General features: G+C 54.9%; 42 protein-coding genes, 1 pseudogene and 1 riboswitch (1 of these 44 running past the window's edge). Of the genes and pseudogenes, 33 read left to right on the top strand and 10 right to left on the bottom strand.

Translation table 11 applies throughout. The features are described from left to right. Nucleotides 1–70 precede the first annotated feature (70 nt). Nucleotides 71–610, bottom strand: a pseudogene (locus ACK8P7_RS05305) (methylenetetrahydrofolate reductase); the annotation flags it as partial. A gap of 306 nt (nt 611–916) precedes the next feature. Here ACK8P7_RS05305 and ACK8P7_RS05310 point away from each other — a divergent pair. Genes ACK8P7_RS05310 through ACK8P7_RS05320 form a run of 3 tightly spaced genes read left to right on the top strand, consistent with a single transcriptional unit; the run spans nt 917 to nt 2,883 of the window. Next, on the top strand, nt 917–2,107 hold the full coding sequence (locus ACK8P7_RS05310; RefSeq protein WP_410043186.1) for an AAA family ATPase: 1,191 nt from the start codon (nt 917–919) through the stop codon (nt 2,105–2,107). Continuing rightward, nucleotides 2,079–2,714 carry an RloB family protein gene (locus tag ACK8P7_RS05315; protein WP_410043187.1) on the top strand — a complete coding sequence of 212 codons (636 nt, stop codon included), beginning with the start codon at nt 2,079–2,081 and terminating at the stop codon, nt 2,712–2,714. The genes ACK8P7_RS05310 and ACK8P7_RS05315 overlap by 29 nt, the downstream gene beginning before the upstream one ends. Nucleotides 2,715–2,727: 13 nt before the next feature. Beyond that, complete coding sequence (locus ACK8P7_RS05320) at nt 2,728–2,883, top strand: hypothetical protein (RefSeq protein ID WP_410043188.1); 156 nt, start codon at nt 2,728–2,730, stop codon at nt 2,881–2,883. A gap of 60 nt (nt 2,884–2,943) precedes the next feature. Here the strand turns inward: ACK8P7_RS05320 and ACK8P7_RS05325 are convergent, their stop codons facing one another. After that, nucleotides 2,944–4,449, bottom strand: a complete 1,506-nt coding sequence (locus tag ACK8P7_RS05325; RefSeq protein ID WP_410043189.1) for a bifunctional folylpolyglutamate synthase/dihydrofolate synthase — start codon at nt 4,447–4,449, stop codon at nt 2,944–2,946. A 304-nt stretch (nt 4,450–4,753) separates the two neighbouring features. Further along, the gene (locus tag ACK8P7_RS05330; RefSeq protein ID WP_410043190.1) at nt 4,754–5,368 is read right to left on the bottom strand and encodes a folate family ECF transporter S component; all 615 of its coding nucleotides are present in this window, start codon (nt 5,366–5,368) and stop codon (nt 4,754–4,756) included. A 56-nt stretch (nt 5,369–5,424) separates the two neighbouring features. After that, nucleotides 5,425–5,526: riboswitch (THF riboswitch) on the bottom strand. A 222-nt stretch (nt 5,527–5,748) separates the two neighbouring features. Here ACK8P7_RS05330 and ACK8P7_RS05335 point away from each other — a divergent pair. Further along, on the top strand, nt 5,749–6,846 hold the full coding sequence (locus tag ACK8P7_RS05335; protein ID WP_410043191.1) for a hypothetical protein: 1,098 nt from the start codon (nt 5,749–5,751) through the stop codon (nt 6,844–6,846). 127 nt (nt 6,847–6,973) lie between these two features. Here ACK8P7_RS05335 and ACK8P7_RS05340 read toward each other — a convergent pair whose 3' ends face one another. After that, complete coding sequence (locus ACK8P7_RS05340; RefSeq protein ID WP_410043192.1) at nt 6,974–8,428, bottom strand: DUF3810 domain-containing protein; 1,455 nt, start codon at nt 8,426–8,428, stop codon at nt 6,974–6,976. Nucleotides 8,429–9,243: 815 nt separating this feature from the next. On the opposite strand from ACK8P7_RS05340, the gene ACK8P7_RS05345 reads away from it, so the two are divergent. Then, nucleotides 9,244–10,728, top strand: coding sequence for a M14 family zinc carboxypeptidase (locus ACK8P7_RS05345; RefSeq protein WP_410043193.1), 1,485 nt, complete (start codon nt 9,244–9,246; stop codon nt 10,726–10,728). A 210-nt stretch (nt 10,729–10,938) separates the two neighbouring features. Here the strand turns inward: ACK8P7_RS05345 and ACK8P7_RS05350 are convergent, their stop codons facing one another. Beyond that, a complete protein-coding gene (locus tag ACK8P7_RS05350) occupies nt 10,939–12,246 on the bottom strand; it encodes an MFS transporter (protein WP_410043194.1) in 1,308 nt (435 codons plus the stop codon). A 306-nt stretch (nt 12,247–12,552) separates the two neighbouring features. Here ACK8P7_RS05350 and ACK8P7_RS05355 point away from each other — a divergent pair, with 306 nt between their 5' ends. The 3 genes from ACK8P7_RS05355 to ACK8P7_RS05365 all read left to right on the top strand — a co-directional run bounded on the left by ACK8P7_RS05355 (nt 12,553) and on the right by ACK8P7_RS05365 (nt 16,711). Next, nucleotides 12,553–13,845: an ATP-binding protein gene (locus ACK8P7_RS05355; protein ID WP_410043195.1), complete on the top strand. Its 1,293-nt coding sequence runs from the start codon at nt 12,553–12,555 to the stop codon at nt 13,843–13,845. A gap of 191 nt (nt 13,846–14,036) precedes the next feature. Continuing rightward, a complete protein-coding gene (locus ACK8P7_RS05360) occupies nt 14,037–15,737 on the top strand; it encodes a glutamine--tRNA ligase/YqeY domain fusion protein (RefSeq protein ID WP_410043196.1) in 1,701 nt (566 codons plus the stop codon). Nucleotides 15,738–16,021: 284 nt separating this feature from the next. Next, complete coding sequence (locus ACK8P7_RS05365) at nt 16,022–16,711, top strand: hypothetical protein (RefSeq protein WP_410043197.1); 690 nt, start codon at nt 16,022–16,024, stop codon at nt 16,709–16,711. A gap of 131 nt (nt 16,712–16,842) precedes the next feature. Here ACK8P7_RS05365 and asnB read toward each other — a convergent pair whose 3' ends face one another. Next, complete coding sequence (gene asnB / locus ACK8P7_RS05370) at nt 16,843–18,429, bottom strand: asparagine synthase B (RefSeq protein WP_410043198.1); 1,587 nt, start codon at nt 18,427–18,429, stop codon at nt 16,843–16,845. A gap of 381 nt (nt 18,430–18,810) precedes the next feature. Here asnB and ACK8P7_RS05375 point away from each other — a divergent pair, with 381 nt between their 5' ends. The 6 genes from ACK8P7_RS05375 (at nt 18,811) to ACK8P7_RS05400 (ending at nt 31,084) form a co-directional block, all read left to right on the top strand. Continuing rightward, nucleotides 18,811–20,013: an LL-diaminopimelate aminotransferase gene (locus tag ACK8P7_RS05375; RefSeq protein WP_410043199.1), complete on the top strand. Its 1,203-nt coding sequence runs from the start codon at nt 18,811–18,813 to the stop codon at nt 20,011–20,013. 136 nt (nt 20,014–20,149) lie between these two features. Next, nucleotides 20,150–21,358 (top strand): glutamine synthetase family protein, encoded by a 1,209-nt coding sequence (locus tag ACK8P7_RS05380; protein WP_410043276.1) that lies wholly within the window; start codon nt 20,150–20,152, stop codon nt 21,356–21,358. A 20-nt stretch (nt 21,359–21,378) separates the two neighbouring features. Then, the gene (locus tag ACK8P7_RS05385; protein ID WP_410043200.1) at nt 21,379–21,981 is read left to right on the top strand and encodes an ANTAR domain-containing response regulator; all 603 of its coding nucleotides are present in this window, start codon (nt 21,379–21,381) and stop codon (nt 21,979–21,981) included. A gap of 400 nt (nt 21,982–22,381) precedes the next feature. Next, nucleotides 22,382–24,487: a glutamine synthetase III gene (locus tag ACK8P7_RS05390; protein WP_410043201.1), complete on the top strand. Its 2,106-nt coding sequence runs from the start codon at nt 22,382–22,384 to the stop codon at nt 24,485–24,487. A 424-nt stretch (nt 24,488–24,911) separates the two neighbouring features. After that, nucleotides 24,912–29,441, top strand: coding sequence for a glutamate synthase large subunit (gene gltB, locus ACK8P7_RS05395; protein WP_410043277.1), 4,530 nt, complete (start codon nt 24,912–24,914; stop codon nt 29,439–29,441). Nucleotides 29,442–29,578: 137 nt separating this feature from the next. Beyond that, nucleotides 29,579–31,084 carry a glutamate synthase subunit beta gene (locus tag ACK8P7_RS05400; protein WP_410043202.1) on the top strand — a complete coding sequence of 502 codons (1,506 nt, stop codon included), beginning with the start codon at nt 29,579–29,581 and terminating at the stop codon, nt 31,082–31,084. A gap of 799 nt (nt 31,085–31,883) precedes the next feature. On the opposite strand, the gene ACK8P7_RS05405 is transcribed toward ACK8P7_RS05400, so the two are convergent. Continuing rightward, entirely contained in the window at nt 31,884–33,332 is a 1,449-nt protein-coding gene (locus ACK8P7_RS05405) for an MATE family efflux transporter (RefSeq protein ID WP_410043203.1), read from the bottom strand. Between the two features lie 683 nt (nt 33,333–34,015). On the opposite strand from ACK8P7_RS05405, the gene groES reads away from it, so the two are divergent. From groES to ACK8P7_RS05460, 11 genes are all read left to right on the top strand, one after another. After that, nucleotides 34,016–34,306, top strand: a complete 291-nt coding sequence (groES, locus tag ACK8P7_RS05410) for a co-chaperone GroES (RefSeq protein WP_410043204.1) — start codon at nt 34,016–34,018, stop codon at nt 34,304–34,306. Nucleotides 34,307–34,432: 126 nt separating this feature from the next. Further along, nucleotides 34,433–36,052, top strand: coding sequence for a chaperonin GroEL (groL, locus tag ACK8P7_RS05415; RefSeq protein WP_410043205.1), 1,620 nt, complete (start codon nt 34,433–34,435; stop codon nt 36,050–36,052). 79 nt (nt 36,053–36,131) lie between these two features. After that, complete coding sequence (locus ACK8P7_RS05420) at nt 36,132–36,623, top strand: hypothetical protein (RefSeq protein WP_410043206.1); 492 nt, start codon at nt 36,132–36,134, stop codon at nt 36,621–36,623. Between the two features lie 93 nt (nt 36,624–36,716). Further along, a complete protein-coding gene (gene guaB, locus ACK8P7_RS05425; protein WP_410043207.1) occupies nt 36,717–38,183 on the top strand; it encodes an IMP dehydrogenase in 1,467 nt (488 codons plus the stop codon). Nucleotides 38,184–38,392: 209 nt separating this feature from the next. Then, complete coding sequence (gene nadE, locus ACK8P7_RS05430; protein WP_410043208.1) at nt 38,393–40,723, top strand: NAD(+) synthase; 2,331 nt, start codon at nt 38,393–38,395, stop codon at nt 40,721–40,723. A gap of 363 nt (nt 40,724–41,086) precedes the next feature. Beyond that, on the top strand, nt 41,087–41,860 hold the full coding sequence (locus tag ACK8P7_RS05435) for a TrmH family RNA methyltransferase (protein WP_410043209.1): 774 nt from the start codon (nt 41,087–41,089) through the stop codon (nt 41,858–41,860). 35 nt (nt 41,861–41,895) lie between these two features. Beyond that, nucleotides 41,896–42,906 (top strand): ornithine carbamoyltransferase, encoded by a 1,011-nt coding sequence (gene argF, locus ACK8P7_RS05440; RefSeq protein WP_410043278.1) that lies wholly within the window; start codon nt 41,896–41,898, stop codon nt 42,904–42,906. 12 nt (nt 42,907–42,918) lie between these two features. Continuing rightward, the gene (locus ACK8P7_RS05445) at nt 42,919–43,224 is read left to right on the top strand and encodes a DUF6637 family protein (protein ID WP_410043210.1); all 306 of its coding nucleotides are present in this window, start codon (nt 42,919–42,921) and stop codon (nt 43,222–43,224) included. A gap of 248 nt (nt 43,225–43,472) precedes the next feature. Further along, nucleotides 43,473–44,678: an RNA polymerase sigma factor RpoD gene (gene rpoD / locus ACK8P7_RS05450; protein ID WP_410043279.1), complete on the top strand. Its 1,206-nt coding sequence runs from the start codon at nt 43,473–43,475 to the stop codon at nt 44,676–44,678. A 104-nt stretch (nt 44,679–44,782) separates the two neighbouring features. Continuing rightward, nucleotides 44,783–45,589: an epoxyqueuosine reductase QueH gene (locus ACK8P7_RS05455; RefSeq protein WP_410043211.1), complete on the top strand. Its 807-nt coding sequence runs from the start codon at nt 44,783–44,785 to the stop codon at nt 45,587–45,589. A gap of 67 nt (nt 45,590–45,656) precedes the next feature. Next, on the top strand, nt 45,657–45,953 hold the full coding sequence (locus tag ACK8P7_RS05460; protein ID WP_410043212.1) for an HPr family phosphocarrier protein: 297 nt from the start codon (nt 45,657–45,659) through the stop codon (nt 45,951–45,953). 135 nt (nt 45,954–46,088) lie between these two features. On the opposite strand, the gene ACK8P7_RS05465 is transcribed toward ACK8P7_RS05460, so the two are convergent. Both ACK8P7_RS05465 and ACK8P7_RS05470 read right to left on the bottom strand, forming a co-directional pair. After that, nucleotides 46,089–46,955 (bottom strand): P-loop NTPase, encoded by an 867-nt coding sequence (locus ACK8P7_RS05465; protein WP_410043213.1) that lies wholly within the window; start codon nt 46,953–46,955, stop codon nt 46,089–46,091. 394 nt (nt 46,956–47,349) lie between these two features. After that, the gene (locus ACK8P7_RS05470; RefSeq protein ID WP_410043214.1) at nt 47,350–48,234 is read right to left on the bottom strand and encodes a LysR family transcriptional regulator; all 885 of its coding nucleotides are present in this window, start codon (nt 48,232–48,234) and stop codon (nt 47,350–47,352) included. A gap of 397 nt (nt 48,235–48,631) precedes the next feature. Between ACK8P7_RS05470 and leuC the strand changes: the two genes are divergently transcribed. Both leuC and ACK8P7_RS05480 read left to right on the top strand, forming a co-directional pair. Continuing rightward, the gene (gene leuC / locus ACK8P7_RS05475) at nt 48,632–49,897 is read left to right on the top strand and encodes a 3-isopropylmalate dehydratase large subunit (RefSeq protein WP_410043215.1); all 1,266 of its coding nucleotides are present in this window, start codon (nt 48,632–48,634) and stop codon (nt 49,895–49,897) included. A gap of 22 nt (nt 49,898–49,919) precedes the next feature. Continuing rightward, nucleotides 49,920–50,417, top strand: coding sequence for a 3-isopropylmalate dehydratase small subunit (locus ACK8P7_RS05480; RefSeq protein WP_410043216.1), 498 nt, complete (start codon nt 49,920–49,922; stop codon nt 50,415–50,417). 161 nt (nt 50,418–50,578) lie between these two features. Here ACK8P7_RS05480 and ACK8P7_RS05485 read toward each other — a convergent pair whose 3' ends face one another. Further along, nucleotides 50,579–52,015 carry a ribonuclease H-like domain-containing protein gene (locus ACK8P7_RS05485; RefSeq protein ID WP_410043217.1) on the bottom strand — a complete coding sequence of 479 codons (1,437 nt, stop codon included), beginning with the start codon at nt 52,013–52,015 and terminating at the stop codon, nt 50,579–50,581. 364 nt (nt 52,016–52,379) lie between these two features. On the opposite strand from ACK8P7_RS05485, the gene ruvA reads away from it, so the two are divergent. From ruvA to ACK8P7_RS05515, 6 genes are all read left to right on the top strand, one after another. Continuing rightward, the gene (gene ruvA, locus ACK8P7_RS05490) at nt 52,380–53,012 is read left to right on the top strand and encodes a Holliday junction branch migration protein RuvA (protein ID WP_410043218.1); all 633 of its coding nucleotides are present in this window, start codon (nt 52,380–52,382) and stop codon (nt 53,010–53,012) included. A gap of 10 nt (nt 53,013–53,022) precedes the next feature. Then, on the top strand, nt 53,023–54,033 hold the full coding sequence (ruvB, locus tag ACK8P7_RS05495) for a Holliday junction branch migration DNA helicase RuvB (protein ID WP_410043219.1): 1,011 nt from the start codon (nt 53,023–53,025) through the stop codon (nt 54,031–54,033). Between the two features lie 323 nt (nt 54,034–54,356). Continuing rightward, a complete protein-coding gene (locus ACK8P7_RS05500; RefSeq protein ID WP_410043220.1) occupies nt 54,357–55,838 on the top strand; it encodes an RNA-binding domain-containing protein in 1,482 nt (493 codons plus the stop codon). A 206-nt stretch (nt 55,839–56,044) separates the two neighbouring features. Continuing rightward, the gene (locus ACK8P7_RS05505) at nt 56,045–56,227 is read left to right on the top strand and encodes a hypothetical protein (RefSeq protein WP_410043221.1); all 183 of its coding nucleotides are present in this window, start codon (nt 56,045–56,047) and stop codon (nt 56,225–56,227) included. Nucleotides 56,228–56,460: 233 nt separating this feature from the next. Continuing rightward, nucleotides 56,461–56,862, top strand: a complete 402-nt coding sequence (locus ACK8P7_RS05510; protein ID WP_410043222.1) for a hypothetical protein — start codon at nt 56,461–56,463, stop codon at nt 56,860–56,862. A gap of 8 nt (nt 56,863–56,870) precedes the next feature. Continuing rightward, nucleotides 56,871–57,671, top strand: partial view of a hypothetical protein gene (locus ACK8P7_RS05515; protein WP_410043223.1) — the 5' portion only. Its footprint extends 72 nt past the window's final position; only the first 801 of its 873 coding nucleotides appear in the window; the start codon lies at nt 56,871–56,873; its stop codon lies beyond the right edge, outside the window.

A 57,671-nucleotide genomic window follows, 5' to 3' on the forward strand; every position in this document is an offset into this window, starting at 1 on the left:
GTGGGCGGCCTTCACGAGACGCTCCACGATCGGAATCATCTGGGCCGGTCCGAGCGAGCAGTTAGAACTCCGCGTTGTCGAAGAACATCTGCGTGGTCAGGAAGTCGACACCCGCGTCGACCTTGCGCTTCAGATTCCGAATGTCGTCATCCTTGTGGGCGCACTCGACATGGCCGTCCGGATAGCAGGCACCGCCGATGCAGAAGTCGCCCTGGGACTTGATGTCCGCGACGAGCTCACTCGCATAGTGGTAGTCGTCGTATGGCGTGCCGCCCTCCGGGATGTCACCGCGCAGCGCCATGACGTTCTCGAAGCCGTATTCCTTAAACTTCTGAATCATTTCGTGCACGTGTGCCTTCGTGGAGGACACACAGGTGAGATGTGGCAGCACCTCGACCCCGTACTTGTCCCGGATGTTCTTCGCGATGTTCAGCGTAAACTCGGAGGTTCCGCCGCCCGCACCATAGGTCACGGACATAAAGCTCGGGTGGAGTGCCGCTACGCCCTCCGTCGCCGCCTGCACGGAATCATACTTCTCGATCTTCTTCGGTGGGAACACCTCGAAGGAAAGTGTGATCTGATCCTGGTTTAAAATATCGATAATCTTCATATAGTAAAACCTCGTCGTGTATAGATATAATGTGAAAATATCTTACTTATTTTAATGGGGAATGAATCAAAAGTATAATACGTAAAATTTAGGCGCCGTTATAGATGGAGGTTATAAGGCGGACTGTTCCTACATCGTTGCCTGTTCTTTTATGATTTCAAACGGTAAAAAAAGATCATAAAACATTTAAATTAATATTTTGCAAAATTACTTCAAAAATGCAAATTAAAAGCTTTAAATTTGCGGTTTTGCTGGTATGATAGAGGGGAAAGAGCAACATGGGTAAGAGCAAGGGGTAAATGTGACATGCTTATTCAATTTACGATCGAAAATCACCGGTCTATCAAAAACAGCGCGGTTATCAGCTTCACTGCTTCAAAAGATACATCCTTCAGAGAAAATCTGCTGCATCCGGATAAGAAGAAAACGCTTCTTCCGGCGATTGCCATTTATGGAGCAAATGCAGCAGGAAAAAGTAATGTTCTTCATGCGATGAAAACGATGAAAAATATGATCGTCGGGGATGCCGCGAAGCTATTAAAGGGACAGAAGCTGCCGTGGGAGCCATTCGGTGGGAACGCAAATCCGACCGCATTCGAAACAGTATTTATGTATCATGGTGTGCGTTACGCCTATGGTTTTTCCTTCGACGAAAACCGGATTCACACAGAGTATCTGTACTACTGGCCGAACGGGCGGGAAGCCATGATCTTTTCCCGAGATCATGGTGTCTATGAGTTTCGTGAGAATGTCAATGAGCAGACGGCATTAAGCAATCGCACACCGGATAACAAGCTTTATCTCGTGTCTTCAAATGACTGGAATCTTCCACAGACGGAAAATGCCTATATGTGGTTTTTTGAAAAACTGACTTTTCTGATGGAGGAAGAGCCGGCAAGATCAGAAACGGTGGAACAGATTTTAAGCAGTGATACGAAGAAAATGCGTATTTTAAAGGAACTGATGTTGGCAGACCTCGGTATCTCGGATGTCAGCATTAAAAGCATATCCGGGCATGCACCCGTGATTACGACGACGCATCGAATTATTCATGAGGATGGAAGCGTCGAGTATTTCCAGCTTCGGATGGATCAGGAGTCGGCAGGCACGCAACGCTTTTTCGCACGCATCGGTGGCTGGCTCCAGGCGCTGGATCAGGGTGCGCTCTTACTGGTGGATGAGATCGAAGACAGTCTGCACCCGCTTTTGACGAAGAGATTTATCGAGATGATACAGGATCAGCATGTGAACGTAAATGGGGCACAGCTTCTGTTCACAACCCATGATGCAATGCTTCTGGATCTCAAATTTTTCCGTAGAGATCAGATATGGTTTGCCGAAAAGGATGATAAGACCTGCGCGACCGAGCTGTATTCGCTGGCCTCCTTCTCTCCGCGAAAGGGAGAAGATGTGCGAAAAGGATATCTCCGGGGACGATTCGGTGCGGTGCCTTTTATAGGAGGTGATGATGGCGGCGAAATTCAGAAAAGAGTATAACCCGAATAAAGTAGCACGACGTAAACGAAGACCGATCATTTATATCATATGTGAAGGAAAGGAAACAGAGACACTGTATTTCAGGCACTTTCGTTCCAGGAACTGTCTTGTGGATGTCATACCGATATCGTCGAAGCATAGGGCGGCAGAGCATCTGGTGAAGCATGCACAGGCGTTGATTTCTCAATCCGATTACTATCCTGAAGATGGAGATCAGTTGTGGTGTGTGTTTGACTGCGATGACAATAAAAATCAGGAGCTTCATCAGGCAGTGGATTATGCAGAAAAACAGGGTTACAGGATCGCTTACTCCAATCCATGCTTTGAATACTGGTACCTGCTTCGTTTCGAAAAAAGAAATGGCTATTTGAAAGATTGCGATACGGTCATCAGCCTTTTAAAAGGCAAGGGATATCTGGATAATTATGAGAAAAACGGAGATGTATTCAGACTTTTACAAATACATCAGGAGGAAGCGATTGAACGGGCAAAAGAACGTGTGGAGTACCTGCGTAAAGAGCATATCGAAATAGTTCATAGAGATAGTAACCCGGTGACGACGGTCTATGAGTTGGTTGAGTTTTTGAATAGCAAAAGATCTATATAGAGGGGAAGCGCATATGCCAAATAGTAAACCCGTTTCTGAAAGTGGTTGTGGCAGTAAAGATTATGACCGAGCGCAGGCCACTCTTCGCCTGATGAAGGAACTATCGGTAGGACAGAAATCAGGCGAAGAGAATGGATGGCTCTCGCTTGAAGAGATTGGAGAAATATAGGAGGACTCACGCAGAAGAGCTGCCGCATGGTCATGCGAACAGCTCTTTTATAAATGTGACTTATTTCCGGAAGTAGCGGCGAATGTCGGCGACCTGGTACAGGGAGCCGAAGCAGATGGTGATCGGCTGTCTGTTCATATGGAGTTCGTCAATGCTATCGTCCGCAATCGCTATCTCGCTCCGCACGGTGTCGTCACCGGTGCAGCAAGTGCCCCTGGAATCGCCTGCGATTTCTATCGCGCGCTGTACGGCGGCGGTGACGGAGTCGGCGGTTTCGACCGGGCCGTCGAAGTACGCGCGGATCTCGGATTTCAACTGTTCCGGCCGGAGAGCGCGGTGTGCGTCTGGGAGCTCGGTGATGAAGCAGGCAGCGTACGGGGCGATGAGGCGGAGCATGGTATGGTAGTCCTTATCCTTCATGACGCCCATGACGAAGTTGATTTTCTGGTCCGGGAAGTAAGCGCGGATCGTGTCAACGAGGGCTTCAACGCCGTTCGGGTTGTGTGCACCATCGACGATGAGAAGCGGTTCCCGCGAGAGGACCTCGAAGCGGCCTGGCCAGGTAGCCTGGGCGAGACCGGTGCGGATGGCATCCTCAGAGATGCCGAAGCCACGGTGGATCAGACAGTTGATGATGTCGAGCACAGCCATCGCGTTTTCCATCTGGTAGTTTCCGAGCAGCTGGATGCGGAGATCCAAACGGTTCCGGTAGTCGAAGACCTGCCCGTCGATCGTCCGCACGCGGGCGGTGAAGGCCGTCGGATCCGTGATGACGAGGCGCGCTGCTGCCGATTTCGTGCTGGCACCATCGTGGTTTGAGTGGGTCATGTCGAAGGCACCATCGGTGGTGCCAGCTGCGCCGGATGCGCAGCACGAATCCGCTGTGTTCGCAGCGTATGTGGCTGCATCTGTGCGTGCAGCTGCGTCGCGGTTCACGTCTGCGAAGCGCTGCTGCACGACGTTCATGACGCCCGGGAGCTGGTGGTAGAGGACGCAGTCGGCACCTGGTTTCAGAATGCCGGCTTTTTCCGCGGCGACCTTCTCGACGGTGTCCCCGAGAAATTCGGTGTGGTCGAGGCCGATGTGCATGATCGCGCAGACCTCCGGAGAGGAGATGACGTTCGTTGCATCGAGGCGTCCACCCATGCCGACCTCGAGGACGACGAGCTCGCAGTGCTGCTCCTCGAACCAGCAGAAGGCCATCGCGGTGATCATCTCGAAGTCCGTCGGCTCCTCGCCGAGGGTCTCTGCGGCAGCACGTACTCGACCGGCGAGACGACGAAGATCCGCATCCGAAATCATCTGTCCATCGATGGAGAGACGCTCGTTAAACTGGTCGAGGTGCGGCGAGATATAGAGACCGGTACGGAAGCCCGCCGCCGTCAGAATCGACTGGGTCATGACGCAGGCCGAGCCCTTCCCGTTTGTGCCGGCGATGTGCACATAGCGGAGCTTCTCCTGTGGATCGCCGAGCGCGTGCATAAAATCCCGCATCCGCTCGAGCCCGATCTTCGTATGTTTCCAGTTCGCCCCGTGAAGGAGCGCGATGGCTTCATTCCAGTCCATTTTTTCTTCTTTCCTGATAATTCAATTTGTTTAGTACGTTCATGCCGGAGACCGGAGGGATGGCAACGAAAACCATACGGAGAGTCCGTGTAAAATCAAGCCGGGTCCCCTTAGTGGCACTTGGTGTTATCTCTCCCTGGAACCCTCTGTCAACGCTGCGTTTTCATAAAGAAAACGCAGTGATTGCAGAGGGCCTAGTGCCACTTAGGGTCCCCGGCTTAGAGTTTACCGGACTCGGAGTACTGTGTTTCCGTTGCCATCCCTCCGGGCGCATGGCACCGAAAGTATAGGAATCAGATATGCATTACGCGGCGAGCACCTGCTGGATATCGCGGCGGCGCAGGATGCCGGCGAGGGTGAGCACCACGGCAATCTGAATCGGTGCGGTGACCGCCGCCTGCATGACTCTCGTCGTGAGGAGGCCGGTGAAGCTGGAGCCGTAGAGGATGGAGATCCAGAGCGTGTTCATAAGAAGGCTCAGCACCAGCTGATTAAAGAGCACCGCGAAGGTCGCACGAACCGGCAGCGGAAGCGCGGCGTTCAGCACCGAGGATGCAGCGGCATCCAGTGCGCTGGCGGCAGCGCCATCTGCGTGCGGGTCGACGGCATTGGCGTCGGACACATGAAGCGGCTTCCGGTACAGCGCGAGGCCGAAGGAAATGCCCATGAGCACCTGGGTCAGCGTGAAGCCCGGGAAGTAGGAGCCGGTCGGGAACGCGATGGCACCGATCATATCGCCGAGACCACCGACGAGGGCAGCGGCTACCGGACCGTGCACGACCGCGGCGATGACGAGCGCTACGAAGCCGAAGCCGATGCGGACGTTCCATGCGCTGAAGGAACAGAATCTTGTCAGAACGATCTGGAGAGCGACAAGAACTGAAAGGGATACGATGGTTTTTGTAGTGAATTTCTGCATAAAAATACCTCCTTTGCAGCCCCTGACTACAAAGAAGGTTAGCGTCTAATCTTCACTGCAGCGGGATGCGACACCCGAACCGCGCCGGAAAACCGGCTTCGTCCTCCCGACAAACTCCCCGTTCGGAAGGCACTGTACGCTCGTGCGTCTACTCTGCGAAACATGTTGTGTTACTTACATAAAAACTATAGAACAGATTGGTGGGCGCGTAAAGTGGATATTTCAACAGCTTTCTGTTAAAATATATACTAATTTTTGTGACAGTTTGGGCAGGGGCCGGAGAGTCTGGAACTAAAGCACGAACTCTTCGTATGGCGTCGGTTCCCGGCTCTCCGGCCTCCGCCTGCCACTTCGCTTGTGTTTTATGTATAGGAGAACAAATGGCATTTCGTGATGAGCTACAGAAGGAAAAGAAGAAGCTGAGCCGCCTGAGTTTCGGCGAGAAGCTGCAGTATATTTTCGACTATTATAAGTTCTGGATTCTCGGCGTGGTGGTGCTGGTCGGGCTCGTGTGGTCGGTCGGCTCGACGATCCTCCACAACAAGCCGACGGGCTTCTATGCGATGCTGCTCAATGCCGGCGGCCAGGACCTGAGCGGTCAGGCGGATGAAGCCGCAGGGGAAGCATTCGCCGAGGCGGCAGGGCTCGATGACGAGAAGCAGAAGATTCTTGTCGACACCTCTGCGACCTTCAATCCGAACGACCAGAGTCAGTTTTCGATGGCGCAGAATGCGAAGATCGCGGCGCTCTACCAGTCGCACGAGATCGATGTGATGGTCGCGGACCCGGGCGTCTTCACCTACTACGCGCTGAACGGCTCCTTCGTCGATCTCCGCGATGTGCTGGACGACGAGACCCTCGCGGTGTATGAGGCCGCCGGGCAGGTTTACTATATCGACCAGCATGTGCAGGAGCTGCTCGACCAGACGGACTACGGCGATCTCGAGGAGATGAGCCTCGGCGCCGACGAAACCATCGCGAACAGCGACACGCTTCGAAAGCCGGACGTCTCTTCGGAAGCCGGTGCGGAGACCAGCGCGGCCGCCGCTGCGGATGCGCAGCCGGCAGTTGCCGAGGAAGCGTCCGGAAATCAGACAGAGGCGGAGCAGAGCAGCAGCGCCACTGCAGGCGATACTCGGCTGGCGTCTGAAGCGGATATCGAAAGCGAGGCAGGCGTAGAGCAGAGCACTGGCGCGGCAGCATCTGGAAATACGACCGCAGAGACCCTCGACGAGATGTCCGCGTTTGCGGCGAACCTCATGGGCCTCGCGACCGTGCAGCCGCGCGAGGAGTTCGTGATGCCGGACCCGGCGAAGATGCAGAAGCCGATTCCGGTCGGCATCGTCCTCACGGGTGCTCCATGGCTCGCGGAAAACGCACTGTATCAGAAAACTACGCCGATTTTCGGCTTCGCCGTAAAGTCAGAGCGACAGGACGCCGCGAAGAGCTTCCTTCAGTTCTTGGAAGCGAAGTCGTAAAAGAAGCGCAATATAACACTCAGAATATAAGGGGTGCATCAGAAACTTCATTCTGATGCGCCCCTTCAGTCGTTTTTCAGTCTTCACTATAGTAAATCCGGATGATGCCTTTATTTTTCAGACCCCGCTATTGTGCCAGCGTCCCGTTTTTCTCGAAGTATTCGAGCATAAGGTCTGTCACGTGCCCGTAGCTACGGACGCCGGACGTCTGTCCCTGCATCTTCAGGTAGGCGTCGTTCAGCTGCTCGTGCGCTTCGGCCGGCTTTCCCTCGAACTGCTGCCAGTAGGCGTTGTTGTAGAGCATGTCCTGGCGGGTGCGCGCATTGATCCGGCTATACAGCGTGGCGAAGGCGGTGCTGTCGATCCGGGCGAGTGCATTGCCCGCGTATACCCAGGCGGAGACATAGCCGGAATAGTTGAAGTAGAGATCGTCCGCGCCGATCGTCGCCAGCACGCCGATGAAGTTCGCTTCCTCCTCCTGCATGTAGCCGCGGAGGTGGGAGAGCTCGTGGCAGATGGTGAACGGGATGTCGTAGTAGGCGATATCGCGGTTGTAGTTTGCTTCGACGGTGAACGGCGAGTAGACGCCGGTGGTCTGCTGGACGCTGAGGATCCAGGTGTTGAGGATCGGCTTCGGGTACGGGTAGTGGCCCGACAGGCGGCGGTAGCGCTGGCCGAGCTTCTCCATCGCGCGCTGCCCCGTGCGTCCCGCGTGCCACAGCCAGGCGGCGGACGGCTTCGGCGTCTCCGAGGTCTGGCCAATGCAGACGCCCTCGACCTGGATGGTGGTCGCCGCTGTCTCGTCGGCAGCGGAAGGGCCGGAAGCTCCGACGGTGGTGGTCGGCGATTCAGTGGCGGAGGCCGAGGCGGTGTCGGTGTTGGAAGCTTCGGCAGTGGCGGTCGCGGATTCAGTGGTGGTGCCTGCGGCGTCCGCGCCCGCGGAGGTATGTGCGCGGAGAACGTTTGCATTGGCATCCGATGTGGTGGTCGCCGCGAGCTGCGCCTCAGTGTCGTTGATTTCCGTGACGAGGTAGTCGCAGAGCGCGATGAGGTCCGCTTCGTCGTAGACCGTGCCGTGCGCGTCGATCGTTACGCTGAGGCCGGCCTCCTCAGAGAAGCTCGTGCGGTGGTAGTTGATGCCGCAGAGGAAGACGTAGAGCACGAGCAGCGTGGACAGGATGAGGAAGAGGTGGCCGAGGAAGCGGCGCAGCGGGCGGGCGACGGCGGCGAGAAGATGCGTCTGGGCATCCTGCGATATGCGTGCAGAATGCACGCAAGCTGCGCCCACACGGAGGGCACGGCACAGCTGCTTCGCGAAATCGAAGAGCACGAAAAGAATCGTCGCGTAGAGCAGCAGCTCCACCACGGAGAAGGGCAGCAGGCCCATTACGGAGCCGATGCCGAGACTCAGCACGCGATACACGTAGTGAGAGTACGCATCCGCGAAGGTAGATGAGTGGATCGCCAGCTGATTTGCGGCGAGCGCCAGCAGATCGAGGAGCAGCACGAGCAGGTAGACACGCTGCGAGTGAGATGGTATGGCGGCACTGGTTTTGGTTTTGATGATATGAAAGTTAAACATCGAAACTTCTCCATTTAACCCTGCTTACGCAGGAACATAATATAGACGTTACTGTTTAAACACAGATAAGTCAAGGCTGGCATGGCTGCCGTCCGCCGAGCCACGAGTGAACAGTAAGTTACTGTTCACTCGTTAACTGGATTCAGGCAGGAGCTGGATGGGCGGTCTCGGAGTACTGTGCCTCCGTTACCGCCCATCCGCAGCCCCTGACCAACGTTCCTATCCAATATGGTTTGATTATAAAAATACTGGATATGTTTTTTGACTGTAAGCATGACAGGCGGCTGCAAAATATCCACTATTAGGCGATTTCAAAAATACTTGATACGAAAAGCCTTATTTCCTAAGAGGAATCCGGACTCGCGTATCCAGCATTTAAAAAAAGATGGTTTATTGGATATTTGGCGAAAGAAACTCTTCTCTGAAGTCAGAAATACATATCTACTATTTTAAAAAGCGAGGATTATTTGATAGTACGCTTTTATGCGTATGCCTGATTTCGCAGAAAACTATCCAATAAGTGCCCTATTTGAAAATCTTGGATAGTTTAGCTCCGTACACAAAAATGATAGATGTTGCTAAAATTATCAACGATTTCGAAATCAACCGGTTATTGGATAGTGCCATCCATCTTCATCTATTTCACCCGGTTCCTAAGTGAAAATTTCCGGGTCCCTCGCCTGCCTGAACAGTAGCAGTCCCACATCTGTCAGATTATTTTAAAAAAATTGACCATTCACATGAAAAAGCGAATTCGGTATAATCAGAAAGTTGAGTGAAAATCAGTTTTCTTATAGTCGAGGAGACAATACATTATGATAAAGAAGAAATCCGTCGTCGCGGCTGCGATGGCGATGTCAATGATGGCGAGCCTCAGCACGACGGCGTATGCCGGGACGATCGCGTCGGGCGTGACGCCGATCGTGGCGAGTGCGGAGACCAGTGGCGCAAACTACAGTGCGGGGGCGACCGGTACGAGTGGCAGCGAAAGCAGCACGGGGATCGTCGAAGCGACGGGCGCACTGGAGGGCACGACGGCCAGCGCCGGCAGCACGAATCAGAGTGGTACGACGCAGGCGACGATCGGTGGTGCGGAGGCAGCGAGCTCTGAAACCCTGGCGTCGGTCAATGCATCCACGATGCAGGCGATCACGTCGGCGAGTGGGACAAGCTCGAACCAGGCGCTGGTGAGCAACAGTGCCAGCACACCGGCCGACAGTATCGGCATGACGAGCTTCGGACCGACGGTCCCTGGCGCGGTGGGCAGCACCGGCAGTCTCAATCAGCTGTTCGGTAGCGGCACATCGACCAGTGGCAGCTCCAATGTCCTGAACGCACTCAGTACCGTGCCGCTCCCGGCCGGCTACTACTGCAGCAACGTCGGCACCTATACCTACCAGGAGATGCAGGTCGACCTCAATAGCCTGAAGGCGACCTATCCGAAGATGCAGATGGATGTCCTCGGGAACACCATCGATGGTCGCCAGCTCTACCACGTGGTGGTCGGAAATCCGTCCGCTCCGCATAAGATCCTCGTGCACGGCGGCATTCACGCACGTGAGTACATCAGCTCCCAGCTCGTGATGCGGGAGATCGTGGCGCTGCTGGAGATGCAGCAGAACAACTTGCTCTACCATGGTCAGTCCGTCGCGACGCTGCTCCAGAACACCTGCATTCACTTCGTACCGATGGTGAACCCGGACGGCATCACCCTCGTACAGGGCGGTGTCGACGCGCTGAATACGCAGGCGGCGAAGACGATGGTCATGAGCATGGCCGCGCAGGATCAGGTGACGGACCTCGCCACCTACCTTCGCAAGTGGAAGAACAACATCAACGGTGTCAACCTGAATCGTAACTTCGACGCGTTCTGGCAGGAGGCGACCCCGAAGGTCGATCACCCGTCGAACATGTTCTATAAGGGCACGGGGCCGGAGAGTGAGGTTGAGTCGAAGGCGCTCGCGAACCTCTGCCGACAGCTTAGGCCGGACTACACGATCAGCTACCACACACAGGGCCGCGTGATCTACTGGTATTTCGGCGAGACCGGAAACTATAAGGCGAAGGGGCAGTATCTGGCCAATGTCGTCCATCAGAACACAGGGTATACCATCTCGAATACCTGGTCACAGACGGACGCCGCGGGCTTCAAGGACTGGGCCGTACAGAAGCTCGATATCCCATCCGTGACGATCGAGCTCGGCCGTGGCACCTCGCCGGTGGATGAGTCGCAGATCACCCAGATGTGGACCGAGAACGACGGTATCCTGCCGGATCTCCTCGTCGGCCTCGGCGCATAAAATTTAAGTTTTCATCATAGAAAAGGAGGGCGGACGCCGAAAGCGTCCGCCCTCCGTGTTTTCTTTAGCATAAGTTCAGCCGGGTGGATTTTCACCCGGCTGATTTTTTGCAGACACTTTAAGCGTCGAATATGGCCATCAGTCTACGGAATAGGGAGAAGATACAGTGTTCAGGTTCTATAGGCTGTAAAGATAAGACAATTCATATGCTCACCCCATGAGTCCTCTCCGGTCGCGAAGGACGGCGAGGATCGAGAGCGCGAGCATGATACCGACGGTGAGGACGACGGTGACCATCGCGCCGGCGATGCCGACGTGATCCGCGAGGATGCCGATGATCTGTGGGACGAGGATGCCGCCGATGGCGCTGATGCCGGTGAGGAGCGAGAGGCCCATGGTGGAGCCTTCGATGATCGGGCCGGCGGCTGCGACGGTGGTCGGGTAGATGGCACTCATGCCGAGACCGAGTACGGCGATGATGATGGCCGCCATCGTCGCGGTGTGGGTGTTCACGAGGAGCACGATCGCGACGAAATCGATGAGGGCGCTCACGAGGATGATCTGAAGCTTATTCACATTCTGGAAGAACTGCGCGGTACCCACGCGACCGGCCATCATCATGACCCAGGTGACGGATACCATCGCGGTGGCGAGCGCGCTCGTCATGACCCCAGTGTCCTTCAGGTAAGTGACGAACCAGCCGTTCACGGTGTTCTCGAAGCCGACGTACATGAACATGATGAAGGTGATGATCAGGAAGCTGCGGTTCGTGAGCAGTGCCTGAAGATTCGGCGCGCCGGCAGGCTGTCCCTGCTCAATGCATCCGGCGTCACTGCCGTCACCACCCTGCGCTGCATCGGCAGCCGGGTTCGGCATGGTGCCTTCCGGTTTCGCTGTGCTGCAGCCATCTGCGTGGTGGTCGCCTGCATTGGCCGCGGACGGCTGCGGCTCCTCGAGCATCCGGTAGTCCATGGTCCAGTAGTTCAGCGGGAAGATCGCGCCGGAGACGCAGAGGATGTACATGATGATGCGCCACGGGAAGCCGAGGGCGAGGAGCGCGGCCATGATGAAGGGACTCGCGAAGGCTCCGACAGCGAAGGTGGTGTGCAGGATGTTCAGGTACTTCGTCGAGCTGTTTGTCGCGACGTTCATCGCGAGGTTGTTGATAATCGTGACGGTGCCCTTCGTGATGCCGAGGACGAACACCAGTAGGTACATGAAGGCGACCGGCGGGTGGATCGTCAGTAGCAACATGACGATCGGCGAGAGGCTGGTGATGGCGACCACGACCACGCGATGCGAGAAGTGGCGCTTCGCGAGCGGATAGATGATGGAGGCGCAGAAATTGCCGATCGCGAGGATGCTGATCAGGCCGCCTGCGACCGCGTAGTTCAGCTGCTCCTCCTCGATGAGATGCGGCAGGATCGCACCGAAAATCGTGATGACCGCACCGCTCAGGATGTAGCCGAGGTAGAGGTGGTTCAGCACCCGCCATTTGAGTTCCTTTGTGATTTCCATATTCATAAACCTCGTTTCAAAAATTCACATTTAGAATCAGTTTAGCACACTTCCCGGAAAAAACCGAATTGCAGGCAGGCGAATGAGGAAAAAGCAGCCGGACTAAGAGTAACAGTTCTGCCTACTCAGAAAAATGTGTTAAAACTTATTGTATTGACCTGGAAAAATGTGTATAGTTCAAGTGAATAATTCAGAAAAATGTGCGTAATTCGACTTGAAAACGCAGAAAAATGTGTGAATGCTGCTTCGATAATTGCAGAAAAATGTGCTACAACAGTGTGAGATTCAGGAAGGACGGTGATTCTCATGAAACGAAATGCGATACAGACATTAATTAAATGGAAAAACAGCGAAGATCGGAAGCCGATGGTGCTGAAGGGTGCCCGACAGGTCGGAAAAACGTGGCTGATGAAATCATTTGGGCGCGATTATTATGATAATTTCGTTTATTTCAACTTTGATGAGGAAGATGAGCTGAAATCCATTTTTGAAGCAAATAAAAATCCGCAGCGGATAATCGAACTTCTCTCCATGATTGTGGGCGAAAAAATACTGCCGGGAAAAACGCTGATTATCTTCGATGAGATTCAGGAATGCCCGGAGGCGCTCAACACGTTGAAATACTTCAAAGAGAAAGCAAATGAATACCATGTGATTGCCGCCGGAAGTCTGCTCGGTACACTTCTGGCACAGCCGAAATCGTACCCTGTTGGAATGGTGAATCTGCTGGACATCTATCCATTGACTTTTGATGAATTTCTGGAGGCAAGCGACGAACGCCTATATGCTTATTATTGTAGCATCCAGAAGGGGCAGGTGATTGAAGATGTTTTCCACAACCGACTGCTGGAGGCGTATAACTATTACCTGATTATCGGCGGAATGCCAGAGTGCGTTTCTTCGTGGATCACACATAAAGATCCGGCAAAGATCACGCAGATTCAGCGCGAACTGATAGAGGTTTATGAGAACGACTTCTCCAAGCACAACGGAAAAGTCAACAGCGGCCGAATTTTGATGGTGTTCCGAAGCATTGTCTCGCAGCTTGCAAAGTCAAACGAGAAGTTCATGTACGGTGCGGTCCGGGAGGGGAGCCGTGCACGTGACTTTGAAGAAGCGATTGAGTGGCTGGTTTCTGCCGGGATGTTAAACCGTATCTACAATGTTTCCAAGGCAGAACATCCACTTGCTGCTTTTGATAAGCTGGACCAGTTTAAGCTGTTTATGTTTGATACCGGTTTGCTCAAGCATATGGCCGGTATTGACAACAGCGCTATTCTGTTGAAAACGGATTTTCAGTTCAAAGGGCCATTGACAGAAAATTACATTCTGCAACAGCTCCGTGGACAATTTGAGGTGGATCCTCGTTACTACTCGGACAAGAACAGTGAAATTGATTTTCTTATCCAGCATGGCACAGAGGTCATTCCGGTAGAGGCTAAGGGCGGCGAGGACAGATCTGCGCCGTCGTTCAAAAAGTACATTGCGGACCATCATCCTGAACACGCGCTTCGGTATTCCAGACGCGGCTATCGAAAAGACGGTGCAATTACAAATTTACCACTGTATCTGGCGCGGAAAACGAAAGAACTGCTTTGAGTGAGTTGTGGCGAATGAGGAGTAGCCTCAAACTTCCTGGGAGAGCCGGGATGGCATCTTCACCCCCCGGCTGAACTGTTACGCTCTCTGAACTGGCTCTCCGGGCCGCTTCCTGCATATCCCCTTGTATAACGGCGCCCCGATATGCTATAATTTTGGGTACTTCATTTTTAGGAGGCTATACTATGTCTATGGAAACAAGAAACGAGAACGGCGTGCTGGAGGAGAAGGCTCCAGAGTCGAAGCATTTCATCGAGCGTGAGATCGAGAAGGATCTTGCCGAGGGCGTTTATGACCACGTACATACACGATTCCCACCGGAGCCGAACGGTTATCTGCATATCGGCCATGCGAAGTCGATCATTCTGAATTCCGGAATGGCGCAGGAGTACCATGGACAGTTTAACCTCCGCTTCGATGACACGAACCCGATGAAGGAGAAGACCGAATTCGTCGAGGCCATCGAGCGTGACGTAAAGTGGCTCGGTGCCGACTTCGAGGACCGCATTTTCTTCGCGTCCGATTACTTCGATATCATGTATGAGAAGGCCCTCCTTCTGATTAAGAAGGGACTCGCCTTCGTCGATGATCTCACCGCAGAGCAGATCACCGAGTACCGTGGCGACTTCACGAACCCTGGAAAGGAGTCCCCGAACCGTAACCGTCCGATCGAAGAGAACCTTCAGCTCTTCCAGGACATGAAGGACGGCAAGTACGCAGACGGTACCCTGACCCTTCGTGCGAAGATCGACATGGCATCCCCGAACCTGAACATGCGTGACCCGATCATCTACCGTGTAGCCCACATGCATCACCACAACACCGGTGACAAGTGGTGCATCTACCCGATGTACGATTTCGCACACCCGATCGAGGACGCCGTAGAGGGCATCACGCACTCCCTCTGCACACTGGAGTTCGAGGATCATCGCCCGCTCTATGACTGGGTTGTTAAGAATTGTGATTTCCCGCACCCGCCTCGCCAGATCGAGTTCGCGAAGCTGTATCTGACCAATGTTGTCACCGGTAAGCGTTACATCAAGAAGCTGGTAGAGGATGGCGTCGTAGATGGATGGGACGATCCACGTCTCGTCACCATCGCGGCTCTTCGTCGTCGTGGCTACACACCGGAGTCCCTCCGTCAGTTCGTCACCCTGAGCGGTATCTCGAAGGCGAACTCCAGCTGTGACATCAGTCTCCTCGAGTACTGTATTCGCGAGGACCTGAAGCTGAAGGATAAGCGTATGATGGCCGTCATTGACCCGATCAAGCTGGTGATCGACAACTATCCGGAGGGCCAGACCGAGATGCTCGAGGTGCCGAATAACCTCGAGAATGAGGAACTCGGCAGCCGTCAGGTTCCGTTCTCCCGCGAGCTTTACATCGAGCGCGACGACTTCATGATCGATCCGCCGAAGAAGTATAAGCGGCTCTATGTCGACAACGAGGTCCGCCTCATGTCCGCATATTTCGTAAAGGCGACCTCCTACGAGACCGACGCCGATGGAAAGGTGACCGTCGTTCACTGCACCTATGATCCGGAAACCAAGTCGGGCTCTGGCTTCACGGGACGTAAGGTGAAGGGCACGATCCACTGGGTCAATGCTCCGACCGCAGGTCAGGTGACCGTCCGTCTGTATGAGCAGCTGATCGACGAAGAGAAGGGCAAGCTGAACGACGACGGCACCCTGAACTTCAACCCGAACTCCCTCACTGTCGTAGAGAACTGCATGGTCGAGCCGGAGCTCATGGACGTGAAGGCATACGACAGCTTCCAGTTCGTACGAAACGGCTTCTTCTGCGTCGACAGTAAGGACTCCACCGAAGGCCACCCGGTCTACAACCGCATCGTCGGCCTGAAGTCCAGCTTCAAGCTCCCGACCCAGGCCTGAGTTTATGGGGTCTGACCCCATAAACTATGACTTTAGAATTTGTTTATAAAAATTTAATGGGGTCAGACCCCCTTACGAAATTCGAACATTTGTAACCACGATGCGGGTATGTATATATCGGCGAAATCGTGGTATGATAGCAGTATCGAATTTGTAGATTCTAAGCGATACAAATGAAAAATGGACTGGTGGTGCCTGACAGCAGTATCGATTTGTAGATTCAGATACGGAAGACACCGAAATGAAGAAACGGGCTGAAAGCGGCCCGGATGGAGGATATCGTTATGGGCAAGAAAAAAGGTTTAGGTGGTCTCGTCGGATTCGCTGCACTGGTCGGCGGTGTTGCCGCCGCTGTATCCTATCTCTACAAGTATGAGAAGTTTTCCGAGGAGGTCGATCAGGACTTCACGGATGTGCTCGAGTCCGCTTCAGAGGTGAAGGACTCCGCGAAGAGATCCTACACGACCCTGAAGAACAGCCAGACGAAGGAAGATTTCAAGACCGCAGCGAAGGACATCGGTGTAGCCGCAAAGAACCTCGCCGTCGATGCGAAGAACCTTGCGGTCGACGCAAGCAAGGACGCATACAAGACCGTAAAGGAAGCCCTCGATGAGAAGCTCAGAAGCTGCGACGAGGATGATGATGTCGTCGATGAGAACGTCGAGCACATCTCGTATCCATATGTAGATGACGAGGACGCAAAGTCAGATGCCGAAGAGGTGAAGGTGGCGTCTGCGGAAAAGGCGGAGGATATCGACATCGAGCCAGAGGATGACGGCGACGTCGAGGTAGAGTTCTTCACGACGGATGCGGATGACGCAGACGCGAAGACAGAAGCGACCGGGAAGGACGCCGAGCCGAAGGCAGAGGAGCCTGCAAAGGACGCGGCTACAAAGGCCGCTGTAGATGCCGCAACCGAAGTGAAGCAGGAAGCGGAGGAAGCAGAAGCCACTGCAACCATCACAGAAGAGTAATAGAAAACGGAAAAGACAGGGCCCTCCGGGGCTTTGTCAGATCACCAGACAGCAAACGACCTGCCCCGCGAGGGACAGGTCGTTTGCCTTAGGGAGTATAGGTTAATACGGCTATGCCGTTAACCATCGGATTATTTTCCGGAGTCGCCGTAGTTTGAGAGGACGCGGGCGGATGGGTCGTTGACGGCGCATCCAGGCCAGGTCTTGTTCGGCATCCAGAAATCGGTGACCATCTGGGACTGTCCCGGATAGTACTCTTCGAAGATTTCGCGGTAGAGGAGAGACTCCTTCGTGAACGGCCTCGCGTGCGTGTATTTCTGACGCTTCTCCTCGAATTCCGCGTCGGTATACTGCTTCTCGGCGAACTCCGCGAGGTCATCCTTCATGGAGTGACCGACGGCGTCGGAGAAGGCGGCCTTCTCACGCATGAGGATGTCCTTCGGCAGGAGATGATCGGCCTCGAACGCGTGGCGAAGGAGATACTTGCCCTTATGGTAGTGGTTCAGCTTCTTCTCCGGATCGATGTGCATCACGTAGTCGACGAAGTCAATGTCTCCGAACGGTACGCGTGCCTCGAGAGAGTTTACGCTGATGCAGCGGTCGGCACGAAGCACATCGTACATGTGCAGCTCGCGGATACGCTTCTCGGCTTCCTTCTGAAATTCCTCGGCGCTCGGTGCGAAATCGGTGTACTTGTAGCCGAAAAGCTCGTCGGAGATCTCACCGGTCAGGAGTACACGGACATCAGACTGCTCGTGAATCGCCTTGCAGCAGAGATACATGCCGATGGACGCACGGATGGTGGTGATATCGTAGGTTCCGAGGGTGGCGATGACTTCCCGAAGGGCGGCCAGAACATCCTCACGGGACATGATGACCTCGTGATGGTTTGCGCCGATGTAGTCCGCGACCTCACGTGCATACTTGAGGTCGATCGCATCGACATCCATACCGATGGCGTAGGTCTCGATCGGCTTCTTCAGAAGCTTCTGAGAGATCGCACAGACGAGGGAGGAGTCGAGACCACCGGAAAGCAGGAAGCCGACCGGTGCATCCGCGTCGAGACGCTTCTTCACACCCTCGACGAGAAGATCGTGGATGTTGTGGGCGATCTCCTCGAGATCGTCGTGCGTGTTGTATTTGTGCACCACGGACAGATCGTGATAGCAGACGAACTGGCCATCCTTATAGTAGTGTCCTGGTGGAAATGGCTTGATTTCATGGCAGAGACCCACGAGGTTCTTCGGCTCGGAGGCGAATGCCAGCGTGCCGTCGTCGGTGGTGCCATAGTAGAGGGGACGAATACCGATCGGATCCCGCGCCGCGATGTAGTCATTGGCCTCAGCATCGTAGATGATGAGCGCGAACTCCGCGTCGAGCATACGAAACATCTCGGTGCCGAGCTCACGCCAGAGCGGAAGCAGGATCTCGCAGTCAGAATCGGACTGGAAGGTATAGCCCTCCTTCGCGAGCTTCTCACGCAGCGGGCGGAAGCCGTAGATCTCGCCGTTGCAGACCACGTAGGAGCCATCCAGCTCGAACGGCTGCATGCCGGCGTCGGTCAGGCCCATGATGGCGAGACGATTGAAGCCGAGGTAGCCGTTACCGGTGTCGACGATACGGGTATCGTCTGGTCCTCTCGATGTGGTCTTCAGAAGCGCGGCCTTCACAACCTCATACTGTGCGCGCTTGTCACAGAATCCGATAATACTGCACATATGGTTACTCTCCCTAAGTAAAATCTTAAACAAAAAAAGACGGCAGAGATGTAGCGATACACGCGACACCTTTGCCGTCCATTGATGCTCCACATTATGAAGCGGTGCGAAAAGAATGTCAAGCGTCGATTTGGAATAGGAGGTATTCGCGGATTGCATTACACTTCGGATCAGGCAGGGGCAGGCGGGGCGGCCTGAACGGAACAGTGAATACCAGCCATAATCATTTTCAATCAAAGATTTCTTGACATTCGCGTTTCCGAAATTATAATGTCATCAAAAGGGCAAAGGCGTCCTGGTTTCACCAGAGAGTCCATGCCCTTTTTTTCATTTGAAAAATACATATCGAACATTCAACATTTCATGCTGGGGAGTATAAAAATGTCTGCAAGCGTCAATCAAAACTATCTGAAATTAAATGAAAGCTATCTTTTTGCGGAGATCGCGCGTCGTATCCGTGAGTGGCAGTCCGCGCATCCGGAGCTCAGCAGTCAGCTGATCCGTATGGGGATCGGTGATGTCACCCGTCCGCTGCCGAAGACCGTCGTCGATGCGATGGTGAAGGCAGCGCAGGAGATGGGCGTGGCCGAGACCTTCCGTGGCTACGGTCCGGAGCAGGGCTACGATTTCCTGAAGACAGCGATTCAGTCTTATTATAAGAAGTTCGGCGTAGAGCTCGCCCTCGACGAGATCTTCATCTCGGACGGTGCGAAGTCCGATCTCGGCAACATCCTGGATCTCTTCGATGAGAACAACACGGTGCTCGTCACTGATCCGGTCTATCCGGTCTATGTCGACACCAACATGATGTCCGGGCGAAAGATCATTTACGCGATGTCTTCTGAAGAGAACGGCTTTCTGCCGCTTCCGGCACCAGAGTACCGGGCCGACATCATTTACCTCTGCAGCCCGAACAACCCGACCGGTGCCGTCTATGACCGCGAGGGACTCACGAAGTGGGTGCGCTTCGCACAGGAGAACAACGCGATCCTCCTCTTCGATGCCGCCTATGAGTGCTTCGTGACCGGCGATCTGCCGCACAGCATCTACGAGATTCCGGGCGCACGTGACGTCGCGATCGAGTTCTGCAGCTTCTCGAAGAAGGCTGGCTTCACCGGCACCCGTTGCGGCTACACCATCGTGCCAGACACCCTGAAGCGTGACGGCGCGAGCCTCAACAAGATGTGGCTTCGCCGCCAGACCACGAAGTTCAACGGCGTGAGCTACATCACCCAGCGCGGTGCAGAGGCCGTCTTCACCGAGGCTGGCGAGCGGGAGATCGAGGAGAACCTGCAGTACTACAGGGACAATGCCGCCATCATCACCGAAACGATGGATCGTCTTCATATCTACTACACCGGTGGCAAGAATTCACCGTACATCTGGCTCAAGTGTCCGGGTGACATGGACAGCTGGAGCTTCTTCGATAAGCTGCTGAACGAAGCCTACGTGGTCGGCACGCCGGGTGCCGGCTTCGGAAAGAGCGGCGAGAAGTTCTTCCGCCTCACCGCCTTCTCCACCCACGAGAACACCCGCGAGGCAATGGCCCGCTTCGAGAAGCTCGTCCAGTCGATGAGTTTATAAAAATTTAATGGGGTCAGACCCCATTAAGTAGAGGACACTGAAAAAAGTACTGTATTCTGATGGAAAAGCGAGTTTACATATGATCGATTTAAGTAATACAATATTTAAAACCTATGATGATGTTGAGGTGAAGGATATGAATTCGTATGAAGACATCCTCGAGTTTGTGGAAGAGGAGAATGTCAAGTTTATAAGACTCGCTTTTTTCGACGTGTTCGGCGTCCAGAAAAACATCGCGATCATGCCGGATGAGCTGAAGCGTGCGTTCAGCGAGGGGATCAGCATCGACGCGAGCTCGGTGTGCGGCTTCGGGGCCGATGTCCGTTCCGACATCTTCCTTCGTCCGGATCCGACGACCATGTCGATCGTGCCGTGGCGTCCGGTCGATGGCCGAGTGGCGCGGATGTTCTGTGACATCGAGTACCCGGATGGGAAGACCTTCGAGAAGGACAGCCGCTGGATCCTGAAGCAGGCGGTCGAGAAGGCGGCCGACCGTGGCATTCACGTGAACTTCGGCACCGAGGTCGAGTTCTACATCTTCAAGCTCGACGATGACGGCAACCGCACGATGATTCCGCAGGACCAGGCGTCCTACATGGACATCGCGCCGGAGGACCACGGTGAGAACATCCGCCGCGACATCAGCTTCGCCCTCGTGGACATGGGCATCCGTCCGGAGGCGAGTCATCACGAGATGGGCCCGGGGCAGAACGAGATCGACTTCCGCTATGCCGATCCGCTGACAGCGGCGGACAATGCTTCCACCTTCAAGTGGGTGGTGAAGTCCATCGCGACATCGGATGGCGTTTGGGCTGATTTCTCGCCGAAGCCACTCGCCGGCAAGCCGGGCAACGGCATGCACATCAACATGTCGGTAGAGTCCCGCGATGGGCACGATCACAGCGCCGCCTTCATGGCGGGCATCCTCGAGCATATCCGCGAGATGACGCTCTTCCTGAATCCGACCCGGGAAAGCTACGAGCGTCTCGGTGATATGAAGGCACCGAAGTTCGTGAGCTGGTCCGAGCAGAACCGCTCACAGCTCATCCGTATCCCGGCGAGCCGCTCGGATCTCAAGCGCTTCGAGCTCCGTTCACCGGATCCGATGGCGAATCCGTACCTCGCCTTCGCCCTGCTGATCTACGCCGGCCTCGATGGCATCGAACGCGGACTCGAGCCGATGGCACCGCTGGATGTGAACCTGTTCAAGGCGGACGCATCCATCACGGATCAGCTGAAGCGCCTGCCGCAGTCACTCGACGAGGCTGCCGCTTACGCACAGAGCTCCGAGTTCATCCGGTCGATCGTACCAGAGGAGTACTTCGAGGCATACACTATTCTTTAGAAACACTTAGGGAGAGTCACATGGAAAGAACGGAGCAAAGGAGCAGCGTACTGATCGCGGCTCAATCTGAAAAGATCGCCGTCCAGATCAAGGGCATACTGCCCGCTGGCTTCGGTCGCGTGACTTTCCAGCCGTCCATGGCGCGGGTGAAGCAGACGCTCACCGAAGAACGGGCGGATCTCCTGATCATCTACACACCGCTGTCGGATGATTCCGGCGTTCAGTCGATCCTCGATCTGAGTGTCAAATATCCGGCGATGAGCATCCTTCTCATCGTGTCGAAGGAAGCCTATCAGCAGGTGCTTTACCGTGCCGGCGACACCGGCATCACGGTCCTGGCGAGACCGATCAGCACCGGCACCTTCGTCTCAGCGATCCAGATGCTCGGCGCGATGAGCCGTAAGGTTCAGCGCCTGCTCGAGGAAAATGCGAAGCTGCAGCGGAAGCTCGAGGATGAGCGGTACGTCAGCCGGGCGAAGGCCCTTCTCATCGAGAAGCAGGGCATGACGGAGGGAGAGGCACACAAGTACCTCGAGCGCCAGGCCATGAACGGCAGCGTCACCCGCCGAGAGGTCGCCCTGAAGATCATCCGCGGGAGCGGAAGAATTATTGTAGGTACATGAGAGGGCCGTGCGAAGCACGGAGCGGCGCATGTACGCCCCCGGGCGGCGAGACATAGCTCCTAAGGTTTCCTTAGGAGGCCTTAGCGGCGAGCGTATTCAGAGCTTTGCTTTAGCAAAGCTGCTTTGCCCGTTTTGCCACGAAGGTGGCAAAATCAAACGACAATGCCCACGCCGAAGGCGTATTGCATGGCATTGTCTCCTTGTAACTTAAATCAAATCTGTAAACGAAGAGGACAATGGGGTCCGGGAATCGTATTTCCTGTGCCCCATTGTCCTCTTTTTTTATACCTACCGCATTTCCATGTAAATCGGTCATGATCGTATCGATCGCCGACAGATGGACATCGAAATGTGGTGGGGATCACCAACCACCATATATCTTTTTTAGGAGGAGAAAATTATGAGTACTACATCGGTTCCTGAGCTTTACGGAAGCCTTGTATTTAACGACAAGGTGATGCGCGAGCGACTGCCGAAGGACATCTACAAGGCAGTGCACAAGACCATCCAGAACGGATCCCATCTGGAGCTGGACGTGGCGAATACCGTCGCAGCGACGATGAAGGAGTGGGCACTGGAGCTCGGCGCGACCCACTTCACACACTGGTTCCAGCCGATGACCGGCCTGACCGCAGAGAAGCATGACAGCTTCATCTCTCCGACCGAGAACGGCGGCGTGATCATGGAGTTCTCTGGCAAGGAGCTCGTCAAGGGCGAGCCGGATGCCTCCTCCTTCCCGAGCGGCGGCCTCCGCGCCACCTTCGAGGCCCGCGGCTATACCGCATGGGACCCGAGCTCCCCAGCCTTCATCAAGGACGGCACCCTCTACATCCCGACCGCATTCTGCTCGTACTCCGGCGAGTCCCTCGATAAGAAGACCCCGCTGCTTCGCTCCATGGAGACCCTGAGTGACTCTGCGACGAAGCTGCTCCACATCCTCGGCAAGGAGAAGGTCACCCGCGTCGATACCACCGTCGGCTCCGAGCAGGAGTACTTCCTGATCGATAAGGACCTCTACAACGAGCGTGAGGACCTCATGCTCACCGGCCGTACCCTGATCGGTGCTCCGGCACCGAAGGGACAGGAGATGGAGGATCACTACTTCGGCGTATTGAAGCCAAAGGTATCCGAGTTCATGCACGACCTCGACCAGGAGCTCTGGAAGCTCGGCGTTCCGGCGAAGACCAAGCACAACGAAGTGGCGCCGTCACAGCACGAGCTGGCACCTGTCTTTGAGACCGCCAACATTGCCGTCGACCACAACCAGCTCACGATGGAGATGATGAAGAAGGTCGCCGACAAGCATAATTATGCATGCCTCCTGCACGAGAAGCCTTTCGAGGGCATCAACGGCTCCGGTAAGCACAACAACTGGTCCATGATCACCTCCGAGGGTGAGAACCTGCTCGATCCGGGCAAGACGCCGGGGAAGAACGTTCAGTTTCTGCTCTTCCTCATGGGTATCGTCAGTGCAGTGGATGAGTATGCAGATCTGATGCGTGTATCCGTCGCAACCGCGGGCAATGATCACCGCCTGGGCGCAAATGAAGCACCTCCAGCCATCGTTTCCATCTACGTCGGCGACGAGCTCGAGAAGGTCCTCGAGTCCATCGAGAACGGCGAGGATTTCACCGCCTCGGATTCGAAGCAGCTCGAGACCGGTGCACACGTACTTCCACACTTCGTACAGGACAACACCGATCGTAACCGTACCTCACCGTTCGCCTTCACCGGCAACAAGTTCGAGTTCCGTATGCCGGGCTCCTCACTTTCTGTCGCAGACCCTAACATCGTACTGAACACCGCCGTCGCGGAGGCACTCGACCAGATCTGCGCGAAGCTCGAGCATGTCGATCCGAAGGACCTCGAGACAGAGGCGATGAAGCTCGTCAAGGAGCTCCTCAAGAAGCACAGACGCATCATCTTCAACGGCAACGGCTACACCGATGAGTGGGTAGCCGAGGCAGAGAAGAGAGGCCTCTACAACCTCAAGTCCCTCCCGGAGGCGATGCCGCAGATCAAGGCAAAGAAGAACAAGGAGCTCTTCGAAAAGCACCACGTCTTCACCGAGATCGAGATTGACTCCCGCTATGAGATCTACCTCGAGAACTACTCGAAGACCATCCGCATCGAGGCACTCACCATGCTCGAGATGGTCAAGAAGGACTTCACCGACGGCCTGATGGCATACGAGACCGCCCTCACCGACACCGCGATCCAGAAGAAGCAGGTACTCGCCGGCGCGAAGTGCACACTCGAGACCAGTATCCTCACGAAGCTCGACGCCGCATCCGAAGCGATCGGCCTCGCCGTCGAGAAGCTCGAGAAGGACCTCGCCGAGACCCAGAAGATCACCGACAGCCTCGCCCTCGCAACCGCGTACCACGACACCATCCTCGCCGACATGGATGCCCTCCGTGCCCCGGTCGACGCAGCCGAAGAGATGATCCCGGAGACCTACCTCCCGTACCCGACTTACTCGAAGCTCCTGTTCTCACTTCGTTAATCAAGTTAATGGGGTCTGACCCCATTACGAAATTCTTACGACCGCGTCAGAAAAACTTAAGGGGGTCTGACCCCATTAAATTTTTCTAAAGAAATCTATCGGTAGAAGAAATCGGCGCATGAGATCGCCACGAACGTACGGCAGAAGAAATCGGCGCATGGAGGTCGCAAGCTTGCGAATTCAAAGAACGGGTTCCTGCGCTGTGTACGCGACGAACGGTCAGAACTTGTTCTGACCAGGGCGTCACGAACACAGCACTGGGTTCCGTACTTTGAACTGAGTGGGCGCGACCTCCATGACCGATTTCTTCGTACCAAAAATTAGTGGAGTATATATGAATACTTATCAAAATCAGAACACCTTTACTGTGCCAGAGCAGTACAGGGGACACAACACACTCTGGCGTCCCCAGTCCCTCGAGGACATGAATGAGCTCACCCAGGATGCCTGCGGTATCGGCAGCGTCGTGAACATCGACGGCCACCAGGATACGCGCGTCCTGGACGATGCACTGCATATCGTAGAAAAGCTCGAGCACCGCGCCGGTAAGGACGCGAGCGGTAAGGTCGGCGACGGCGTCGGCATCCTCCTGCAGATCAGCCACAGCTTCTTTAAGAAGACGGCACTCGCGCAGGGCATCCAGCTGCGTGACGAGCGCGACTACGGTGTCGGCATGTTTTTCTTCCCGGAGGATCAGCTGAAGCGGACCTTCGCGAAGCGCATGTTCGAGGTCATCACCGAGAAGAACGGACTCCGTTTCCTCGGCTGGCGTGAGGTACCGGTGCATCCGGAGATCCTCGGCCAGGTGGCGGTCGACTGCATGCCGCATATCCTGCAGTGCTTCATCGAGCGTCCGGAGGACGCGGAGAGAGGCATCGATTTTGATCGGCGTTTATATGTACTTCGCCGTGAGTTCGAGCAGTCCTCAGAGGATACCTATATCTGTTCTCTGAGCTCCCGAACCATCGTATATAAGGGCATGTTCCTGGTAAAGCAGCTCCGTGCCTTCTATGATGACCTGCGTGATCCGGATTACCGGACCGCCATCGCCATCGTGCACTCCCGTTTCTCGACGAACACCACGCCGAGCTGGGATCGTGCGCATCCGTACCGCATGATCGCCCATAACGGTGAGATCAATACCATCCGTGGAAACATTGACCGAATGCTGGCCCGTGAGGAGACCATGTCGAGCCCGCTGCTCGAGAAGGACGTGGAGAAGATCTTCCCGGTCGTGGAGCGCAGCGGATCGGATTCCGCGATGCTTGACAATACCCTCGAGTTCCTCTACATGAACGGCATCGACCTGCCGCTCGCGATGATGATGACCATCCCGGAGCCATGGAAGCACAACCGCTTTATGAACCAGAACAAGAAGGATTTCTATCATTATTACGCAACCATGATGGAGCCGTGGGATGGTCCGGCGGCGATCCTCTTCTCTGATGGTGATGTGGTCGGCGCGACCCTCGATCGTAACGGCCTCCGTCCGTCCAGATACTACATCACCGACGACAACCGACTGATCCTGTCCTCCGAGGTCGGCGTCCTCGACATCGACCCGAAGCACATCGTGCAGAAGTCCCGTCTTCAGCCGGGCCGTATGCTGCTCGTCGACACGAAGGCACAGCGCATCATCGCGGACGAGGAGTGCAAGGAGGCCTATGCGGCACGTGAGCCGTACGGTGAGTGGCTCGACCGGAACCTCCTCCACATCGAGGATCTGAAGATCCCGAACCGGAAGATCCCGACGCACACGCAGGAGATGCGTGACCGTCTCTATAAGGTCTTCGGCTACAGCTACGAGGACGTGAAGTCCGTGATCCTCCCGATGGCACAGAACGGCATCGAGCAGACCGCGTCGATGGGCCATGATGTTCCGCTCGCGGTGCTCAGCAAGCAGCATCAGCTCCTGTTCAACTACTTCAAGCAGCTCTTCGCCCAGGTTACCAACCCGCCGATCGACTCCCTCCGCGAGAAGATCGTCACGGATACGACCGTGTACATCGGCTCCGATGGTAATCTGCTGCAGGACCAGGCGGACAACTGCCGCGTGCTCGAGGTGGAGAACCCGATCCTCACGGGCGTCGAGCTTATGAAGATCAAGGACCTCGACCAGCCGGGCTTCCGTACCGAGGTGATCTCACTTCTCTACTACAAGAACACCTCGCTCGAGAAGGCCCTGGAGCAGCTCAATATCTCTGTGGATCGTGCATACCAGCGCGGCTACAACATCATCATCCTGAGCGATCGTGGGGTCGATGAGAACCATGTGCCGATTCCGTCCCTGCTGGCGGTGAGCTCCGTCGAGCAGCACCTCGTCCAGACGAAGAAGCGGACCGCCGTGTCCCTGATCCTCGAGTCGGGCGAGCCGCGCGATGTCCATCAGTTTGCGACCATCCTCGGCTTCGGTGCGCGTGCCATCAACCCGTACCTCGCCCATGAATGCATCGCCGAGATGATCGACATCGGCATCCTCGATAAGGATTACCATACCGCGATCGAGGACTATAACAAGGCCGTGCTGAACGGCATCGTAAAGATCGCCGCGAAGATGGGTATTTCGACGATCCAGTCCTACCAGTCCGCGAAGATCTTCGAGGCCATCGGCTTAAGTAAAGAGCTGGTGGAGAAGTACTTCACCGGTACCGTGTCGAGGGTCGGCGGCATTGGCATAAAGGACATCGCCGAGGGCGTCACCTCCAGGCATGACCACGCGTTCGATCCGATGGGGCTTAGCCTCGATACCGCGCTCGATTCCGTCGGCTTCCACCAGCTGCGCTCGGGTCGGGGCGCCGAGGATCACCTCTACGACCCGCAGACCATCATCACGCTTCAGCGTTCGGTTCGGAGCGAGGAAGGCGACTATAAGCTGTTTAAGGAGTACACCGCGCGGATCGACGACGAGCGCCGTCCGCATACGCTGCGCGGCCTCATGAAGTTCGCCGCGAAGAACGAGCCGGTGCCGATCGAGGAGGTCGAGCCGGTATCCTCCATCGTGAAGCGCTTCAAGACCGGTGCGATGTCCTACGGCTCGATTTCGCAGGAGGCGCACGAGGCGATGGCCATCGCGATGAACCGTCTCGGCGGCAAGTCGAATACCGGTGAGGGTGGTGAGCATCCGGACCGTTTCGGTACCGAGCGGAATTCTGCTATCAAGCAGGTTGCGTCCGGCCGTTTCGGTGTAACCAGTGCCTACCTCAACTCCGCCGTCGAGATCCAGATCAAGATGGCGCAGGGCGCGAAGCCGGGTGAGGGCGGCCACCTGCCGGGTAAGAAGGTCTATCCGTGGATTGCCAAGACCCGTTTCTCGACCCCGGGTGTGTCTCTCATTTCCCCGCCACCTCACCACGATATCTACAGCATCGAGGATCTGGCACAGCTGATCTATGACCTGAAGAACGCGAACCGCCGTGCCGCGATCGCCGTCAAGCTCGTTTCGGAGAACGGCGTCGGCACCATCGCGAGTGGTGTTGCGAAGGCCGGCGCACAGGTCATCCTCGTGTCCGGCTACGATGGAGGTACCGGTGCAGCACCGATGACCTCGATCCACCATGCGGGTCTCCCGTGGGAGCTCGGTATCACGGAGGCGCACCATGCGCTGATCGAGAACGGGCTTCGTAACCGTGTCAAGCTCGAGACCGATGGTAAGCTGATGACCGGTCGCGACGTCGTCATCGCCGCACTGCTCGGTGCGGAGGAGTATGGCTTCGCGACAACCGCGCTCGTCTGCCTCGGCTGCATGATGATGCGTGTCTGCAACAAGGATACCTGCCCGTTCGGTGTCGCTACCCAGAACGACGTTCTCCGCAAGCGCTTCACGGGCAAGCCGGAGTACGTCATGAACTTCATGCGCTTCATCGCACAGGAGATGCGCGAGTACATGGCGGAGCTCGGCTTCCGTACCGTGGACGAGATGATCGGTCGTACCGACTGTCTCACGGTCAATGCTTCGGCCACGCATGTCACCTCGCGCTCGGCAGAGGTGGATCTCTCGCAGGTCCTGGATCCGCGCTATGCATCCCTTCCGGAGGAGGAGCGTCACTTTGACCCGAAGCGGGTCTATGATTTCCATCTCGAGAAGACCCTCGACGAGTCGGTGCTTCTCCGGAAGTTTGCCCCGGCCATCGCGAGCGGTCAGCACCACGAGGAGAAGGTCGAGGTTTCGAGCACGAACCGTACCTTCGGTACCATCCTCGGCTCCGAGATCACCGATCACTACGGCATGACGCCGGAGGGCGATACCCTGCCGGATGATACCTTCGTGGTCGAGGCATACGGTGGCGGCGGTCAGTCCTTCGGTGCGTTTATCCCGAAGGGCCTCACGATCCGTCTCCATGGTGATGCCAATGATGGCTTCGGTAAGGGCCTGAGCGGCGGTAAGCTCGTCGTGGCGCCACCGGAGGGAAGTCCGTTCCGCGCCAGTGAGAATATCATCGTCGGAAACGTCGCCCTCTATGGTGCGACGGCCGGCAAGTGCTATGTGAATGGTGTCGCCGGTGAGCGCTTCTGCGTTCGTAATTCCGGTGCGACGGCGGTTGCCGAGGGCTGTGGCGATCATGGTCTCGAGTACATGACCGGTGGACGTGCCGTCATCCTCGGACCGACCGGTAAGAACTTCGCCGCCGGTATGTCCGGTGGTATCGCCTACGTCCTCGATATGGATCACTCGCTCTATCTCAAGCTCAACAAGGACATGGTTTCCCTGCTGGAGGTTACCGAGAAGTATGACATCAAGGAGCTGAAGGACATCCTCACGGATTATGTGAAGGAGACGAAGTCGGAGCTCGGCACAGAGATCCTCCAGAACTTCGACATGTTCCTCCCGAGCTTCAAGAAAATCGTGCCGAACGACTACCAGAAGGTACTGATCGCGGTCAGCCACTTCGAAGAGCAGGGCATCTCCCATGAAAATGCGGAGCTGGAAGCGTTTAAGTCTTTATTCGCAGTGTAGGAGTTTGCATCAGGCAAACTCCGGAACAAGATCCAGCAGAGCTATGCTCTGCTCCCGAAGGTCTAAAGTCGGGCCTCGATAGCCCGACTTTAGGGCCAGTCCCGGGTTTGTAAAATATAGAGATAGAGGGAGTATTCATGGGTAAGGTTACAGGATTTCTCGATTATGCGAGAGAAGAGAATAAAGACGTTCCGGTAGAGGAGCGTATCAAAAATTTTAAAGAATTTCACATCCCCCTCACGGAGGAGGAGCGTCGGAAGCAGGGCGCGCGCTGCATGAACTGCGGTGTCCCGTTCTGCCAGTCCGGCATGAAGCTGGCGGGCATGCTCACGGGTTGTCCGCTCCACAATCTCTGCCCGGAGTGGAACGACGAGGTCTACAACGGCCACGTCGCCCATGCGCTTAGCCGTCTGCTGAAGACGAACAACTTCCCGGAGTTCACGGGACGTGTCTGCCCGGCGCTCTGCGAGAAGGCCTGTGTCGAGGGGCTCGATGACGCGCCGGTGACGACGCACGACAACGAGCTCTACATCATCGAGAAGGCCTTCCAGGAGGGCTATATGCAGCCGCGGATCCCGGAGGTCCGCTCTGGGAAGCGTGTCGCCGTCGTCGGTGCCGGTCCGGCCGGCCTCGCAGTGGCGGATCAGCTGAACCACCGTGGACACAGCGTCACCGTCTTTGAGCGCTCGGATGAAATCGGCGGGCTCCTCATGTACGGCATCCCGAACATGAAGCTCGACAAGTCCGTCATCCGTCGTCGCCGCGCCCTCATGGAAGCGGAAGGCGTCGTCTTCCGTACCGGTGTGGACGTCGGCCGCGAGACATTGACCGCGGCAGCGATCCTCCGGGACTACGACGCGGTCGTCCTGGCCTGTGGCGCGAAGCAGGCGCGCGGACTGAACGTGCCGTCCATCGAGCAGGCGCACGGTATCCACTACGCGGTCGACTACCTGACGAGTCAGACGAAGGCCCTCCACGAGCAGGGCGAGCATGCCTTCGGCATCATCAACGCGAAGGGGAAGCACGTCGTCATCGTCGGTGGCGGTGACACCGGAAACGACTGCTGCGGTACCGCGATCCGCCAGGGTGCGAAGTCGGTGACCCAGATCGAGATGATGCCGGAGCCACCGGTCGAGCGTGCAGCCTCGAATCCGTGGCCGGAGTGGCCGAAGGTCCTAAAGGTCGATTATGGCCAGCAGGAGGCCATTCGCGTCTTCGGGCATGATCCGCGCGTCTACGAGACGACGGTTAAGGCCATCGAGACGAAGAAGGACGGTAGCATCAAGGTCGTCATCACGTCAAAGGTAAAGTTCGAGAACCGTCAGATGGTGCTCGTCGAGGGCACGGAGCAGAAGCTTCCGTGTGACCTCCTCATCATCGCCGCCGGTTTCACCGGCTGCGAGAGCTACGTCGCCGACGCCTTCGGTGTCGCACTCACCGAGCGCCACGTCGTAAAGACGGAGGCAGAGCACTACCACACGGAAAGCACAGTGAAGCCGACGGCTGCTGCAAATGCCGCGAAGATCTTCACCGCAGGCGACATGCATCGCGGACAGTCCCTCGTCGTCTGGGCTATCGCCGAAGGCCGCGCCTGCGCAAGCGAAGTTGACGCGTACCTGATGGGCTACAGCTGCCTCGCGTAGGCAGCCGGAGCAGAGCGCCCGGGTTCATAATGGGGACCGAGTACTGGCGTTTGAAATAATCGGTAACAGTTCAGCCGGAGTGATGGTTCACTCCGGCTGATGTTTTAGAAATTTGTTGCTGCCGCGCGAGCATACGGCTTGATTTCCAGCAAATTATCGCGCGCGGCCTGGAAATATTCAGGTCCGAATCGGTCGAAATAGAAAAAATCGATGGCCACTATCCAATAACAGAAGAATTTCAAAATCGTGGATATTTTCAATAGCTTTTATCGTTTTTGTGCGAGAGACGAAATTATCCATGATTTTTAAAATCGGCATTTAATAGATAGTATTCTGGGAAATTCGATATACGCATATAAGCGTACTATCTAATCATCTTCATTTTCAGAAATAGTAGATATGGATTTTGAACCGTATAAAAGAATTTCCTTTGGCACATATCCAATAATCCTTCTTTTTCAAATTGCTGGATACTTGAGGGCGGAGTCCTCTTAGGAAAAAAGGATTTACATATCCACTATTTTCAAAAGCAACTATGATTGGATAGTTTGCAGTCATCCGCGACTATTTCGAGCAAAAAACATATCCAGTAATTTCGAAATCACGCAAAATTAGATAAGAGCAGAGTAAAGTCCAACCAGGCGAAGATCTTTAGGAGCCGAGGGAACACTGCGGAACCGGAATACCGTAAAGTTCAACCAGGCGAAGATCTTTATCGAGCCGACTGAATACGCAAAGGCTAATATAAAAATTGTGTCTATAGCTCAGATTTCGTAATCACGATTCCAGAAATATCTGTTTACACGCGGCCTTTCCTGCGGAGCGCGAGATAGAAGGCGATGCAGATGAGGGCGCTGAGAAGGGAGCCGGCAGGGGCGGCGAGGCCCATCGCGTAGAGGGTGTCCGGGAACAGCTTCGTGGCGAGCCATGCGCCCGGGATGCGGACGAGGATCACCGAGCAGAGGTTATGGATGAAGCTGAGGATCGACAGGCCGGAGGCACTGAAGAAGCCGGAGAATGGGAAGTGAATGCCGGCGACCACGCAGTCGAGCACGTAGGTGCACATATACTGCACCGCGAGTGCCTGCACGACCGGATCCTTCGTGAACAGCGTGAAGAACGGCACGGAGATGAACTGGAACAGGATCGCGAAGAGGAGCCCGATGCCACTGGCGAGGCCGACGCCGTACCGGAGTGTCTGGCGCGCCCTCGCTGGATCGCCGGCACCGATCGACTGCGCCGCGATCGTCGACACGGTCGACAGCATGCTGGACGGCACCAGGAAGAGGAAGCTGATCGTCTTCTCGACGATCCCAACTGCCGCCGAGATGTCGACACCACGCCGGTTCGCGATCACGGTGATGATCAGAAACGAAATCTGGATGAAGCCGTCCTGGCAGGCGATCGGGAGGCCAATGCTGAGAATCTGGTGCAGCATCGCCGGGTCCCACCAGGCGCTGCGATCCACGCAGGCGTGTTCGTTTGAAGACGTCGCTGCGCCTTCGGATGCATGGATCTGCGTTTCCACCCTGTTTTCTATGGCTGCTTCCACAGAAGTATTCCGGACGTCGGCGGTACCATGCTGCCGGCTGCCCGCGGTTGTCTTCCGGATGCCGACGAGTGCAAACGCCACCGACGCGGCCTGCGCCACGACCGTCGCGAGCGCTGCACCCGCTGCGCCCAGCTGCATTGGCCCCATGAAGAGGAGATCGAGCAGGATGTTGAGGGCACAGGCCACGGCGATGAAGAGCATCGGACTGCGGCTGTCACCCATGCCGCGGAAAATCGCGCTCAGGATGTTGTATGCGACGATAAAGGGGATGCCGGCGAAGCAGATGCGGAGGTACGCGAGGGCCCCCGGGACGGCCTCGGGCGGTGTCGACAGCAGCTGGACGATCGGCTGCGTAAGTCCGAGCAGGGCACAGGTGGCCAGCACGGCGATCATCGCGAAGAGGGTGATCGTGTTCCCGATGGCGCGTCGGATGCCGTCTTCGTCCTCTGCACCGACGAAACGCCCGATCATGACGGTGGTGCCCATGGCGAGGCCGACGATCATGACGGTCACCATGTGCATAACCTGCGAACCGATCGAAACCGCCGAGATGACATCGGCACCATTGAAGCGGCCCGCGATGAGCAGATCCGTGAGCCCGTAGAGCGTCTGCAGGAAGTAGCTGAGAAGGTATGGGAGTGAAAACAGGATCATATTATGGAAGAGATCGCCCTTCGCGAGATTATGTTGAGCCATGGTAAGTCCTCGATATAGGTAGTGTATGAATGCCTGCGTTTAATTCATTATTGTAGCGAATCGCAGAGGATTTGGAAACTAGTACACGTTTATGGCTGATATAAGCTGGAAAATTTCATTAGAATTCAGGCGGTGGGTCCCCGGAGGGGCGGCAACGGAGGCCATACATAGAGACCGTGTGAAATCAAGCCGGGTCCCCTTAGCGGCACTTGGTACTTTTTCCTTAGCACCCTCTGCAACGCTGAGTTTTCATAAAGAAAACTCAGTGATTGCAGAGGGCCTAGTGCCGCTTAGGGTCCCCGGCTTAGATTGAACCGGTCTCGGAGTACTGTGCCTCCGTTGCAGCCCCTCCGGGTCCCCTGCCTGAACTGTTACAAATTTCCGGGCCGCGCGTGTTTGTGAAGGAAATGTGAAATCTACAAATTGTTAGCACTCACCTCTTGACGTTGCTAACAGACCGTTCTATAATACGTTTTGTTGTTAGAAAAGAAGGTTGGACGCAGAGCGATCGGATGATCGATGGCTGGAAGATCGGGAGATCAGGCGCTTGTGCTGGGAAAACAGCATGATTGCAGGATGAAGTGATCGGTCGACAGCGCATGCGTGCCGGGCTTCATATAAACAGCATCGCCGGGAGGCGAAAATCCGAAGGGCTGAAAGCAGATATTAAGGAGGTCAATCAAATGAAACTGGTTCCATTATTTGACAGAGTCGTACTTGAGAAGGAGAAGATGGAGGAGACCACTGCAAGCGGTATCGTTCTTCCAGGTCAGAATGATAAGGAGAAGCCGGGTCAGGCACTCGTTGTAGCGGTCGGTCCTGGTGGAGTGGTCGATGGTAAGGACATCACCATGCAGGTGAAGGTCGGCGATCACGTTCTTTTCTCGAAGTATGCGGGATCTGAGGTCGAGGTTGACGGACATAAGTATACAGTCGTAAAGCAGAACGATATTTTGGCAGTCATCGAGAAGTAACAACCGACGGGATGTCGCGTCGGGTCCACGCAGAAGTGGGCAGGACGTCAGACCGACATGAGGATGTAGAGAAGGAAGCATTGGACGAAGAACAGAGGATGCTTCGTAAATCAGGAGGATAAAGCTATGGCTAAGGAAATTAAGTATGGTGTCGAGGCCAGAAAGGCTCTCGAAGCTGGTGTGGATGCAGTTGCAAATACAGTAAAGGTAACCCTCGGACCGAAGGGCAGAAACGTAGTACTCGATAAGAGCTACGGTGCTCCGCTGATCACCAACGATGGTGTGTCCATCGCGAAGGACATCGAGCTGAAGGATCCGTATGAGAACATGGGCGCACAGCTCGTTCGTGAGGTTGCTTCGAAGACCAATGATGTCGCCGGTGATGGTACCACCACAGCGACCGTGCTTGCACAGGCGATCGTGAAGGAAGGTATGAAGAACCTTGAGGCGGGTGCAAACCCGATCATCCTTCGTAAGGGTATCCAGAAGGCCGTGGCAGCAGCTGTGGAGTCCATCAAGGCACAGTCTTCCAAGGTAAAGGGCAAGGATCAGATCGCAAAGGTTGCCGGCATCTCTGCTGGTGACGAGCAGGTCGGCCAGATGGTTGCCGATGCGATGGAGAAGGTTTCCAAGGATGGTGTCATCACCGTCGAGGAGTCCAAGACCATGCAGACCGAGCTGGACGTCGTCGAAGGTATGGAGTTCGACAGAGGCTACATCAGCGCTTACATGTGCTCCGATATGGATAAGATGGAGGCAAATCTCGATGATCCGTACATCCTGATCACCGATAAGAAGATCTCCAACATCCAGGATATCCTTCCGCTCCTCGAGCAGATCGTAAAGATGGGCGCAAAGCTCCTCATCATCGCAGAGGATGTCGAGGGTGAGGCACTCACAACCCTCATCGTCAACAAGCTGAGAGGTACCTTCAACGTCGTTGCGGTCAAGGCTCCGGGCTATGGTGACAGACGTAAGGAGATGCTTCAGGATATCGCGATCCTGACCGGCGGTCAGGTGATCTCCGCAGACCTCGGCCTCGAGCTCAAGGATGCAACCATCGAGCAGCTCGGCCGCGCAAAGAGCGTAAAGGTATCGAAGGAGAAGACCACCATCGTCGATGGTGAGGGCGAGAAGGCGGATATCGACAGCCGTGTCGCTGAGATCAAGAAGCAGATCGAGACCACAACTTCTGATTTCGACCGCGAGAAGCTCCAGGAGAGACTGGCAAAGCTCGCTGGTGGTGTCGCTGTCATCAAGGTCGGCGCAGCTACTGAGACCGAGATGAAGGAAGCAAAGCTTCGTATGGAGGATGCGCTGAACGCAACCCGTGCCGCAGTGGAAGAGGGCGTCATCGCAGGTGGCGGATCCGCTTACATTCACGCACAGGAGGCTGTGAAGAAGGTTGTTGAGTCACTCGAGGGTGATGAGAAGACCGGTGCAAGAATCGTTTACAAGGCACTGGAGGCTCCGCTGTTCACCATCGCTTCGAACGCAGGTCTCGAGGGCGCGGTGATCGTCAACAACGTACAGAACACAGAGGTCGGCCATGGCTTCGATGCACTCCACGAGGAGTATGTCGACATGCTCGAGACCGGTATCCTGGATCCGGCGAAGGTAACCAGAACCGCTCTTCAGAACGCGGCTTCCGTCGCTTCTACACTGCTCACCACTGAGAGCGTAGTCGCAGATATCAAGGAGCCAGCACCTGCTATGCCAGCACAGCCACAGGGTGGAATGTACTAATTAAATAAAATGCGTTATAATAAATCCGGGTCGCATCGCGGCCCGGATTTTTGAAACCAAGGAAACAGGAGGATGACAGATGGATGATTATATCGAGCACATGACGAAGGGAAAGCAGCCGGCCTACTGGACGGTGCTGCTGGTGATCGCGGGCGCGCTGTCCGTACTGTCACTGCTGTTTGCGTTTTATAACGTGTTCGGCATCCTGCTCTTCATCGCGGTGAGCCTCGGCACCTACGTGGTCTGGCTCTTCTCGAAGGTGGAGTATGAGTATACCTATGTCGGCGGTGGCTTCACGATGGACCAGATCCTCAACAAGACGCGCCGTCGTCAGCTGGTTGATACGAATGCTTCCGAGCTGATCGTACTCGCTCCGCAGAACTCGGACGCGGTCCGTGCAGAGCTCCAGAACGCGAAGGTCATCGACTGTGCCGGCGACTGTCCGGCCGATCGGAAGTTCGGCTATGTATACAACCGTGCGGGGCAGAAGACCTGCATGTATATCGAAGTGACCGATGCACTGCTGCGCGAGGCGAGAAGATGTACACCGCAGAAGGTAAAACTGAACTGATTTTTGGATGAAAGACGGGTTGAAATTCAATCCGCCTTTTGTTATACTCGTTTAAATTTTATGAAAAGTCGCGATTTGAAAGGAGATTCTTCTATGGCCAAGATTATCGGTGATGGTATTACGTTTGATGACGTGCTGCTCGTTCCGCAGTACTCCGAGGTCGTTCCGAACGAAATCGACGTTTCCACCTATCTTACGAAGTCAATTCATCTCAACATTCCATTCATTTCTGCAGGTATGGATACCGTTACAGAGCATCAGATGGCGATCGCCATGGCGCGCTGCGGTGGTATCGGTATCATCCACAAGAATATGTCGATCGAGCAGCAGGCAGAGGAAGTCGACATGGTAAAGCGCTCGGAGAATGGTGTCATCACCGATCCGTTCTTCCTGACCGCAGATCATACCCTGAAGGATGCCAATGATCTCATGGCGAAGTTCCGCATCTCCGGCGTGCCGATCACCGAGGGCAAGAAGCTCATCGGTATCATCACGAACCGTGACCTCGTTTTCGAGGAGGACTACACGAAGAAGATCAGCGAGTGCATGACGAGAGAGCACCTCGTAACGGCGAAGGAGGGTACCACCCTCGAGGAAGCGAAGCAGATCCTCGCACGTGCAAAGGTTGAGAAGCTCCCGATCGTCGATGATGAGGGTAATCTGAAGGGTCTCATCACCATCAAGGATATCGAGAAGCAGATGAAGTATCCGAACGCGGCGAAGGATGCACAGGGCAGACTCCTCTGCGGTGCTGCACTCGGTATCACAGCCAATGTTGTCGAGCGTGCACAGGAGCTCATCAACGCACATGTAGACGTCGTCGTTCTCGACTCTGCACATGGCCATAGTGCAAACGTTCTGAAGTGCGTCAGCATGCTGAAGGAGAAGTTCCCGGATCTTCAGATCATCGCAGGTAATGTCGCGACCGGTGAGGCGACCGAGGCCCTCATCAAGGCCGGCGCCGACTGCGTAAAGATCGGTATCGGACCGGGCTCCATCTGTACGACCCGTGTCGTTGCCGGTATCGGTGTTCCACAGGTATCTGCGGTTATGAATTCGTTCGAGGTAGCCGACAAGTACGGCATCCCGATCATCGCCGATGGTGGTATCCAGTACTCCGGTGATGTCGTGAAGGCGATCGCTGCAGGTGGCAGCACCGTCATGATGGGTTCTGTATTCGCAGGCTGCGACGAGGCACCGGGTGAGTTCGAGCTTTACCAGGGCCGTAAGTACAAGGTATACCGTGGCATGGGATCGCTCGGTGCGATGAAGCAGAAGAACGGTTCTGCGGATCGTTACTTCCAGGCGAACGCGAAGAAGCTCGTACCAGAGGGTGTCGAGGGTCGTGTCGCATACAAGGGCCGTGTAGAGGATACCATCTTCCAGTTCGTCGGTGGTCTCCGTGCAGGTATGGGCTACTGTGGTGCGAAGGATATCACGACGCTGCAGCATAGCAGCCAGTTCGTGAAGATCTCCAGCGCTTCCCTGAAGGAGTCACATCCGCATGATATTCATATCACGAAGGAAGCACCGAACTACTCGGTAGAGAATAACGACTAAAAAACAGTTCGTATGACCGGAGTGCCGCCAACAGAAGCACAGTACTCCGGTAACAGACGAAACTGATTTATCAATTACCCGAAAGGTCAGGCTGCTATGGGCCTGACCTTTTTTTATTTCCGTGCTAAAATTATATCCATCTTATGGCACGAGGTCGCTGTATTGCGGTCGATGTCTACATTTGAATTCTATTTCTGAAAGAGTGTGTTATGATCGAAGGATTCCTGCGGGTGGCGGTGGCCACGCCGAAAATCAAAGTTGCTGATGTGCGTTTTAATACCGAGGCGGTGCTTCGTGAGATCGTGGAGGCGGATCGTCAGGGTGTTTCGCTGCTGGTGTTTCCGGAACTGGTGCTGACGGCGTATACCTGTGCGGATCTGTTTCACCAGACGATCCTGATCGAGCGGGCAGCGGCGGCGCTCGATGAGGTAGCAGAGGCGACACGTCGCACGCAGCTCGTGGCGGTGGTCGGTGTGCCGTATATGGTCGACCACAAGCTCTATAACTGTGCGGCGGTGCTGCACGCCGGCCGCATCCTCGCGCTGGTGCCGAAGAAGAACCTGCCGAACTACAGCGAGTTTTATGAGCGTCGCTGGTTCACACCGGGACAGACGCGTGTCGTGACGCTGACGCATCGCTCGGCGATGACGGGTGAGGAGTACGCGATTCCGTTTGGCATGAACATCCTCGTGGAGGCGATGGATCGTCCGGATTTCCGCCTTGCATGTGAGATCTGTGAGGACGTCTGGGTGCTGGATCCGCCATCGACCCGCCATGTGCTCGCCGGTGCGACCGTGATCGCGAACACCTCGGCCTCCGATGAGACCGTCGGCAAAGACAGCTACCGTCGGGAGCTGATCCGCTCGACCAGTGCGCGGCTTGTGTCCGTCTACTGTTATGCCAATGCTGGCGACGGGGAGTCTACCACGGACCTGGTCTTCGGTGGCCAGGATATCATCGCGGAGAACGGCTCCGTCGTGACGGAAGGAAAGCGCTTCAACACCGGTCTTTACATCGCAGATGTCGACCTCCAGCGCATCATGCAGGAGCGTGCCCGCATGACGACCTTCCCGGAGATCGATGATGCGCTCCGTGACGAGTACAGCATCGTGAAGTTCCGCTTCACGCCGGTAGCCGAGAAGACGGGCGAGGGCGTGGGTCCGGCGAAGGAAATCGCCGGGGGCGCGGCACAGACATCGGACGATGCGGAGAATACTTCGCCTGCAGCCGCACAGCCGCGCAAGAAGTCCTTCGAGGAGGTCTTCGCGGCGTACGTCGGTCAGCAGGCGCCGACCGCGGTGACAGCGACCGGCGCGTCAGCGCAGACGGGCGTCGGCGGGGCGTCCCGGGCGGCCACCGGTGTAGTGGCGGAGACATTGGCCGGACAGCTCGCGGCGGACGCAGCCGACCTCCGACGCTATGTCGACCCGAAGCCGTTCGTACCGAGCAGCGCGGCGGAGCGTCATGCCCGCTGTGATGAGATCTTCACGATCCAGGCGCTCGGTCTTAAGAAGCGACTCGAGCACACCGGCTGTCAGTCGGCCGTGGTCGGCATCTCCGGCGGCCTCGACTCGACCCTGGCGCTGCTCGTCATCGCGCGCGCCTTCGATATGCTGGGTCTGCCACGTGAGAATATCATTTCCGTGACCATGCCGGCCTTCGGTACCACGGATCGCACATACAATAACGCGGTGACACTGACGCGTCTTCTGCACGCGACGCTGCGGGAGATCAACATCAAGGCCGCGGTGCTGCAGCATTTTCAGGATATCGGGCACGATCCGGAGGATCACTCTGTGGTCTACGAGAATGCGCAGGCGCGTGAACGGACGCAGATCCTTATGGACATCGCGAATCAGTCGAACGGCATCGTCATCGGCACCGGCGACCTCAGTGAGCTCGCGCTCGGCTGGGCGACCTACAACGCCGATCATATGTCGATGTATGGCGTCAATGCCGGCGTCCCGAAGACGCTGGTGCGCTACCTCGTCAAGTTCGTCGCGGATACTTCGGAGGACGCGGACCTCGCCCGCTGTCTGAACGACATCTTCGATACGCCGGTGAGTCCGGAGCTGCTGCCGCCGACCGGCGACGGCCAGATCAGCCAGAAGACCGAGGACCTCGTCGGCCCGTATGAGCTTCACGACTTCTTCCTGTACCAGATCCTGCGCTACGGCTTCAGCCCGCGGAAGGTGTACGCGCTCGCGCTCCACGCCTTCTCGGCAGAGAATCAGGTGGGGATGCAGGCGAAGAACGACGTGGTGGCGAAGAGTGATGAGGGAGTACAGCCTGTGGGTGAAGTGACGACAGCAGCGGCAGAGACATTGGCAGCGGGACAGGCGGAGGTCTATGACGCAGCGATGATCCTCAAGTGGCTTCGGAAGTTCTACTGGCGCTTCTTCTCACAGCAGTTCAAGCGCAGCTGCCTCCCGGACGGCCCGAAGGTCGGCTCCATCGCAGTCTCCCCGCGCGGTGATCTCCGTATGCCGAGCGACGCCGTCGTCCAGATCTGGATCGACGAGCTGAAGGAGCTGGACTGAAGCTACGATAAATAAACTAGTGACGATGGCCATCGTGCAGTCGGATGAAGATCCGGAAGCGCGGTGGCTTTTTTAATTGTCTGAAATAAGATATAACGCCAGGTTTGAGCTGTGATCCTTCAATTAGTTTAACGACCGACTTGAAAAATGTGGATAAACGAGCACTATTAATAATGCTAACGTTATCCATGAGAGGGCCGCGCGGAGCGCGGAGAGGCTCGTGGATGCCCCCGGGCGGCGAGGCCGTTTTGCCACGAAGTGGCAAAATCAAACGACAATGCCCGCGCCGAAGGCGCATATAATGGCATTGTCTCCTTGTATATCCATGAGTGAGGCAAGTATTTAAGAGTTTTAGGAGGCGCTGTGGAGCGAATTACATCCACTGGAAATAAACTGATCAGAGAGGTACGGGACCTCGAGAAAAAGGCGCGGGCGCGTCGCGAGAGCGGGCTCTTCATCGCGGAGGGCGAGCGGCTGTGCAGCGAGATTCCGGCGGCGTACATCGAGCGGATCTTCGTGGCAGACGATTATGACGGTCGCCTGCCGGAGGCTGCGGGCGATGGGGCGCAGCGGGCACTGAAAATCTTTCAGGTGCCGCGTGAGCTGATGGAGCACATGTCCGACACGAAAAACAGTCAGGGCATCCTCGCGGTGGTGCGACAGAAGAAGTACACGGAGCTTCCGGGCGACTTCTTCCTGATCCTCGATACGCTGCAGGATCCAGGCAACATGGGCACGATTTTCCGTACCGCGGAGGCGGCGGGGGTCGATGGCATCCTCATGAACCGCGACTGCGTGGATGTGTACTCGCCGAAGGTGGTGCGTGCGACGATGGGCGCGATGTTCCGTATGCCGTTTATGGTCAGCGATGACCTGCCGGCGGAGATTCAGCGCATGAAATCCGAGGGCGTGCAGGTCTACGCCGCGCATCTCCGGGGCACGAAGAACCACTGGGACTTCGACTATCGTCAGCCGACCGCGTTTATGATCGGCAACGAGGGTAACGGCCTCCAGGATGCAATCGCCGACCTGGCCGACACCTACCTCCGCATCCCGATGATGGGACACACGGAGTCGCTCAATGCAGGCGTCGCAGCGTCTGTGCTGATGTATGAAGTTTTACGTCAGCGAAGTTAACATGACACTAAGAAGAAAGGAAGAGGAATCAGATGATTGATTTAACTGGACGCGACTTTTTGAAATTACTTGACTATACACCGGAGGAAATCAATTATCTCCTCGATGTGGCTGCCCGTCTGAAGGCGGAGAAGAAGGCCGGTGCGCAGCCGGGACAGACCCTGCACAAGACGAGCTTTCCGGGTAAGAACATCGCCCTGATCTTCGAGAAGAACTCGACGAGAACGCGCTGCTCCTTCGAGGTGGCGGCGGCCGACCTCGGCATGGGCTCGACCTACCTCGGACCGACCGGTTCGCAGATCGGCAGCAAGGAGTCGATCGCGGATACCGCGCGCGTGCTGAGCCGTATGTACGACGGCATCGAGTACCGGGGCTTCGGCCAGGATCTCGTGGAGGAGCTCGCAAAGTACAGCGATGTGCCGGTCTGGAATGGACTGACGAACGAGTTCCATCCGACGCAGATGCTCGCCGACATGCTGACGATTCGTGAGCATCGTGGTGACCTGAAGGGCCAGAAGCTGGTGTATATGGGTGACGCCCGCTACAACATGGCGGATTCCTACATGGTCGTATGCGCGAAGCTCGGCATGCATTTCGTGGCCTGCGCACCGAAGGCGTACTGGCCGAACGCAGAGCTGATCGCGACCTGCCAGGCGGTGGCGGCAGAGACTGGAGCGACGCTCAGCTTCACGGAGAGCGTGCCGGAGGCCTGCCAGGATGCAGACGTGATCTGCACCGATGTATGGGTATCCATGGGCGAGCCGGACGAGGTCTGGGCGCAGCGCATTCACGACCTCAAGCCGTATCAGGTCAATGCGGACGCTTTCCGCTACGCGAAAGACGACGCCATCTTCCTGCACTGTCTGCCGGCCTTCCACGACACAAACACGAAGATCGGCAAGCAGATCTACGAGAAGTATGGTCTCACCGAGATGGAAGTGTCTGATGAAATCTTCGAAGGCCCGCACAGCGTCGTCTTCGACGAAGCAGAGAACCGCATGCACACCATCAAGGCAGTGGTGTATACGACTCTCGGCGGTAAATAACGTAGGAGTTTTATGGCAAGAATCAATGTAGCAGGGCGGCAGCCGTCCCGCATGCTCGACATGGTGCATATCATCATCGGCATCGTGATCGTGGTGATGGCGGTGATGGCGTTTATCGATCCGACCGAAAATATGGTACTGTTTCCGCTGATCTTTTTCGCGGCCGCGATCCTGAAGATCGTGAGCGGAGCAAATACGATCCTGAACGCGAAGCGGGCACATGAGCACACGAGCCCACAGGGCACGATCGAACTCGTCGTCGGCATCCTCATCGCCGTACTCGGCGTGGTGTCAGCCGTAAGTGTCTGGGCAGTGTAAGAGTTTGTATCCATGCCTGCTTCTTCATATTCACGCGTGCATGAGAGGTCCGCAGTTTGTGGGACGGTGCGTAGATGGAAACGCAGATCAGCGGAGTATGCTGGATGTAGGCATTGGACAAATATAGAGTAACTCGGTTATGATGCGTGTCGTCATCGCCACGGAATGTAGGACAGGAGGGTAGTATGGCCAGAAAGAAAGCATCTGATGAGAAGACCACCAAAAAGAAGGTGAATGAAAAGCCGGAAATCAGCAAGGAGGAGCTCGTCAAGAAGATCGAAGCGCTCTGCAAGCAGGCGGAGCAGAACAAGAACACCATCAGCCAGGCCGATATCAATGACGCATTCCGTGATTATGCGATCACCGATGATCAGATGGACAGCATTGACCGCCTCATCGAGAACCGTGGCTTCGACATCGAGCCGCTCGAGGAGGAGCTCGACAGCTTCGAGGATGGTGATCTGCCGGATCTCGACGATGACGATGTCGTCGATGATGTCGTGGGTGAGGATGGTGTCGACGTCGAGGGTGTTGCATCCGATGACGAGGGCCCGAGCGAGGCAGAGTACAAGCAGGTCGAGGCAGAGAATGTCGACCTCGATGCGGTCGATCTCCTCGAGGGGATCGGTACCGAGGACCCGGTGCGTATGTACCTGAAGGAGATCGGTACGGTCCCGCTGCTGTCTGTGGAGGAGGAGTACCGTCTCGCCGTGCGGAAGTCCCAGGGCGATGAGGTCGCGAAGCAGCGGCTCATCGAGGCAAACCTGCGTCTCGTGGTGTCCATCGCGAAGCGCTATACCGGTCGTGGCATGAGCTTCCTGGACCTCGTGCAGGAGGGCAACCTCGGTCTCATCAAGGGTGTCGAGAAGTTCGACCCGGAGAAGGGCTTCAAGCTTTCAACCTACGCGACCTGGTGGATCCGCCAGTCCGTAACGCGTGCGCTGGCCGATCAGGCGCGTACCATCCGTGTGCCGGTGCACATGGTCGAGACCATCAACAAGATGTCGAAGATGCAGCGTAAGCTGACGCTCGAGCTCGGCTATGAGCCGTCCATCAAGGAGCTCGCCGACCACCTGGACATGAGCGAGGAGAAGGTGCAGGAGATCATGCAGATCGCGCGTGAGCCGGCCTCCCTCGAGACCCCGATCGGTGAGGAGGATGACTCGAATCTCGGCGATTTCGTCGCGGATTCGAACGTCGTTTCACCAGAGGGCAATGTTGAGTCCGTGATGCTGCGCGAGCATATCGATACCCTGCTCGGCGATCTGAAGGAGCGTGAGCGTCAGGTTATCGTGCTCCGTTTCGGCCTCGAGGACGGTCATCCGAGAACCCTCGAGGAGGTCGGCAAAGAGTTTAACGTCACCCGTGAGCGTATCCGTCAGATCGAGGCAAAGGCGCTCCGCAAGCTGCGGAACCCGGTCAGATCGAAGAGAATCAGGGATTTCTTACAGTAAATCCATGAGAGGGCCGCGCGAAGCGCGGAGAGGCGCATGGATGCCCCCGCCGAAGGCGCATCTGATGGCATCGTCTCTTTGTACCATGAGAGGGAATTTATAGAGTGAATCAAGAAACCGAAGTGCCGGTATATATCAAACCGGAACCGAATACGAAGAACTACCAGCGTCTGATGGAGCAGGAGATCAGCCGGTGGCGGGAGCAACCGGGGCGACGTCCTCGGCTCCTTCTTCATAGCTGCTGCGCACCGTGCTCCAGTGCGGTGCTGGACGCGCTCTGTGCGGACTTCGATATCACACTGTTCTACTACAATCCGAATATTTCCACGGAGGCTGAGTTCACGCATCGCGTGGACGAGCTCCGGCGCTTCTGCCACGAAACGGGCATCGATGTGGAGCGGCAGGACAGCGCAGGGCATCTGCTCGGCGCCGTCGAGGTCGTCGTGCCACCGTATGATCACCGGGAGTTCCTCGCCATCGCGCGCGGCCACGAGCGGGATCCGGAGCGCGGCGAACGCTGCCACCTCTGCTACCGCCAGCGCCTCGAGCGCACCGCGGAGTACATGGAGGAGATGAACCAGGCATGCGCTGCGGCGCAGTGCAGCGAAGATTCGGCGAAAGAAAGATCGGCGGCATGTGCGGAAGCGCAGCGCGTGGAGAGCGGAGCGGAAGAGACAAACTATGTCGGAACGCATCGCCCATTTGACTATTTCTGCACGACGCTCACGCTGTCGCCGCTGAAGTCCTCGGAGGTGCTCAATGTCATCGGCGAGGACATCGGGAAGGCGCATGGACTTTCGTTTCTGCCGTCCGATTTCAAAAAGCGCGGCGGCTACCAGAAGTCGATCGAGCTCTCAAAGCAGTATGAGCTGTACCGGCAGAACTTCTGTGGCTGCGAGTTTAGCCGTTAACAGTCATTGATTTCGACATTCCAAAATCGTATTATGTATATAAGAAAAGCAAAGGAAGGGGAGCGATATGGTAACAGGCGAAGTAGATGTTATTAACGAGTCGGGTCTCCATTTAAGACCGGCCGGCGTGCTGACGCAGACATGCATCAAGTTTAAAAGCAATATCTATCTCTATAACGGAGATCGAAAGATCGTCGCGAAGTCCGTTCTCAACGTGATGGCCGCCGGTGTAAAGCAGGGTGCACATCTCCGCGTGGAGTGCGATGGACCAGATGAAGAGGAGGCTCTGCAGGCCGTGATCGAGGCCATCTCCACCGGTCTCGGCGAAGGCGTCAAGTACAGTAGTAAAGACCGATTATTTTGAGTGTAGGAGAGTGTAGGAGTTTGCATCAGGCAAACTCCGGAACGATATCCAGCAGAGCTAAGCTCTGCTTCCGAAGGGCTAAAACCGAAAAAATCAGCCGGGTGATTTTTCACCCGGCTGATTTTTTTCTATAGATTACCTGCTGAAATCGATGACCGCCTGTACAGCGTCCTGGATCTCCGGAAGCTCGATGCCTTCGACCGCACCGGCGTCCATATAGGCCGCGTTCTTCGGGTCCATCGGCAGCTTCGCCAGCACCTTGAGGCCGTGCTGTGCTGCGACTTCATCCACATGACTCTCGCCGAAGACATTGACCTTCTCACCGCAGTGCGGGCAGATGAGGTAGGACATGTTCTCGATGAGACCGATGACCGGCACACCCATCTTATCCGCCATGTTTACAGCCTTCGTCACGATCATGGAAACAAGGTCCTGCGGAGAGGTGACGATGACGATACCGTCGATCGGGAGGGACTGGAAAACAGTCAGCGGAACATCGCCGGTTCCTGGTGGCATGTCGACGAACATGTAGTCGACGTCCTTCCACTGAACCTCAGACCAGAACTGCTTGACGGCCTGTGCGATGAGGGAACCACGCCAGATGATCGGGTCGGTCTCGTTCTCGAGCAGGAGGTTCGAGGAGATGATTTCGATACCGTCGGCACTTCTGTCTGGAATCATGAGCTTGCCATCTGGGGTGACGCCGACGCCGTCATTCGACAGACCGAAGGCCTTCGGGATGGACGGACCGGTGATATCGGCATCGAGGATCGCAGTCTTGAAGCCGGCCTTGTGGGTGCCACAGGCGAGGAGGGAGGTGATGGTGGACTTGCCGACACCGCCCTTACCGGAAACGACGCCGATCACCTTCTTAACGCTGCAGCCATCTGCAAGCTTCGCGCGGAAATCCTCTGGATTTGCGTGGCGGGAAGCACAGTCGGAACCACAGGAACCGCAGTTGCCGTTGCAGCTGGAAGGACTCTGATTTTCTAATTCTGCCATATAAGTAAACTCCTTTCAGGATGTGAAGATACGCTCCATGGACTCGATGTTCATCGTGTACACGGATCACCATGAGTGCGCTGCCCCGGAAGAACGACGCGTATGCCCGAATCGTGACGCACGGTTTTGCACTCAACCTTATAACCATACCACAGAAAAAGGCTCCCGTCCATCCGACGGAGGCCCTTAGATTGTTCTAAATTCTATATTCGTAACAGTTCAGCCAGGGTGATTTTGTAAGCCGGATAATTTTTAAGGGATGTCCATACCGGGCGCGTAAATAGATAAAGGCAATCGAATGGGGGTGGACAAACAAAAAGAGACGCTCAGCATAGGCGTCTCGTAAAAATCAGCCGGGTGAGAAGCCTCCCCGCATGAACTGCTCCAAATTCGATCAGTCAAGAATGCTCAGGAACGCATCGAGTGACTTTCCGGTGTTGCCGGCGTTGTATACATAGCCGACGCTGCGGGATGGTACCGGGAACTGGGTCGGGATCTCGATGAGGCTGCCTTCGTCGAGCTCCTTCTGTACGAGTTCGCGGATCACGCAGCCGATGCCGATGCCGATCTTCGCGAAGTCCACGAGCAGATCCATCGTGGTGACCTCGAGGACCTGTGCCGGTTCGATGCCCATGGTCTTGAAGTAGTCATCGATATGACGACGGGTCATGTTGTTCTGGTCGAGGAGCATGACGTTGCCCTCCTGGAAAGGATCACAGTCCTCGCCGTACATCGCCTTCAGATTCTCGAGATACTGCGGTGTCGCGACGAAGGTGTCGTGAATCTGCTTCGGGTGAACGAAGCGGAGCTCCGAACGACGTGTGCGCGGCTCGGCGGTGAGACCGATATCGATTTTTTTCTGCTCGAGCAGAGCGAGTGTCTGTGCGGTCGACTGTGTGATGATCGACACACGGATGTTCGGATACTTCTGCATGAAGGTCTGGAGATATGGCAGCAGGATGTAGCGGCAGAGTGTCGTCGATACACCGATCTGCAGGTGGCCGATATTGAAATCCTTCATACGCTTCAGCTCGGTCTCCGCGTTATTGATATTATCAAACGCATCCTTAATATAGCGGTAGAGCACCGTGCCCTCCTCTGTCAGCGTAACACCGCGCGAATTCCGGTGAAAGAGCTTCGTATCGAGTCCGTCCTCGAGCTTCACGATGGACTTGGAGATCGCCGGCTGTGAGATATACAGCTTCTTCGCGGCCTTCGAAATGTTGCCGCAGCTCGCAACCTCGTAGAAAATTTTATAACCTGACAGATTCTGATCCATGATAATTCCCCCTAAGATAAGGTCGTCTGACCGTAACTGAACATATCGTCATGCGGCTGAGTGAATGCTTCCGATGACGTTCCTGCCCTTATCCGAATTTCTTCAACGCTTTAAAGCAAAGCAATGAATAAGAGTCATTTTTAATATAACATATTTTTTCGACATAACACAAGATTATTTGTAACATGTTTTGACATAACCTCGCAAATAATTGTGTGCAAAGTGCGAAAAACAAGTATAGGCAAAATAACGTACGGTGATAATGATTATCAAAAACATATATTATGATTATACCTGGAGGGGTGCTATAGTGTGTGAAAGAGTTTGCATAGAGCCACTAAATAAGAAGGAAAGCGCAACGTAGCGTCCTTGTCAGGATATAGAAGAGGAGTTAAGTATGGGAATGACGATGAGCCAGAAGATTCTGGCGAAGCATGCAGGACTGGAGTCGGTGAGCGCGGGGCAGCTGATCATGGCGGAGCTCGACCTCGTTCATGGCAACGATATCACGTCGCCGGTGGCGATCCGCGAGATGAAGAAGCTGGATCAGAAGGACGTGTTCGACCAGGAGAAGGTTGTACTGGTCATGGACCACTTCGTTCCGAATAAGGATATCACGAGTGCGAAGTGCACACAGATGTGCCGGAACTTCGCGCATGAGCAGGGGCTTACGAACTACTTCGATGTGGGACAGATGGGCATCGAACACGCGCTGATCCCGGAGAAGGGACTGATCGTCGCGGGTGAGCTTTCCGTCGGTGCGGACTCACATACCTGCACCTACGGCGCGCTCGGAGCATTCTCGACCGGTATTGGCTCCACCGATATGGCGGCGGCGATGGCGACCGGCAAGCTCTGGTTCAAGGTGCCGACGGCGATCCGGGTTAACATCATCGGCAAGAAGCAGAAGTGGGTGTCCGGTAAGGACGTCATCCTGCACCTGATCGGCGAGATCGGCGTGGATGGTGCACGCTACCAGTCCATCGAGTTCACCGGCCCGGGCGTCGCGGAGCTCAGCATGGACGACCGTTTCACGATCTGCAACATGGCGATCGAGGCGGGCGGAAAGAACGGTATCTTTCCGGTTGACGAGAAGACCATCGAGTATATGAAGGCGCATTCTACGAAGCCGTACACCGTTTACGAGGCGGACGCGGATGCGGAGTACACACGTGAGGTGACGATCGACCTCTCGACTCTGAAGTCGACGATTTCCTTCCCGCATCTTCCGGAGAACACCCACGAGCTCGGCAGCTTCGGGGACATCAAGATCGACCAGAGCGTCATCGGCTCCTGCACGAACGGACGTATCCAGGATATGCGCGAGGCGGCAGAGATCCTGCGTGGTCGCAAGGTGGCACCGGATGTACGCTGCATCGTCATCCCGGGCACCCAGGACATCTACATGCAGATGCTGAAGGAAGGCCTCGTCATGGACTTCATCGAAGCCGGCGCGGTCGTATCGACCCCGACCTGCGGACCATGCCTCGGCGGTTACATGGGTATCCTCGCACCGCATGAGCGCTGCGTCTCGACCACCAACCGTAACTTCGTCGGCCGTATGGGTGACACCACCTCCGAGATTTATCTCGCTTCCCCGGCCGTTGCAGCCACATCTGCCGTCACCGGTAAGATCTCAGGACCAGCTGACTTAGGACTTTAACTCCGGAATGAAAGGAAAATATATGAACGCAGAGGGTAAGGTTTTAAAATATGGCGACAATATCGACACGGATGTCATCATCCCGGCACGATATCTCGCGATTCAGGATAAGAAGGAGCTGGCATCCCACGCGATGGAGGACATCGACCAGGACTTTCTGAAGAAGCTTAATGCCGGCGACATCGTGGTCGCTGGCAAGAACTTCGGCTGTGGCTCCTCCCGTGAGCACGCGCCGCAGGTACTTCAGACCAGCGGCGTCGGCTGTGTCATCGCCGAAAGCTTCGCGCGTATCTTCTATCGGAACGCGCTGAATATCGGCTTTCCGATCATCGAGGCACCAGAGGCCGCCCAGGCCATCGCCGAGGGCGATCGGGTAAAGGTAGACTTCGATACCGGGCTCATAACCGACGAGACGACCGGAAAGACATTCCAGGGACAGCCGTTCCCGGAGTTTCTGCAGAAGATGATCGCTGCCGGCGGACTGATGGCTTACGTCAATCAGAATGGCGGAAAGATCTGATCACCAGAACGTTGAAAAAATCTGATCATAAAATTTGAAAAAACGAGGGGCAGTGTCCGGTGTGGACGCTGCCCCCTTTTCGCGCGAATCTTAAGAAAATCGTAATGGGGTCTGACCCCATTAAATTTTTCTAAACAGAATCTAAACTGGAGTTTATAGGGTCAGACCCCATAAACTTCCAGGAAGGATTTCAGGTACGTGACGGCCTTCGCCTCGTCGTCGAAGAGCGTATCCGAATACTGTGCATACCGGAGCTTATCGCGGTACTCGGCACGGAGCGCCGGCGTATAGATCTCACTGCACTCCGGGAGGAAGCAGCCGCTCACGCGCTGGTAGCAGTTCCGCGCACAGGCCTTCTTCCGCGCACTGCGGTCCACGAACTCGGCGAGCGACTGGTGGATCACCTGGTCCTCCGCCGGAAGATAGTAGTAGTGCTCGAAATCCGCGAAGAAGAGCTTTCGCTCCCCCTCGAAAAGCTGCACATAGAGCTCGACCGCGCTGCCCTCGGCGTGCAGCGCCCAGAAATCCCCCCTGAGATCCATCGGCTTCGGCAGTGTAAGCGCTGGCCAATGCTGGCGGCGGTCATCCGTCGCTTCGCGGGTGGCGTTTTCGTCGGCATCTGGCCAATGCAGGTGGCGATCATCCGTCGCTTCGCGGGTGTCGCTTCCGCCGGCATCTGTGTCATGCTGGCGGCGATCATCTGTCGCTTCGCGGGTGCCGTTTTCTACCGAAGCGTGCGCTGATGGAGGCATTGGCGAAAGAAACGTGAAGGAGAGGTGGACGAGCGGCGTGCTACCGTCCTGCAGGCGCTCATGCGCGCGGAGGCGGAAATCGCTGTGGGGCAGGCTGCGATAGCGAAGCAGCGGCAGCAGGTTCGGGAGGTTCGCGATGTCCTCGGCGTTGTGGAGAAGGAGCGTGTCGAGCAGCGCCGGTGCCTTCGTTTTCTGCCACTCGAAGTAAATCTCGATGAGCTCGCCGCCGGTGAAGCGATCCTCGCGGTCAATGCCGAGAAAACGCTCACAGCTTTTCAGCTTGAGATCCGGAAGGTCGAGCAGGTGCTTGAGCGGCCGGAATTTCTTGAACAGGTCGAAGCTCTCGACGGTGTCGAAGCTGTACGGCAGCCCATACTGCTCGAGCATGTGGCGGAGAAACGGGATGTCGAAGCCGTCGCCATTATAGGAAATCAGGATCTTTTTCGTGCGGAGCAGCTCGAAAAACGCCTGCAGCACCGCCGGCTCGTCCGCGACATCCTCGCAGAAGTACTGGAGAAGCGTCCAGTGACCGGCGGCTTTCGGCTCGCTACGGTCAGGCGAAGCGGTGATGTGGCTGGTCGGAGTGCTGGCGGCACTGAGTGCCGATGGAACGGAGATCTCAGCTTCGTCGGAAGAGACGGCGATGTTACTATCCTTTGCGATGGACGCATCCGCAGTGTACGTCAATATGCCGATCAGGTAGAGGCCGGCGCTGCGGGCGGAGAGACCGGTGGTCTCAATGTCAAAAAAGAGGACGTCCTCCGGGGCGCCGATCGTGTATATATCAGATGGAACAGGCTGTGTCAGAACTTTCTCGATGCAGATCATGTGGACCTTTCCCTTCATACTTGGTAAACTAAAGAACGATTCAGGTGCCGGAAATGCCGGCAGGCAGAGCCGCGGTACAGCGGTGGAATGCCTGCGGTTAGCGAGAACTAACATACGCCACTACTGTAGCATCTCAGCAGACATGCTACAAGTGTAGCGACTTGAATTTTCAAAATCAATGGTTTTAATTGACGAACACATGTTTTTGATATAACATAGAAGCAGCAAATCCGGGAAAAGGGAAATTCTGCGCAGCGGGAGGCCTAGGGGTCAGACCCACGCGTGAATTCAGTGCCCTCCTTATGCCTTTCAGAAGGGGGTCTGACCCCGGATCAGTAAGGGGTGGCCAGGGGCTGACCCCCGATGTTGAGGAGAATACAACATGATTCACTTTATACATGGAACGCTTAGCGATGTGGCCGATGGGCTGGTGGTCGTCGAGGCGGCCGGTGTCGGCTATGGTATCCACGTGCCGGCGTCGGTGATCGGCGCGCTGCCACCGATCGGCGAGGACATCAAAATCTATACATACTTTTCGCTGACGCAGAATGGTGTGGATCTCTATGGCTTCCTGAGTCCGGAGGACCGTGCGATGTTCACGATGCTGCTGACGGTCAGCGGCATCGGTCCGAAGGGAGCCCTCGGCATCCTTAGTGCGCTGACGCCGGATGATCTTCGGATGGCGATCGTGACCGGTGACAGTAAGGCGATTTCACGTGCACCGGGCGTCGGAAACAAGACCGCACAGCGCGTGGTGCTCGAGCTTAAGGATAAGCTTGATGCGACCGAGGTCTTCAGCTCGGCACTGGATCACGGTCATGGCGCTGGGGCAGCGGTGGATGCCGGTGCAGCCGCCGGTGTGTATGGTGCGCAGAAGGAAGCCGTGGAAGCTCTCGTGGCCCTCGGCTACTCGAACGTCGAGGCGAGCCGTGCCGTGAAGAAGGTCGAGCTCAGCGAAGGCATGACCGTGGATCAGATCCTGAAGGCGAGCCTGAAGAACCTGAATTTTTTATGAGGTATGAATTTTGGAACGTAGAGTAATCAATACAGATGAGACGGTAGAGGATCGGCAGCTGGAGCCGAAGATTCGTCCGCAGACGCTCGATGACTATATCGGCCAGAGTAAGCTGAAGGAGATGCTGAAGATCTATATTCAGGCGGCGAAGAACCGCGGAGAGTCCCTGGATCACTGCCTGTTTTACGGCCCACCGGGACTCGGCAAGACGACCATCAGTAACATCATCGCGAATGAGCTCGGGGTGAATATCAAGGTGACCTCGGGGCCGGCGATCGAGAAGCCGGGCGAGATCGCCGCGATTCTGAACGGACTTTCTGAGGGCGATGTGCTCTTCGTCGACGAGATCCACCGCCTGAACCGTCAGGTCGAGGAGGTGCTGTACCCGGCGATGGAGGATTTCGCCATCGATATCATGCTCGGAAAGGACTCCACCGCGCGCTCGATCCGCCTGGATCTCCCGCACTTCACGCTGATCGGTGCGACGACTCGTGCAGGCTTGCTGTCCGCACCGCTCCGTGACCGTTTCGGCATCATCACGAAGCTCGAGTTCTATACCACTGAAGAGCTGATGCAGATCGTACGACGTTCCGCGAAGGTGCTGAATGTAGACATTGACGACGCCGGCGCTGAGCGCATCGCGCTGCGCTCCCGCGGCACGCCTAGACTCGCGAACCGCCTGCTGAAGCGTGTGCGTGACTTCGCGGATGTCCGCTTCGACGGCCGCATCACCCAGGAGGTCGCCGATATGGCCCTCGACATCCTCGACGTCGATAAGCTCGGCCTCGACCAGAACGACCGGAACTACCTCATGACCATCATCGATAAGTTCTCCGGCGGACCGGTCGGCGTCGAAACCCTGGCCGCCGCTCTCGGCGAGGACAGCGGCACCATCGAGGACGTCTATGAGCCGTACCTCCTCATGAACGGACTTATCAACCGCACCCCGCGTGGCCGCGTCGCCACCGCAAACGCCTACCGGCACTTCGGACTGCCGTACCAGACGACGATGGAGCTGTAAGTGGACGTTTTCCGGGCGCTAGATTAGATGATGCTGTATCAAAACAACGAAAAATGAAATTCTCAAGTTACACTCTATAATCTGAATGATGGAGCTGTGGCAACCGCAAGCAATGTTACGATTAAGGACGAAAATATTGCGTTTGAGGTTGCGATTAATCAACTGAACGCAAGCCAAGGTACGGATATTGCTGCGGCGAGGACGAGCTGAGCAGTGAGCGGCAGCTTCGGTAAGTGAAGGATTCAGGGCTTAAAAATGAATGGTACAGTCAGGAGAGTAGTCTCTCTGTATTTAACTGCCTGAGATATAGGAGGTATATAGAAATGTCACATCTTCCACAAGAGCTGCTTGATCTTATTCGTGATGGTGAAAGCATCACCGTAGAGTTTAAGAAGTCAAGAACTGAAGTTACAAAAGATGTGTATGAAACCGTCTGCTCTTTTTCGAATAGGGATGGAGGGCACTTATTTCTTGGCGTAAAGGATAATGGAGAAATTCTCGGCATTGAGGAGGATAAGATTGACAAAGTTAAAAAGGAATTCGTAACCTCTATTAATAATGAGAACAAGATGTATCCGCCTCTTTATCTTACACCAGTTGAATACGAATATGACGGAAAGACAGTCTTATATGTCCGGGTGCCTGTTTCGCAGGACGTTTGTCGATGTGCTGGACGTATTTATGATCGAAATCATGAATCTGATATTGACATCACTCATCATTCTGATGAGGTTTACCGCCTGTATGCAAGAAAAAGTGGAAGTTTTTTTGTGAATAAGGTGTTTCCGGCATTTAGTATAAGTGATTTACGATCAGATTTAATAGAACGAGCAAAGAATATGACGCGCTCACGTATTAAGGATCATCCTTGGCTTAATATGACAAACGAGCAGATTGTCCGTAGCTCAGGTTTGATATTGAGAGATCAGGCATCTGGAAAAGAAGGAATTACACTTGCTGCCATTCTTCTTTTTGGAACGGATCAGTTAATAATGTCGGTATTACCACAGCATAAGACAGATGCCATTTTTCGTGTATTGAACACAGATCGTTATGATGATCGGGATGTTGTTCTCACAAACCTGATCGAGAGCTATGACAGATTAATGGCTTTTGGAAAAAAGCATCTGAATGATACTTTTTATCTGGATGGAGATCAAAGTGTATCTCCAAGGGATAATATCCTGAGAGAGATAGTATCTAACCTGCTGGTGCATCGGGATTTCTCAAATGCTTATGTGGCTAAGCTGGTTATTGAAAAAAATCAAATTTTTACGGAAAATGCCAATCTTTCTCATGGGCATGGGGCGTTGAATTTTGCAACCTTTGAGCCATTTCCCAAGAATCCTCCGATTTCAAAGATTTTTAGAGAAATCGGCCTTGCAGATGAATTAGGCTCTGGCATGAGAAACACTTATAAATATACGAAGATATATTCTGGTGCGGAACCGCAATTTGTGGAAGGAAATATCTTTCGTATAACGGTTCCTTTGACTGAAATTGCTACAGCTACCGTTGGCCCGAATAATTATAGTTCCGCTGATGACAGAATAAATGACAGAATAAATGACAGAATAAATGACAGAATAAATGACAGAATAATTATAATCGGGAATCTATCTAAAACAGAGAAAAGTGTTCTCAATGAAATGCAGAAGAATCCGTATCTAACTGGAGACGAAATAGGCGAGCAACTCGGCGTAAGCACAAGCACAGTTGTTCGCGCGACGAAGAAATTGAAAGATTTGGGCATAGTGAATAGAATAGGGTCAAATAAGATTGGGTACTGGGATGTGAATCTGTGAGATTTCATAATATTAAAGAATACATTACGATGTGCATCTATCTGAAAAATGGTAGATGCATTTCTTATATCCGGCATTAAGAGAAAGAACCTTTGAACTTTTGAACTGTAAGGAAGCGGCGGGGTGCTTAAGTTCTGATATCCATTTCGTATTTTTCGCAGTAAACTTATTTCGGTAGCCGGCGATCGATATTTGAGGAGTTTGTTATGAAGAAAAAATCATTACTTCTGATGGCTTTTGGCGCTTTGAGCGTTTTCATGAGCTTGAATTCTTTTGCAAATCAGTGGGTACAGTTTGGGCAAAATTGGGCATACTATCAGGATGATGGCACATTCGCCAAGAATCAGTGGATTGGAAACTATTACCTGGGGCTGATGGCATTATGTTAACAAACTCAATAACACCAGATGGGGGTTATGTTGGAGCTGATGGTAGCAAGCAATCTAGGGATGCCTGGAAAGAGAATCAGAAGGTATCAGCGTAGTATGCAGATATTATTTCATACATTGCAATGTTTGCTCGCGGAGAAGTGGACTTCTTAGATCCTCAGTATAAATCATATAGCGCATACTATCTGCCGACGGATGCGCTGATCAACCGAGAAAACAGATTTGGGTATGTTTTGAGAGATATAGATTCCGATGGGGTTGATGAATTGCTTCTTACAAGCGGTGAGTATGGTGAATTGTATGATTATATTTATGCTATTGTAACGTTAAAAGATGGGAAGGCATATCCTGTTGCTTATGAGGGAGGCGCCAGAAATCGATTTTATCTTTGCCAGAATAATATCATCTCAAATGAAGGATCAAATGGAGCTGCATATTCTGTATCTAAGTATTATAGAGTGGTTAACGGAAAACTCATTCGGATAGAATCGGTCTATTCAGAACAAGGCAAAGATTGCATAATCTGGTATAATTCGGTTAATCATTCAGCACCTAAGCAGATTAGTAGGACTGAAGCAGAACAGATTCAAAACAATTATGTACACCAGGCACTCACTCCGGTGATTATCAAGTAAGGAATATTATGGATCGAAAAGAGCTACTATATGAAAAGAGCTTGTCATATGATCAGCAAATTCATTATTTGCTCAAAAAATATGGGGCTGCTAAGTTTGATTACTTTTGTAAACCTAATTTCAAGTCAAAAAATACACATAAATTATCCAGAACAAACGAAGGGTTAATTTGTCACCATATTTTTGAAAAGTATGCCATTCGTCTATCTGATTCAATTAGTGCTAGTCAAGCTCCCTATGAATATCAAAAGGCAGAGAATCTGTGCTATTGTAACTACCTTGAACATTATATTTTACATAAAAAAATCGCATATGATTATGAAGCATATTACAACGAAGATAATCAGCGGTTAGTTCGCGAAAGGACTGAACCAAGGAAGATTGACTGGAATACTAAATCTGCCTATAACATGAAAAATATGATCCCGATGAATGGCGGAATGGACTTGATAGGAAGAGAAATAAATGCATTATATCAATTAAATGGATCTACGGTTCCTTGGAAGCACATGTGTTACTTGGAAATCAACAATAATTTCGAAGAATATACGGATATTCTTGCAGAAATGATCCAAAAGGCTATTGATTCTTTTGACGGTAATAAGGAATATAAATCAAAATATAGAGTCGGAGCTAAATTTCATAGCGGGGCAGAAATACTTGAAATTAAAAAAAATGAGTTTTTACCAGAAAAAGAAGAATTGGATGAGTGCTATATTCGTTTCGCTGATGGACATTGTAAATGGATTTTGAGAAAGTATTTTGATCGAGGAAATTATGATAAATGTGTTAAGGAAATGATAGAGTCT

The sequence above is a fragment of the Oribacterium sp. P9 genome (assembly GCF_046365365.1).
In the GTDB taxonomy this organism is placed as follows: Bacteria; Bacillota; Clostridia; order Lachnospirales; family Lachnospiraceae; genus Oribacterium.

What these genes read in the sequence shown, in the direction of transcription:
- ACK8P7_RS05325 (WP_410043189.1), bottom strand. Translation starts at nt 4,449, where the DNA reads ATGGACTGGAATGAAGCCATCGCGCTCCTTCACGGGGCGAACTGGAAA.
- nadE (WP_410043208.1), top strand. Translation starts at nt 38,393, where the DNA reads ATGATCGAAGGATTCCTGCGGGTGGCGGTGGCCACGCCGAAAATCAAA.
- guaB (WP_410043207.1), top strand. Translation starts at nt 36,717, where the DNA reads ATGGCCAAGATTATCGGTGATGGTATTACGTTTGATGACGTGCTGCTC.
- ACK8P7_RS05405 (WP_410043203.1), bottom strand. Translation starts at nt 33,332, where the DNA reads ATGGCTCAACATAATCTCGCGAAGGGCGATCTCTTCCATAATATGATC.
- ACK8P7_RS05355 (WP_410043195.1), top strand. Translation starts at nt 12,553, where the DNA reads ATGAAACGAAATGCGATACAGACATTAATTAAATGGAAAAACAGCGAA.
- groES (WP_410043204.1), top strand. Translation starts at nt 34,016, where the DNA reads ATGAAACTGGTTCCATTATTTGACAGAGTCGTACTTGAGAAGGAGAAG.
- ACK8P7_RS05400 (WP_410043202.1), top strand. Translation starts at nt 29,579, where the DNA reads ATGGGTAAGGTTACAGGATTTCTCGATTATGCGAGAGAAGAGAATAAA.
- asnB (WP_410043198.1), bottom strand. Translation starts at nt 18,429, where the DNA reads ATGTGCAGTATTATCGGATTCTGTGACAAGCGCGCACAGTATGAGGTT.
- ACK8P7_RS05350 (WP_410043194.1), bottom strand. Translation starts at nt 12,246, where the DNA reads ATGGAAATCACAAAGGAACTCAAATGGCGGGTGCTGAACCACCTCTAC.
- ACK8P7_RS05465 (WP_410043213.1), bottom strand. Translation starts at nt 46,955, where the DNA reads ATGGCAGAATTAGAAAATCAGAGTCCTTCCAGCTGCAACGGCAACTGC.
- ACK8P7_RS05505 (WP_410043221.1), top strand. Translation starts at nt 56,045, where the DNA reads ATGAAGAAAAAATCATTACTTCTGATGGCTTTTGGCGCTTTGAGCGTT.
- ACK8P7_RS05445 (WP_410043210.1), top strand. Translation starts at nt 42,919, where the DNA reads ATGGCAAGAATCAATGTAGCAGGGCGGCAGCCGTCCCGCATGCTCGAC.
- ACK8P7_RS05420 (WP_410043206.1), top strand. Translation starts at nt 36,132, where the DNA reads ATGGATGATTATATCGAGCACATGACGAAGGGAAAGCAGCCGGCCTAC.
- ACK8P7_RS05385 (WP_410043200.1), top strand. Translation starts at nt 21,379, where the DNA reads ATGGAAAGAACGGAGCAAAGGAGCAGCGTACTGATCGCGGCTCAATCT.
- ACK8P7_RS05360 (WP_410043196.1), top strand. Translation starts at nt 14,037, where the DNA reads ATGGAAACAAGAAACGAGAACGGCGTGCTGGAGGAGAAGGCTCCAGAG.
- ACK8P7_RS05485 (WP_410043217.1), bottom strand. Translation starts at nt 52,015, where the DNA reads ATGAAGGGAAAGGTCCACATGATCTGCATCGAGAAAGTTCTGACACAG.
- ACK8P7_RS05335 (WP_410043191.1), top strand. Translation starts at nt 5,749, where the DNA reads ATGGCATTTCGTGATGAGCTACAGAAGGAAAAGAAGAAGCTGAGCCGC.
- ACK8P7_RS05500 (WP_410043220.1), top strand. Translation starts at nt 54,357, where the DNA reads ATGTCACATCTTCCACAAGAGCTGCTTGATCTTATTCGTGATGGTGAA.
- ACK8P7_RS05315 (WP_410043187.1), top strand. Translation starts at nt 2,079, where the DNA reads ATGGCGGCGAAATTCAGAAAAGAGTATAACCCGAATAAAGTAGCACGA.
- leuC (WP_410043215.1), top strand. Translation starts at nt 48,632, where the DNA reads ATGGGAATGACGATGAGCCAGAAGATTCTGGCGAAGCATGCAGGACTG.
- ACK8P7_RS05345 (WP_410043193.1), top strand. Translation starts at nt 9,244, where the DNA reads ATGATAAAGAAGAAATCCGTCGTCGCGGCTGCGATGGCGATGTCAATG.
- ACK8P7_RS05470 (WP_410043214.1), bottom strand. Translation starts at nt 48,234, where the DNA reads ATGGATCAGAATCTGTCAGGTTATAAAATTTTCTACGAGGTTGCGAGC.
- ACK8P7_RS05460 (WP_410043212.1), top strand. Translation starts at nt 45,657, where the DNA reads ATGGTAACAGGCGAAGTAGATGTTATTAACGAGTCGGGTCTCCATTTA.
- groL (WP_410043205.1), top strand. Translation starts at nt 34,433, where the DNA reads ATGGCTAAGGAAATTAAGTATGGTGTCGAGGCCAGAAAGGCTCTCGAA.
- gltB (WP_410043277.1), top strand. Translation starts at nt 24,912, where the DNA reads ATGAATGAGCTCACCCAGGATGCCTGCGGTATCGGCAGCGTCGTGAAC.
- ACK8P7_RS05480 (WP_410043216.1), top strand. Translation starts at nt 49,920, where the DNA reads ATGAACGCAGAGGGTAAGGTTTTAAAATATGGCGACAATATCGACACG.
- ACK8P7_RS05310 (WP_410043186.1), top strand. Translation starts at nt 917, where the DNA reads ATGCTTATTCAATTTACGATCGAAAATCACCGGTCTATCAAAAACAGC.
- ACK8P7_RS05330 (WP_410043190.1), bottom strand. Translation starts at nt 5,368, where the DNA reads ATGCAGAAATTCACTACAAAAACCATCGTATCCCTTTCAGTTCTTGTC.
- ruvA (WP_410043218.1), top strand. Translation starts at nt 52,380, where the DNA reads ATGATTCACTTTATACATGGAACGCTTAGCGATGTGGCCGATGGGCTG.
- ACK8P7_RS05365 (WP_410043197.1), top strand. Translation starts at nt 16,022, where the DNA reads ATGGGCAAGAAAAAAGGTTTAGGTGGTCTCGTCGGATTCGCTGCACTG.
- ACK8P7_RS05320 (WP_410043188.1), top strand. Translation starts at nt 2,728, where the DNA reads ATGCCAAATAGTAAACCCGTTTCTGAAAGTGGTTGTGGCAGTAAAGAT.
- ACK8P7_RS05390 (WP_410043201.1), top strand. Translation starts at nt 22,382, where the DNA reads ATGAGTACTACATCGGTTCCTGAGCTTTACGGAAGCCTTGTATTTAAC.
- ACK8P7_RS05375 (WP_410043199.1), top strand. Translation starts at nt 18,811, where the DNA reads ATGTCTGCAAGCGTCAATCAAAACTATCTGAAATTAAATGAAAGCTAT.
- ACK8P7_RS05340 (WP_410043192.1), bottom strand. Translation starts at nt 8,428, where the DNA reads ATGTTTAACTTTCATATCATCAAAACCAAAACCAGTGCCGCCATACCA.
- ACK8P7_RS05380 (WP_410043276.1), top strand. Translation starts at nt 20,150, where the DNA reads ATGAATTCGTATGAAGACATCCTCGAGTTTGTGGAAGAGGAGAATGTC.